Below are 55,044 nucleotides of genomic sequence, written 5' to 3' on the forward strand. Positions count from 1 at the left end.
GTACGGATCAAGGAGACACGACGTCAGCGAGCGACCAACACCCATTTTCAGCCCGGAACGGGCCACCTCGCCAGAGGCGACAGGGACTAGCCCCGCCGTAACACGTCGTCGAGCCGGTGACCGCGTTCGCCGAGGCCCGGTGGGTCAGGGCGTGGTGGGGACCGCGGTGGCGGCCGCGGTGGCGGCGGCCTCGCGGGCGGCGGCCTCGCGACGGCGCTTGAGGGGCCAGGTCACCGCGCCCGAGATCACCAGGATGCCGCCCAGGCCGCCGAAGATGTACGGCAGCTGCTTGTCCTGGGCCTTCACGTCGTCGAAGGACTTGTCCAGGCTGCCGTCGGTGTCGCTCAGCTTGTGGCAGACATCGCCGGGTTCCATCGTGGACCCGCCGCAGCTCGGTTGCTCGTTCTCCCAGTCGTGGGTGAACACCCCGCCGAGGATGGCGAGGCCGATGAGGAGCCCGATGATCGGGCGCTTGAAGGGCAGGATCAAGAGGTGGATCAGTAGTCCCACGAAAGCCTCGCATCAGTCATCACGCCGCCCCGACCAGGGCGGCGTCCCCGAACAATTACTGTGCGCAGCTGGATGAACCGCCGCAGCGCCGCCGGACAGTACCAAAGATCGACGACGGCGGGGCCCCTCCCAGGGTCGCCCGTCAGGCGGCGGCACGCACCTTCGCCGACAGGCCGGGCCACAGTTCGGGGGCGGCGCCGATGGTCAGGTCGGTGGTGAAGTCGGGGCCGTGGCCGCCCAGGATCACGCCGGCCTCGCGGGCGATCAGGGCGCCCGCGGCGATGTCCCACAGGTTCGTGTCCAGGGCCACGCCGCCGTTCAGCCGGCCGGCGGCCTGGTAGACCAGGTTCAGCGCGGCCGGGAGGCGGCGGATGTCGCCGGACACCGGCAGGAGTTCCCGGATCAGGCGGCCGGCGCGGGCCTTGGTGGCCGGGTTGGGCTGGAAGCTGACGCCCACCAGGGCTTCGGCCAGGGGCGGGCCGCCGGAGACGGAGAGCGGCTCGCCGTTCAGGGCGGCGCCGCCGCCGTCGATCGCGCTGAACGTCTCCGCCGCCACCGGCTCGTGCACGACGGCGACGCGGGCCTCCGAACCCTCGTACAGGGCGATGCAGACCGACCACGGGCCGGTGCGGCTGATGTAGTTGCGGGTGCCGTCGAGGGGGTCGATGACCCACTTCCAGCCGGATGAGCCGTCCCCGCCGTGGCCCTCCTCGGCCTGGATCGCGTCATCCGGCCAGGATTCCCGGATGGCGTCCACGATCAGACGTTCGCTGGCGATGTCGACGTCGGAGACGACATCGTTGGCGTGGGCCTTGGGCGCGCCCACCCGCAGGGTGTCGCGGCGGTCGACCTGGAGCCGGCCGGCCCGGACGGCCAGGCCGGCGGCGAGGTCGCGGGCCGCGTGAAGGTCTCGATCCATCACCGGCCACGCTAGCGGATGGTGATCTACTCGGCCTCGGTCAGGGCGGCCAGCTGGGCGGTGACCATGCCCCAGCCGTCGGCGAAGCCGAGCTTCTCGTGCTGGGCCCGGGCCGCCGGGTCGCCGTGGCGGACGATGACGCGGTAGTCGGTGCCGTCGGGGTGGTCGGCGAGGGCGATCTCGGCGGTCATCGGGACCGGGTGCGCGTCGGCCGGGCGCCAGGAGCTGTCGATGACGTTGGTGAACACGATCCGCACCTGGTCGTCGACGACCAGGTAGGTGGCGTCGAGGTGGGGGACGAAGGCGACACCGTCGTCGCTCATGCTGGTGACCAGGGCGCCGCCCGGCCGGACGTCGAGGCGTTCGACGCGCAGCCTGCTCGGCGCCGGCAGGAACCATCGGGCCAGGCGGTCGGGGTCGGTCCAGGCGCGCCACACGGCGGCGCGCGGCGCCCGGATGACGCGGTCGACGGTCAGGTCGAGCTCGGGGTTCACGGTTGGTCCTCCTCGAGGAAACGTTCCAGGCGGTCGGTGCGCTCGGTCCACAGGCGGCGCTGCTCGGCCAGCCAGTCGTCGACCAGGGCCAGACGCGGGCGGTTCAGCACGCAGGTGCGTACCCGGCCGGTCTTGGTGGTCTTGATCAGGCCGTTGATCTCCAGCGTGCGCACGTGCTTCATGAACGACGGCAGGGTCATCGGGAACTCGCTCGCGAGGTCGCCGACGCTGGTCGGGCCGAGGCCCAGCCGCCGGACGATGCCGCGCCGCGTCGGGTCGGCCAGGGCGACGAACACCCCGTCCAGCTCGGCCGAATACTGTGCCATGCGGCTAAGTATTGCGTGCGGCCATAGTTAGCGCAAGGGCTAAGTGATGAGCCGGTTCGCCCAGGCCCAGGCGGCCACCTCGGTGCGATTGCGCAGGCCCAGCTTGGTCTGGATGTTCGCGACGTGGCTCTTCACGGTGCTCAGCGAGAGGAACAGCTCGTCGGCGATCTCCTGGTTGGTCCGGCCCCGCGCCACGCACCTGACCAGCTCGACCTCGCGATCGGTCAGCGGTGCGCCGGACGGACCGGGCGAGCGGGCGCCGAAGTGGCGGATCAGGCGCATCGTGATCGACGGCGAGACCATCGCGTCGCCGGCGTGCGCGGCGCGCACCGCGTCGGCGAGCATGGCCGGCCCGGAGTCCTTGAGGATGAACCCGACCGCGCCCGCACGCAGGGCGCCGTGGACGTACTCGTCGAGGTCGAAGGTCGTGATGATCACGACCTTGAGAAACCCGGACAGCGCACGGGTCACGTCCAGTCCGGTCAGGCCGGGCATCTGGATGTCGACCAGGCAGACGTCCGCGACCACCTGGCCGGTCGCCCAGCTGTCCGGGTCGCCCACCACCCGCGCGATCACCAGCACCAGCACGGTCGCGGTCAGGTAGTTGGTCAGCGCCATCCGCCCCAGCGGCCGGAACGCCGCGGTCACCGTCCCCGCGAGACGGTTCTGAGCAAGATCAAGATCCCGCAGATGTACGCCCCGGCGGTCAGCAGGCCGGCCACCGGCCACGTGATCCGGACGGCCACCTCGTGCAGCTGGAGGATCGTCACGGGCACGGCGGCCACCAGGAAGAGAGCCCCGGCCGTCCAGGGCGCCGAGTCCAGCCGGGTGACCACGTCGTAGCGCACCAGCGCCGAGCCGAGCAGGAACAGCCCCGGTACGACCGAGTAGTAGCCGCCCAGCAGGGTCACCGACAGCACGATCAGTGCCACGGCGGCGATCGCGACCACGCGACGCGGCAGCCACGTCGAGGGCAGGAGGACGAGCAGGCCGACCGTCGCGTACACGGAGAGAATGTCGCCTCTCCACAGCAGGAAGAAGTGGGCCAGCCCGATGGCGAGCAGGGCCAGCAGCCGGCGCACGAGCACGACCCGCGGCGCGGAGCGGGCCATCAGCGCGAAGCCGATGCCGAAGAGCAGCGCGAAGATCGGGAAGAAGCGCTGGTCGACGAGCACGTGCAGGACCGTCTCGGCCCACGTGGAGGGTAGATCGGTGGTGCTCAGCGCGGCGCCGCGGTTGGCGATCGGCTTCACGTTGGCGAACAGGATGCCGCAGAGGGCGAAGCCCCGCAGCACGTCGAGGGCGACGATGCGTCTCATGCGCCGAGCCTCGCCGGGCGCGCGAGCGTGGCCCTCGGCCGGAAGTACCGACCGAGGGCCACGCCTGGTACTTATGGCTAGGCGTCGCCGAACAGGGCGGCCTGGACGATGCGCTGGGCGGCCATCGCGTCCTGGCGCTCCTGGGCCTCGGCCAGCGCCGCGGTGTCCAGCCGGTCCAGCGAGCGGTGCAGGCGCTTCAGGGTGGCGATCGCGGTCTTCGCGGCGTCCACGCTGTCCTCCCGGAACGGGAACTGGTCGAGCTGCCACACGCCCTCCCAGTTGTTCTGGCGCAGGACGTGGAAGAACTCGAAGATCTCGGTGAGGTGGACGGTGCCGACGACCAGGTCGTCGTCCCAGCCGCGGAGGTTGTCGTTGACGTCCATGCCGAACAAGCGGCCGTGGTCGATGATCAGCTGGGCGGCGTCCGCCGGCGACTCCCCGCCGTACAGGCTGTGGCCGAAGTCGAGCAGCACACCGACGTTGTCGAGGCCGATCTGTTCGATCCCGAGCAGGGTACGGGCGGCCGAGTCCCAGGTCATCTTCACCCGCGGCTCGCGCGGCTTGTACTCGATGGCGAACCTGAGGTCGGGGTGGGCGCCGGCCAGGTCGCGCATGCCGTCGACGGCCAGCTTCCACAGCTGCTTGTGGTTGACCTGGAACGGGTAGTCCCAGCCGTCCTGGCCGGGCCAGATCTTCACGTAGTCGGCGCCCAGCTCCCGGACGATCCCGGCGGCCTCGTGCATCAGGTCCAGCGCGTCCTTCCGGGCGGCCGGGTCGGGGTTGGTGAACGCGCCCCGGCTGTGCTTACGCAGGTAGATCTCGGGGGTGATGCCGATCGCGGTGAGGCCCTCGGTCTTGAGCGCGTCCTTGACCTCGGCCAGCCCGACCCCCGGCGTGAACGGGTAGTTGAGGTCGACCACCGACAGGTCGCCCACCTCGCCGGCCAGCTTGATGGCGTCCAGGGTGGTGCGCGACGGGCCGTAACCGTCGGTGGCGTACCGGTCGAGGTAGCTGGCGAAGTGCCAGAGGCCGGCGCCGAATCGCGGGTAGTCGGTCATGTGGGTCAGCTCCCAACTGCTGTGGTGAGGGCACGGTGGACGGCGGCGCGCCAGGCCGAGCGGCGGGCGGACCGGTCGTCCTGGTCGATGCGGGGCCGGAACTCGTCGTAGGCGATCGCCGCGGCCGGCCAGGGCGCGGCCAGGTTCGCGGCGCCCAGGGCCGAGAGATTCCGGGTACGCGCGCGGCGCACCGGCACACCGGCCAGATCGGCCTGGATCTGTATGAGGTGGTCGTTGGCGCTCGCCCCGCCGTCGGCGAGCACCTGCCTCACGTCCGGCAGGTCGTCGAGGACGTCGGTCACCTGGTGGGCGATCGATTCGAGGGCGGCCGCGGCCAGCTGGGCCGGGCCGCTGCCCAGCGACAGGCCGGTGATCAGCCCGGAGGCGGCGTCGTCCCACCACGGCGCGGCCAGCCCGCCGAACGCCGGGACCAGGAACACGCCGTCGCTGCTCGCGCCCCGCGCCAGCTCGGCGACCCGCTCCGTCGATACCCCGAGCAGCGTCGCCAGCCAGCCGATCGTGGCGCCGCTGGAGCGAATGTTGCCTTCCGCCGCAAGCTGTACATCAGTGTTCTTGCTCTGCGCACCTATACGCACCACGTCCGGCGCGTCCCAGGCGATCGTCAGGCCCAGGCCGGTCGATGGAGAGGACAGCAGGCCCATCACGGACGAGCCGGTGCCGTAGGTGACCTTGGCCCCACCGAAAGCGCCGCCGAACGAACCGCCCGACGACGAGGCGTGGGCGAACAGCGCGGCATGCGAGTCGCCGAGGATCGCGCGGATCGGCAGCGACGCGAGGACGCCACCGGCCGGCCCGATCACGCCCAGGTCGCCGCTCGACGGGGTGATCTCCGGCAGCACGGACGCGGGAATGCCGAAGAGGGAAAGGAGGCGCGGCGACCAGGTCCCGGTCCGCACGTCCAGCAGCTGGGTCCGGGACGCGTTGCCCCGTTCGATGTGGTGGGCGCCGGTCAGCGCGTACACCAGCCAGCTGTCGACCGTGCCCACCGCCGACGCGGACGGCGCCGCATCCAGCAGCCACCGCAGCTTGGCCGCGCTGAACATCGGGTCCAGCGGGAGGCCGCTCAGCGAAGCGATCTCCTTCTCAGAACCGCGCAACCGGATGCAGATGTCGCGGGAGCGCTGGTCCTGCCACCCGAGCACCGGCCCCAGCGGCTCGCCCGAAACACGGTCCCAGACCAGCGCCGACTCCCGCTGCGTGCTCAGCCCGACCGCGACCACCCGGGCCGGATCGACATCCCGCAACGCTGCGGCGGCGGCCAGGCGCACGCCCCGGAGGATGTCCTGGGCGTCCTGCTCGACCCAACCCGGTGAGGGGTACGCGATGCCGACCGGCGCCGAGCCCGACGCGACTACCGCGCCGGACCGGTCGACCAGCAACGCCTTGGTCGAGCTGGTGCCCTGGTCGACGGCCACGACAAAGTCAGCCATCGGGCCGGGTGAGAGAACGGGCGAGTGAAACCGCCGCCGCGCGGATGTCGCCGGCGGTCAGGCCGAAGTGTTCCAGCAGGTACGCCGTGGCGCCGGTGGGCGCGAACTCGCGGTGGATGCCGAGCAGGCGCATCGGCACCGGCCGCGGCTCGGTGACGACCACCGCGGCGACGGCCGCGCCCAGCCCACCGGTCGTGGTCGCCTCCTCGGCGGTCACGATCGCCCCGGTCTCGCGCATCGCCCGGCGGATCCCGTCCTCGTCGAGCGGCGCGATCGTCGACATGTTCAGCACCCGCACGGACACCCCTTCGGCGGCGGCCTCCTCGGCGGCCCGCAGGGCGCGGGACACCATCGTTCCGGTCGCGACCACCGTGACATCCGTACCATCGCGCAGGCTCCCCGCGACGCCGAACCGGAAATCCGCGCCCACCGACGGCACCTTGAACCGGCCGATGCGCAGGTACACGGGCGTGGCCGCGCCGGCCGCCCAGCGCACCGCGGAGCGGGTCTCGGCGTCGTCTGCGGGCACCACGATGCCCAGGCCGGCGATCGCCCGCAGCCAGGACAGGTCCTCGATCGAGTGGTGGGTGGGGCCGAGCTCGCCGTACGCCAGGCCGGGGCTCATCCCGCACAGCACGACCGGCGACCGGCTGTACGCCACGTCGGCCTTGATCTGCTCCAGCGCCCGCCCGGTGAGGAACGGCGCCGCGGCGCAGACGAACGGCACGTACCCGCTGAGGGCGAGCCCGGCGCCGATGCCGACCATGTCCTGCTCGGCGATGCCGACGTTGATCAGCCGGTCCGGGAACTCCCGGGCGAACCCGCCGAGGTTGCTGGAGCCGACCGAGTCGTTGCACACCGCCACGATCCGCTCGTCCGTCCGGGCCAGCGCGATCAGCTCCTCGGCGAAGGCCACCCGGTTGTCGTACACCGGTTCGGTGGTCGTGGTCATCGGGCCAGCTCCGCGGTCGCGAGGGTGATCTGCTCGGGGGTCGGCACCTTGTGGTGCCACTCGACGCGGTCCTCCATGAAGGAGATGCCCCTTCCCTTGATCGTGTTGGCGATGACGCAGAGCGGGCGCTCGCCGCGCGAGGCCTGGAACGCGTCCAGCAGCGCCAGGTGGTCGTGGCCGTCGAGCTCGACCACGTCCCAGCCGAAGGCCCGGAACTTGTCGTCGAGCGGGTCGAGCGAGTTGGTGTCCTCGGTGCCCGCGCCCTGCTGGAGGCGGTTGCGGTCGACCACCGCGGTGAGGTTGGCGAGCCTGCGGTGCCCGGCCGTCATCGCCGCCTCCCAGTTGCTGCCCTCCTGCAGCTCGCCGTCGCCGAGCACCACGTAGACGTGCCGGGCCGAGCCGGCCAGCCTCGCGCCGACGGCCATGCCGACCGAGACCGGCAGGCCGTGCCCGAGCGGGCCGGTGTTGGTCTCCACGCCCGGCACCTTGACCCGGTTGGGGTGGCCGTTGAGCGCGGACAGCGGGCCGGCGAAGGTCTCCAGCTCGCTCTCGGCGAAGAACCCGGCCGCGGCCAGGGTGGTGTAGAGCGCGCCGGCCGTGTGGCCCTTGCTGAGCACCAGGCGGTCGCGGTCGGCCCAGTCCGGCTTCTCCGGGTCGACGCGCAGCACGCCGAAGTAGAGCGTGGTGAGGATGTCGAGGACGGACATGTCACCGCCGGCGTGGCCGAGGCCCGCGTGACTGATCATGACCAGATCGGTCACGCGGGACTGATTCGCCCGCTGTCGCAGGAGTTCGCGGCGCCGGCCGGGGTCGGCGTCGATGAGCTCCGCGCGGAACCGCTGCCACAGTGCGGCGGCGCGGGGATCGGCGAGCAGCATGGGTTTCCTTCCAGGGACGAGAGGGGCGAGCCGCGGCAACGTCAGCCGCTGACCGCGAAGTCCGTGACCTGCTTGGCGTTGTCGGCGTTGACCAGCACGCAGTCGATCGACTGCTTCTCGGCCTGGTCGGTCTTCCCGCCGGCCTTGAGGTAGGCGTCGGCCTGGTCGACGGCCATCTGCGAGATCTGGCTGGCCGGCTGGAGCACGGTGGCCTTGATGCCGCCCTTGAGGATCGAGCCGACCACGTCGGGGCTGCCGTCGAAGCCGGTGACGATGATCTTCTTGTTCTTCGAGGCCTGCACCGCGGCGTACGCGCCGAGCGCCATGGTGTCGTTGCCGGCAATGATGCCCTTGATGTTCGGGTGCGCCTGCAGGATCGTCTGGGTCTTCTGCAGCGCCTCGGCCTGGTCCCAGTTGGCGCTTTCCTGCGCCACCATCTTCATGTCCGGGAACTGGTCGAGGATGCCGTGGTAGCCCTGCGAGCGGACGCCCGCGTTGGTGTCGGTGGCCTTGCCGGTGAGCTCGGCGTACTCGCCCTTGTTGCCCATCAGCTTGGCGAACTCCTGGCCGCCGAGGCCGGCGCCCTGCGCGTTGTTGGAGACGATCTGCGCCACCGCGACGCCGGTCTTGTTGATCTCCCGGTCGACCAGGAAGGTCGGGATCTTGGCGTCCTTGGCTCGCTGGATGGCCGCCTCGGAGGCGTCGGCGCCGGCGTTGTCCAGGATGATCGCCGCCGCCTTGCGGGAGATCGCGGTGTCGAACTGCTGGCTCTGCTTGGTCGGGTCGTCGTCGTGGCTGAGCACCAGCGTCTCGTACCCGAGCTTCTTGGCCTGCGCGTCGGCCGCGACCTGCTCGGCCTTGAAGAACACGTTGTCCGGCGAGGGCGTGATGATCACGATGAGCTTGGACGCGGCCGGCGCGGCGCTCCCGCCACCGGACGTGCTGCCGGAGTCGTCGCCGCCACCACAGGCGGCGGTCAGGAGCAGGAGCGTCGCGGCCGAGGCGGCCAGCGCTGTCTTACGAAAGACCTTCATGGGGGTACGCCCTTCTAAGCGGTTCGTTTGTTGAGGCTCGACTGGAGGCGTTGCTGCGCCTGCTCGGTGACGACGGCGAAGATGATCACGGCGCCCTTGACCACGGACTGCCAGAACGTGGAGACGCCGACCAGGACCAGGCCGTCGGAGAGGAAGCCGATCACGAAGGCGCCCATCACGGTGCCGATGATCGTGCCGCGGCCACCGGCGAGGGCGGTGCCACCGAGGACCGCCGCCGCGATCGCGTTCAGCTCGTACGTCGTGGCGGTGTCCGGGTACGCCGCGCCCAGCTCGGAGGTGAGCAGCAGGCCGGCCAGCGCGGCGCAGGCGCCCGAGATCACGTACACCGCGATCTTGACCCGGTTGACCCGGATCCCGGACAGCACCGCCGCGCGCTCGTTGCCGCCGACCGCGAAGATCCGCCGGCCGAACGGGGTGCGGGTGGTCACGACGATCGCCGCGGCGGCGACCAGGACCATGATCCAGACGGCGACCGGGATGCCGAGCAGGCTGTCCACGCCGATGAAGCGGAAGCCCTCGTTGCCGCGTTCCGGCGTGCCGGACAGGTCCGGGAAGGTGCCGCCGTCGCTGAGCAGCTGGGCCGCGCCCCGGGCCACGTAGAGGATGCCCAGCGTGGCGATGAACGGCGCCACCTTGAACCGGGTGACCAGCAGACCGTTCAGGCCGCCGACCAGCGCCCCGACGATGATCCCGATGACGATCACCACGGCCACCGAGAAGAAGATGTGCCCGGTGCCGACGTCCAGGCCGCTGAACAGCAGCCCGCCGACGATCATGCTGGACAGGCCGGCGATCGAGCCCACCGACAGGTCGATGCCGCCGGTCAGGATGACGAACGTGACGCCGATGGCGAGGATCGCGTTGATGGCCACGTGCTTGGTCATCAGGATCAGGTTGCTCTGCGTCAGGTACTCCGACGAGATCGCGCTGAAGATCACGACCAGAACGACAAGAACGATGAGGGTACGCCCGCGAAGCAGCCACAGAGCCGCCTTGGCCAGCGCGACGTTCCCTTTTGCCGGTGGCGCCGACGCCGGGGCGGGGGTGCGGACTTCGGTGTCAGTCATTCCAGGACCTTTTCGCTCGCGGAGGCGCTGACCAGCGCCTCTTCGGTGACATCGGCCGCGGTGAACTCGGCGGTCAGGCGGCCGCGGGCCATCACCAGCACCCGATCGGCCATGGCGATCACCTCCGCGAGCTCGGACGAGATGAACAGCACGCCGTAGCCCTGGGCGGCCAGCTCGGCCATCAGCTTCGCGATCTGGGCCTTGGCGCCGACGTCGATGCCGCGGGTCGGCTCGTCCAGCAGCAGCACGGCCGGCTCGGTGAGCAGCGCCCGGGCCAGCACCACCTTCTGCTGGTTGCCGCCGCTGAGCGAGGTGACCAGCCCGGCCAGGCCGGGGATCTTGATGGCCAGCTCGGCGACCTTGGCCGCGGCGGTGGACTGCTCCCGGCCGCCCCGCAGCAGGCCGCCCCGGGTGAGGTCGCCGATCGTGGCGAGCAGGATGTTGTCGCGTACGGACATGGTCGGCACCAGGCCGTCGCGCTGCCGGTCCTCGGGCACCAGGGCCAGGCCGGCGTCCATCCGCGCCTGCACGGTGGCCCGGGTCTCGACCCGGCCGCGGACCGACACCTGGCCGGCGTCGGCCGGGCGCATGCCCATCAGGCACTCGACCAGCTCGGTGCGGCCGGCGCCCATCAGGCCGTACACGCCGACCACCTCGCCGGCGCGGACACTCAGCGAGACGTCGTCGACCAGCGGGCGGGTCGGGCCGAGCACGGTCAGCCCCCGCACGTCGAGCAGCACGTCGCCGGTCGCCGAGGTGTTCCGCACGTACAGCGAGTCGGGGTCCCGGCCGACCATCTGCCGCACGATCCACGCGGTGTCGGTCTCGCTCATCGGCTCGTGCGCGACCAGGCCGCCGTCGCGGAAGACGGTCACGAAGTCGCCGATCCGCCGGAACTCGTCCAGCTTGTGCGAGATGTAGATGACCGTGACGTCCTCCGCGCGGAGGTCGCCCATCACCCGGAACAGCACGTCCACCTCGTGGTTGGAGAGCGCCGAGGTGGGCTCGTCCATGATCAGCACGCGAACGTGCTCGAGCAGCACCCGGCCGATCTCGACCAGCTGCTGCTGGCCGATCGGCAGGTCACCGACCAGGGTGTCCGGATCGAGGTCCTGACCCAGCCGGTTCAGGACCTCGCGGGTACGGCGGCGCTGTTCCCGGTCGTCGACGAAGCGGCCCTTCCGCCGCGGTTCCCGGCCGGCGAACATGTTCTGGGCGACGGTCATGTTCGGGAACAGGCTCAGTTCCTGGTGGATGATCCCGATGCCTCGCTGTTGTGCGTCTCGCGGCGTGCTCAGCGTGACCGGCTCGCCCTCGAGCAGGATCTCGCCGCTGGTCGGCTGTTCCGAGCCGGAGAGGATCTTCATCAGCGTCGACTTGCCGGCGCCGTTCTCGCCGACCAGCACGTTGACCTTGCCGCGGTAGGCGGTGAACGTGACGTCCTTGAGAGCTCGGACGCCGCCGTAGCTCTTGCTGACGTTCTTCGCCTGCACGACCTCGTTCATGACGCCGTCAAATCGGTCGGCACGACCAGGATCGAGCCCGGCGCGAGCGCGGAGAACGCCCCGGCGAAGGTGACCTTCTTGCCCTTCAGGTCCTTGACCGGGACCTTGGTGATCACGTCGGTCTTGACCCGGTTGTTGAGCTGGTTGGCGACGTTCTGGTAGTCGATCTGGTTGGTGAAGTCGCCGAACTTGATGAAGCCCACGCCGTCCCGGATCGCCGTGCCCGCGACCACCGGCCCGGTGGCGATCGAGATCTTCAGCGGTTTCGCGCCCGGGATCTCGACGGTCAGCGGCCCGGTCGGCGCGTCGGTGTCGACCTCGGTGACCGTGCCGGTGCCCTTGACCAGGTACGCGAACGGGCTGCCGGTGCCGGTCCGCTTGCCGTACTGCCGGCCGGCCGCCGCCGGGTCCTTCTCGATCGCGGCCGCGACCGTGGTCACGTCCACCGCGTTCTGCTGGACGGTCGGCAGGACCTTGCTCGCCCAGATGCCGTCCACGTACGTCCTGGGGTCGAAGGGCGCCGCGGCGCCGGCTCGCACCGTCCCGTCCTTCTCGTAGGCGTACACCCCGGGGACCCGGGAGCAGGCGGTGAGCGACCCCATCAGGAGGAGGCCGGCGAGGGCCAGGCGAATCTTCATGTGAATATCCATTCACTGGCGATTGGACATGCCCCTACTGTGAACTGGAGGTGTCCGGTCTGTCAACGGGCTGGTCCCGGCCGGGTTTTCGCAGGGTTTCGCTACGCTTCGGCGACGGAACAGGAGGCATTCAGTGAGCCCACAGGTCGACCCGCACCTCGGGGTCGCGGCCGAGCACGTCCGCCTCCTCACCAAGGTCGCCCGGATGTACCACGAGCGCGGCCTGCGCCAGCCGCAGATCGCCGAGCACCTGCACATCTCCCAGCCTCGGGTGTCCCGGCTGCTCAAGCAGGCAGTCGCGGCGGGCATCGTGCGCACCGCGGTGATCACCCCGCGTGGCGTGCACGCCGAGCTGGAAGAGGCGGTCGAGCAGAAGTACGGCCTGAGCGAGGTCGTGGTGGCCGACACCGACGGCCTGGCCGAGGAGCGGGCGGTCACCCGGGCCATCGCCGCGGCCGCCGCCGTCTACCTGGAGACCACCATCTCCCGCGACGACCGCATCGGCATCTCCTCGTGGAGCGCCACCCTGCTGGCCACCGTCGAGGCCATGCACCCGGCCCCCAGCCTGGCCGCCGAGCGGGTCGTCCAGATCCTCGGCGGCGTCGGCACCAGCGCGGCCCAGAGCCAGGCGACCAGGCTGACCGGCGGCCTGGCCCGCAACACCCGCGCCGAGGCGGTCTACCTGGTCGCCCCCGGCCTGGTGGCGACACCGTCGATGCGCGAGGCCCTGGTCCGCGAGCCGGCCATCGCCGAGGTCCTGAAAGCCTGCGAGGACCTGACCGTGGCCCTGGTCGGCGTGGGCAGCCTGGAACCGTCCACCCTGCTCCGCGAGTCGGGCAACGCCATCGCCGCCGAGGAGGAACACCGCCTCCGCGACCAGGGCGCCATCGGCGACGTGTGCATGCGCTTCTTCGACGCCGCCGGCCGTCACCTGCCGTCCGAACTGGACGACCGCGTCCTCGGCATCACCGCCGACCTGCTGCGGGCCGTCCCCCGCCGGGTCGGCGTGGCCGGCGGCGAACGCAAGTGGAACGCCATCCGGGCCGCCCTGCAGGGCGGCTGGCTCAGCGTCCTGATCACCGACCAGGCAACGGCCACCGACCTGATCCGGTGACCGTCGCCCGGGACGGGAGCTACAAGGCGATGTCCGGCTAGCTCAGGGCGGCCATGATGATGCGCTCGGCGCGGGCCGGCTGGTCGCCGCCCATGCGCAGCGTGTTGACCGAGTAGGCCAGGCGCCGGGACAGGTCACGGGTGGCGCCGATGCCGTTGTTGTAGCCGGGGCGGTCGCCGCTCTTCCCCCACAGCACCTGACCGCCCAGGTCGAGGCGGGTCAGGCCGGCGGAGTACACGGCCGGCTTCCCGGTGCTGAAGTCGGTCACCGCGGGGACGGTGAACATCTCGGCGAGCTGCGGCTCCGGGACCAGCCGGCCGGTGAACAGGGCGACCAGGAAGCGGTCGAGGTCGTCGGCGGTCGAGATCATCGAGGCGGCGGACCACTGCAGCGACGGGTTGGCCAGGGTGACGTCGCGCCATCCCTCGGCCGTCGCCTCGTAACCGTGTACGTGCGGTTCCGGGATGCGGATGTCGTCGCCGGGAACGCTTGTGCCGGTCAGGCCCAGCGGGCGGATGATCCGGCGGGTCACCTCGTCGGCCCAGCGGTGGCCGGTCACCTTCTCGATCACCAGCCCGGCCACGATGTAGTCGATGTTGCCGTAGCGCTGGCGGCAGCCCGGCTTGAACGCCAGGGGCTTGGTCAGGTCGAGCTGGCTGCCCGGGGCCCAGTGGTCGTACCGGTGCTCGAAGAACCATTCGGGCGTCTTGTGCGGCAGTTCCTGGCCGTTCAGCCCGCTGGTGAACGTGAGCAGGTGCCGGACCGTGATCGGCCGATAGGAGCTGGGCAGCAGTCCGGGCAGGTACTGCTGGACGGTGCCGTCGAGTCGCAGCCGGCCCTCCGCCGCCAGCTGAAGCACCACGGCCGCCGTGAACGTCTTGGTCATCGACCCGATCCGGAACCGGCTGTCGATGCTGGGCGGGCGTTCCGACTCCACGGAGATCCGCCCGGCCGTGCCCGACCACTCCCCGGACGACCCGCGGACCTGGATCAGAGCGGCGCTGGCCTCATCGTCGGGCAGGTCGTCGAGAGCCGCCTCCAGCGCGGCGGTATTCAGCGGAGGAGAGACCGGGGCGGCCGTCGCCGCGCCGGGTGTGACCACGACCAGAGCGGCCACGAGCAGAGAAACAGGGATGAATCGCATGCGCCGAGCTTGCCGTCCACTGTGGCTCAGACAGATCGGGGGAACACCCTGAGCCGCCCCTGAGACCGCGCCGCGCGGCTAGCGGTCCGGGGTGTCCTCCGGGGCCATGATGCGCAGGGCGTTGGGGTCGAGGCCGATGCGCAGCGGGGTCTGGCCTCGTAGTTCGCCGTCGACCTCGACGCGAGCCGGGCGGTCGGTCTCCAGGGTGAGTTCGCCGACGGCCAGGAACGGGTCGTGGTGCTGGGAGCGGCGGTGGCCGGTGGCCGCGTTGCGGGCGGTTTCACGGAGCAGGCCGGCCTTGCCGGGGCCGCCCACCGCGTAGGCGACCAGGAGGCGGTCGTCGGCGTCGGCGTCGGCGGTGATCGGGCGGCCGGCGTGGAATCCGCCGTTGGCCACGTACAGCTGGTGGGTGTGGAAGGAGTGCTCGCGGCCGTCGGCGCGCACCACCACCTTCATCGGGCGGTGCCGGGTGAGAAGACCAAGGGCGGTCAGCGGGTACGCGAGCCGGCCGGAGACCCGTTTGAGCAGGTGCGGCGACTTGAGCATGACGTCGGCGGACAGGCCCACGCCGACGTGGTTGGTGAAGGGCACGCCGTCGGCCAGGCCCAGGTCGACGTCGACCACCTTGCCGCCGACCAGGGTGGCGACCGCCTGGTCGAGGGCGAGCGGCACTCTGGCCGTACGCGCGAAATTGTTTGTCGTCCCCAACGGCAGCAGGCCCAGGGCCATGTCCTGGTGGGCGAGCATGCGGCCGGCCGTGCTGATCGTGCCGTCGCCGCCGCCCGCGATGATCAGGTCGGCGCCGCCGGCCAGGGCCTGGTCGAGCGCCTGTTCGAGGTCGCCCTCGACCGGCAGGTCGGCGAGCAGGGTGACCCCGGCGGCGAGCAGGCGCGTGCGTACTGCCTCGTAGAGCCGCCGCCCGCGCCTCGACCGCGCGTTGACCACGAGGGCCGCGCGCCGGTGTTGCCGGATGTCCTCGGTCAGCTGCTGCTTGGTGCGCACGCCGGAACCGTACCGTCCGCACCTCGGAATCCGTGTTTAATACCCACCCATGATCGAGATCCGGGAGCTGACCAAGCGGTACCGGCGCGTCGCGGCGATCGAGGACGTCACGTTCGGCGCCGCGCCCGGCCGGGTCACCGGATTCCTCGGGCTGAACGGCTCGGGCAAGACGACCACGATGCGCATCCTGCTGGCGCTGGCCCGGGCCGACAGCGGCGCCGCGCTCATCAACGGCCGCCACTACCTGAAGCTCCGGCGGCCGCAGCGGGAGATCGGCGCGGTCCTCGAGCAGGGAATCAGCCACCCGGGTCTGACCGGGCGCGGCCATCTGACCACGCAGGCGTTGCTGTGCGGCGCGAGCCGGCGGCGGGTCGACGACCTGCTGGAGTACGTCGGGCTGGCCGGCGCCGCCACCACCCGGACGGGGGACTACTCGCTGGGCATGCGGCAGCGCCTCGCGGTGGCCACGGCGCTGCTCGGCGAGCCGCCCGTACTCGTCCTCGACGAGCCGGCCAACGGCCTGGACCCCTCCGGCATGGCCTGGCTGCGCGACCTGCTTCGCGAGCACGCCGGCCGCGGCGGCACCGTGCTGATCTCCAGCCACCTGCTGGCCGAGCTCGAACAGCTGGTCGACGACGTGGTGATCATCGCCGCGGGCCGGGTGCGGCTGCAGACCTCGCTGCGGGAGCTGGAAGACGCGCAGACCCAGAGGATCCGGGTACGCGGCGGCGATCACCAACTGCTCCGGCAGGCGTACGCGCAAGCCGGCGCCTTCGTCGAGACCGACGGCCGGGCGCTGCTGGTCGAGGGCCTGACCGCCGAGGACGCCGGCGAGATCGCCCTGCGGGCCCGGGTGCCGCTGTACGAGCTGGTGTCCGAGCGCCCCAACCTGGAGCAGATCTTCCTGAGCCTGGCCGGCGCCCGATGATCGGCCTGCTGCGCAGCGAGCTGTACCGCACGTTCGCCCTGCGCTCGGGCTGGGTGTCGATCGGCGTGACGGTCGCGCTCGGCCTGACCTTCGGCATCTTCGACACCGCGTTCTGGTCGCTGTTCGCCGGCCTGGGCTCGTTCGGGCTGGCCGTGATGCTGACCGCCCAGCACTACCAGCACCGGACCGCGCTGCTGCTGTTCCTGGGCCGCCCCCGCCGCCTGCTGGTGCTGGCCGCCCAGTGCCTGAGCGCCGCGGCCGTGGCTACGGTCATCGCGGTGGTCAGCGGCCTCGGCGTGATCAACTGGGGTGACCTGGCCGAGTACCGGGCCACGCTGGCCGCGGTGCCGCTCGTGGCGGTGTTCGGCGTCGCCACCGCGTCCGTGCTCCGCCGCCCGCTGTGGCTGCTGGGGGCGGCGGCCGGCTGGGTCATCTTCGTCGAGGGCCTGTTCGGCCGCCTGGAGAGCCCGCTGCCGTTCTCCGCGTTCCTGCGCGCCGCCGCCGGCGACACCCATCTGCTCTGGGTCTTCGCCGCCTGGACGGGCGCCGCCCTGCTGGGCGCGGTGATCGCCATCCGCCGGGATCTGACCGGAGACTGACGGCCCCGCGTCCCGGTCCTCTCTGTTCCGGTCAGCGGAAGTCATCGATGTCCCTCGACCCGGGTGGCTTCCTAGCCTGGGTCGATGACCGCTCCGAGTGACCGCCGGCTGGCCGCCGTGCTGTGCTGGACCGCTGTGCTCCTGGACGGGTACGACCTGGTCGTGCTCGGCACGGTCATCCCGGTGCTGCTGCGCGACAAGGTCTGGGGTCTGACCCCGGCCGGGGCCACCGCGATCGCCACCGCGGGCCTGGCCGGGATGGCCATCGGGGCGCTGGCCATCGGCACCCTGACCGACTACTTCGGACGCCGCCGGGTGCTGATCTTCTCGGTGACGATGTTCTCGGTGTTCATGCTGGCCTGCGCGGCCGCGACGTCGATCGGGATGCTCGGCACGTTCCGGTTCCTGGCCGGCCTGGGGCTGGGCGGCTGTCTGCCCACCGCGATCACGCTGGCCACCGAGTTCTCCCGGCCGGGCCGGGCGGCCGGGGCGACCACCAGGGTGATGACCGGCTACCACGTGGGTGCGATCCTCACCGCGGTGCTCGGGCTGCTGGTGATGGGCCGGGGCGGGCACGGGTGGCCGTGGATGTTCGTCATCGGTGGCCTCCCCGGGCTGATCGCGGCGCCCCTGATGTGGCGCTACCTCCCGGAGTCACGGGAGTTCAAGGCGCCGGTCAAGAACCCGGTCGGCTCGCTCTTCGCCGGTGGCATGGCCCGGCCCACGGTCGCCTTCTGGCTCACGTCGTTCTTCGGGCTGATCCTGGTGTACGGCCTGAACACCTGGCTGCCCAACCTGATGATCGTCGCCGGCTACCCCCTCGAACAGGGCCTCGGCCTGCTCCTGACGCTCAACCTGGGCGCGATCGGCGGGCTGCTGGTCGCGGGCCGGGTGGCCGACCGGGCCGGTGTGCGCCCGGCGACGCTCGGCTGGTTCGGCCTCGCCGCGGTCTTCCTGGCCCTGCTCAGCATCAAGATGCCGGCGGCGCCGCTCTATGCCGCGGTGTTCGTCACCGGGGCGTTCGTCTTCAGCGCCCAGGCGCTGGTGTACGCCTACGTCGGCCTGGTCTACGACGCCGGCAACCGGGCGACCGGCCTGGGCTGGACGGCCGGCGTGGGCCGGATCGGCGCCATCGTCGGCCCGATCATCATCGGCGCGCTGCTCACCGCGGACAGTGGCTACCCGTGGGGCTTCTACGTGTTCGCGCTGGTCGCCGCCCTCGGCATGGCCTGCGCGGCGGTCGTCGGCCCCACTCGCGCGGCGGTTGACCCGGTCGTGCCGTCCCCGGCCCGTCCGTAGCATCCCACCGTGACGTATCGACATCCGCCGGCAGTCGCCGCATCTCGGCGGGATCGCCTCGGCCCGCGACGGCCGCCGAGCCCGTACGCCGGGGGTGAGTTCCCGCGCTCCTGGGCCGCCGACGCGGTCGACGCCGCGTACGAGAACACCTCCGCGGCCATCGTCCGGCGGCTCGATTTGTTCGAGAAAGAGCCGCGAACAAATCGCTGACCTGCGCGAACGGCGGCGTACTTGCACATGTGGGGCAAGCTGGTCGTCAAACCCGGCGCCATCGATCACCCTTGTCCCGTAGATCCATCCGCTGTGTGGGGGGCACGCATGCAACGTCAAGGCCTTGAACTGACGGCTTCGGCCTGGGACGAGCTGGTGCGCCGGTACGCCGGGCTGGTGCTGTTCGTGGTCCGCAGCCACGGTCTGTCGCCGGAGGACGAGGAGGCGGTCAGCCGGCTGGTGTGGCTGCGCCTGGTCGAGCGGCTCGACCGGATCGACGCCGGCGCGCTGCCGGCCTGGCTGGCCGCGGTCACCCGGGAGGAGTGCGCGCACGTGCGGCGTCTGCGCCCCGACCCGGACGGCGTCCTGGAGGCCGCCTCGCGGCATCAGGCGTTGCGGGAGGCGCTCGACCGGCTGGTGCCGGCCGACCGCGACCTGCTGACCATGCTGGCCGCCGACCCGCCGCTGTCCGAGGCGGAGATCAGCCGGGCCCTGGGCATCCCGGTGCCGGACATCGGGCCCGCCCGCTCCCGGGTGCTCGCCGAGGTGCGGGCCAACCTCACCGTGGTCGCGTGATCTCGATGTCCAGCCGCTTCGCCAGCTCGTCGAACTCGATGCCGAAGGTTTCGGTCACCACGACGCCGTCCGGGGTCAGGTGGAAGGTCGCCAGGTCGGTGTAGACCCGGCTGACACAGGCCAGGCCGGTCAGCGGGTACGTGCACTCGGGCACCAGCTTGGCGCTGCCGTCCTTGGCGAACAGGGTCATCATCACGAAGACGTCCCGGGCGCCGGTGGCCAGGTCCATGGCGCCGCCGACGGCCGGGATCGCGTCCGGCGCGCCGGTGTGCCAGTTGGCCAGGTCGCCCCCGGCCGACACCTGGAACGCGCCCATGATGCAGATGTCCAGGTGCCCGCCGCGCATCATCGCGAACGAGTCGGCGTGGTGGAAGTACGCCGCCCCCGGCAGCTCGGTCACCGGCTGCTTGCCCGCGTTGGTCAGGTCGGGGTCGACGTGGTCGCCGGTGGCGAGCGGGCCCATGCCGAGCATGCCGTTCTCGGTGTGCAGCACCACCTTCGTCAGGTCCAGGTGGTCGGCCACCCTGGTGGGCTGGCCGATGCCCAGGTTCACGTACGCCCCATCCGGGATGTCCCGCGCGATCACCCGGGCCATGCCGTCGCGGTCCAGGCTCATGCCGCCACCTCCACCAGGTGTTCCACATAGATGCCCGGCGTCACGACCGCCTCCGGATCGAGCGCACCCGCGTCCACGATGCTCCGGACCTGCGCGATCGTGGTCGTGGCGGCGGCCGCCATCACCGGGCCGAAGTTGCGGGCGGTCTTCCGGTAGACCAGGTTGCCGGCCCGGTCGCCGGTGTGTGCCCCGATCAGCGCGACATCGCCGTGGATCGGGAACTCCAGCAGGTAGTCGCGGCCGTCGATGGTGCGGGTCTCCTTGCCCTCGGCGAGCAGCGTGCCGACGCCGGTGGGGGAGTAGAACGCGCCGATGCCCGCGCCGGCCGCCCGCATCCGCTCGGCCAGGTTGCCCTGCGGCACCACCTCGAGCTCGATCTTCCCGGCCCGGTACAGGCCGTCGAAGACCCAGGAGTCCGACTGCCGGGGGAAGGAGCAGATCACCTTGCGTACGCGGCCCGCCGCCAGCAGCGCCGCGAGTCCCGTGTCACCGTTGCCGGCGTTGTTGCTGACGATCGTGAGGTCCTTCGCGCCCTGCTCGATGAGCGCGTCGATCAGCGCCACCGGCATGCCGGCCATCCCGAAGCCGCCGACCAGCACGGTGGCGCCGTCGCTGACATCGGCGACCGCCTCGGCCGCGGTCGACACCCGGGTCCGGCTCATGAGGCAGGCTCTCCAAGATCGTCTTTTCCAAGATCGCGGCCACCGCCACCGCCCCCACCCCTCTGGGTGGGCGAGAATGTAGCGCGCGGGTCTGACGGTTCCACGGTGTTGTCCACAGGGGCGGCGGAGCCCGGTCGGGTTCCGGTGCTGGTCACGCCCTCGGCGGTGGCGCGATTCGCTTCTTCGTCCCATTCGGAAAGCACCCGCTGGGCGATCCGGAACGCCGTGTTCGCCGCCGGAACCCCGCAATAGATCGCGGTCTGCAACAGCACCTCCTCGATCTCGGCGTCGGTCAGCCCGTTCGTCCGAGCCGCTCGCACGTGCATGGCGAGTTCCTCCTGGTGCCCGAGGGCCACCAGCGCCGTCAGCGTGATCAGGGAGCGGCTGCGCCGGTCGAGGCCGGGGCGCGACCAGATCTCGCCCCAGGCGTACCGGGTGATCAGGTCCTGGAAGCCGGCCGTGAGCGGGGTGACCGAAGCGGATGCCCGATCGACGTGGGCGTCGCCGAGGACGCTCCGGCGGACCGCCATGCCGGGCTGCAGCAGGTGGGACAGGAGGAGGGACGCCACCTCGGCGGGGCGCTCGGCGGGCGCCTGGTGTGCGGTGTCGTCGAGGACGGCGAGGCGGCCGTAGCGGACCCCGGAGGCGATCTCGGCCAGGGACGACGGTGGGGTCGGTTCGTCGTCGGCGCCGGCGATGGCCAGGACGGGGGTGGTGATCGATGCGAGGCGGGAACCTACGTCGTGGGTGGCGAGGGCGAGGCAGGCCAGGGCGTACCCCTCGCGGTCGGTGTCGCGCAGGGCGTGCAGCAGGGCCGAGCCGACGCCGGGTTCGCGGGACAGGAAGCCGGGTGCGAACCAGCGCTTGGCCGAGCCGTCGATCATCACGGCGGTGCCGGAGGCGCGGACCAGGCCGGCTCGTTCGCGCCAGGACGAAGGGGTGCCGATGCGGGCGCCGGTGCAGAGCAGGGCGGCCGCCGAGACCTGGGTCGGGGCCTGTAGCAGGAGTTCCAGGCCGACGGCGCCGCCGATGGAGACGCCGGCGTAGCGGAAGGGGGCGCCGCCGGTGAGGGCGAGCACCGCCTCGGCGAGCGAGGCGACGGTGAACGGGCCGGAGGGGGACGGGCTGCGGCCGTGGCCGGGCAGGTCCCAGCCGATCACGTGGAACCGGCCGTCGAGCCGGGCCACGCAGCGGCCCCACAGCGTCTCGACCGTGGTGCCGATCGACGGCCCGACCACCAGCAGCGGGCGGCCGGGCGCGTCCGCGAGCACCGTCGCGGTGAGCGCGGGAATCACGTGACGGCCCGGAAGGCGGTGAGCGCGGGAATCACGATGCGGCCCGGAAGACGGTGGCGCGGCGCAGGGCGGCGTCGATGATCGCGTCGGTGGCGCCTCGGTACGGGCCGTCCGTACCCCCGGTGATCGTGTTCTGCTCGGCGTCGATGCCGGGGCGGGCGGCGGCCAGGTTGGTGGCCATGCGGTCGGTGTGTACCTGGAGGCCGGCCAGCAGCGACGCGGTCTGGGAGCCCGCGATCACGGTACGGCGGGCCAGCGTGCGGACCGTGTCCCACTCGACGTGCCAGGCCCCGTCGGCCCGCTCGTCGCGCTGCTCGGCGGCCGCGGTGTGCAGCGTGGCCGCGAGGCCGGGCGCGGCCAGGGCGGCGCGGCGGATGAGCACGGACAGGGTGGGGTTCTGCTTCTGCGGCATGGTCGAGGACGCGCCGCCGGAGCCCTCGGTCAGTTCGCCGATCTCGGGGCGGGCGGCGGTCAGCACGTCGTTGGCGATGTGCGCCCAGGCGTCGGTGCAGCCGGTCAGCGCGTCGCCGAGGCGGGTGATCGCGCCGCGCCGGGTCGGCCACGGCAGGGCGGGTGGCAGGCCGAGCTGGTCGGCGGCGTGGGACACGAGGTCGTCGGACAGCGCGGAGGCGGCGGCCAGGCTGCCGGCCGCCCCACCGATCGCCACGGGGAGGCGGGCCGCGGCGGTGAGCAGGGGCGCCGCGTCGAGCACGCCGCCGAGCCAGGACGCCACGGTCAGACCGAAGACGATGGGTACGGCCGGCTGGGTCAGTGTGCGGCCGGCCCGGGGTGTGTCGCGGTGGGCGGCGGCCAGGCCGGCCAGGGCGGCCACCTGGGCCGCGAGGTCGGCGCGGATCCGGTCACAGGCCGCCCGCAACTCCAGCACGAGCGCCGTGTCGAGCGTGTCCTGGCTGGTCAGGCCCTTGTGCAGCCATTCCGCGGCCGGACCGTCGAGGCGCGAACGGAGCAGGTCGAGCAGGGGCAGGACGGGGGTGCCGCTGGATTCCGAGGCCGCGGCGACCGCGGCGACATCGTCCGGCGAAAGCACCGTCGAGAGGTCGACCGCGGCCGAGGCCGGTGCGACATGGGCGGAGACCAGCGCGGAAAGCCAGGCCGTCTCGACCCGGGCCATGGCCGACAGCAACGACGAGTCGGTGAGCAGGCCGTCGCAGCGGGAGGCGCCCGGCCAGAGCAGGCCCGTCACCGGTGCCCGGGGAAGGTGAGGAACACCGTCTCATTGTTGCCCTGCAGGCGTACGTCGAACACCAGCCCCTGTTCGTCCGGCGTGGCGACCAGGGTGTCCCGCCGGGCCGGGTCGAGCCCGGAGAGCAGCGGATCGTTCGCGATCGCGGCCGCGTCGACGGGCGGGTAGATCCGGGTGAACAGCCGGTGGGTCAGCCCGCGGGCGAACACCGTGACCGCGAAGAACGGCAGCCGCCGCGGTGACGTGGCCCCGGGCATCAGCGTCGAGAACGAGTAGTGTCCGGTCGCGTCGGTCCCGGCGCGGCCGAACCCGGTGAACGTCCAGCCGTCCCGGCGCAGCGAGCCGCCCGCGCGGGGCACGCGCCCGTCGGGGCCGGGCTGCCACAGCTCCAGGAGGGCGTCGGGCACCACGTCGCCGGCGCCGTCGTAGACGTGGCCGTGCAGCCGGATCGCCCCGGCGCGGCCGGGCGGCACCAGGTCGCCGCCTCCGGCGTACGGGAGCGCGTAGTGGAAGAAGGGACCGACGGTCTGGCCCGGCGTCGTCACGCGTCATCCTCCAGAGGTGTCCGGTGCGAGCCGGTCAGCACGATGTCCCAGCGGTAGCCGGTCGCGTACTCGGGCTGGGTCAGGTCGTGGTCGTATTCCGCGATCAGCCGGGAACGGGCGGCAGGGTCGGTGACCGACTGGATGATCGGGTCCAGCGGGAAGAGCGGGTCGCCGGGGAAGTACATCTGGGTCACCAGGCGCTGGGTGAAGTCCCGGCCGAACAACGAGAAGTGGATGTGCGCCGGCCGCCAGGCGTTGGTGTGGTTGCGCCACGGGTACGGGCCCGGCCGGATGGTCAGGAACCGGTAGCGGCCGTCGGCGTCGGTCAGGCAGCGGCCGGCGCCGGTGAAGTTCGGGTCGAGCGGCGCCGGGTGCTGGTCGCGCTGGTGCGCGTACCGCCCGCCGGCGTTGGCCTGCCAGACCTCCACCAGCTGGTGGGCGACCGGGTGCCCGTCGCCGTCGGTGATCCGGCCGGCGACCACCATCCGCTCGCCCAGCGGCTCGCCGGCGTGCTGGATGGTCAGGTCGGCCTCGGCCGCGCCCACGTCCTGGTGCCCGAAGCACGGCGCCCACAGCTCGATGGTCTCCGGGTCGGCGTGGACCATGCTCTTCGTCGGGTGGCGCAGGAGACTGCTGCGGTACGGCGGGTAGTCGCGCCGGGGCTGCTCGACCCCCCGGCCGGCGTCGCCCGCCTCGATGCGCCGGATCTCCGCGGTGATCTCGGCCTGCGTCTCGGTCACACCCGCGACGCTAGGCAGGAACGCCCGATATGAGCGAGACTTGCCTTCCGTCCAGCGAAAGGAGCGCGCGGTGGCCGGCAACAGCTCCCACCCCCGGGTCAGCGTCACGTCGCGGGTGCTGGACCTGCTGGCCGCGTACGACGACGAGCACCGCAGCCTCAGCCTGACCGCCCTCGCCCGCCGCGCCCACATGCCCCTGGCCACCGCCCACCGGCTGGTCGGCGAGCTGGTGCGGGGCGAGGCGCTGGTCCGGCGGGCGGACGGCGAGTACGTGATCGGCCGCCGGATGTGGGACCTCGGGCTGCTCGCCCCGGTGGAGACCGGGCTGCGCCAGGCGGCCTCGCCGTTCCTGCACGACCTCTACGGCGCCACGCTGGCCACGGTCCACCTCGCGGTGCGCGACGGGAGCCAGGCGCTGTACGTCGATCGCGTCTCCGGGCACGCGTCGGTGCCGGTGGTCAGTCAGGTGGGGTCGCGGCTTCCGCTGCACGCGACCGGGGTGGGCAAGGTTCTGCTGGCGTACGCGCCGGAGGACGTGCGAACCGGCGTGCTGGCCCAGCTGACCCGGGTGACGCCGTACACCGTGACCCAGCCCGGCCGGCTGCTCGACCAGATCCGCCGGGTGCACAGCGACGGCTACGCCACGACCAGCGAGGAGATGAGCCTCGGGGCCTGCTCGGTGGCGGTGCCGGTGCGGGGGCGGGACGGCGAGGTGGTGGCCGCGCTCGGCATCGTGGTGGCCGGCTTCCAGCGCGACCGGGCCCGGCTGGTGTCGGCGCTGCAGGTGGCGGCGCGGGGGATCGGCCGGAGCATTTCCGCTCAGCGGTAGGCGGCGCTTGCCCGGCCCGGCCGTGCGCCCGTTGGCTGACGGGATGCGTACCCAGGTCGCCATCATCGGCGCGGGACCGGCCGGCATGCTGCTCGCCCACCTGCTCCGCCGGGCCGATGTCGACGCCGTCGTGCTGGAGACCCGGTCGCAGGAGTACGTCGCGTCCCGGATCCGGGCCGGCATCCTCGAACAGTCCTCGGTCGACCTGCTCACGTCGGCCGGCCTCGGCGACCGGCTGCGCGCCGAGGGTTTCCCGCACCGAGGCATCTACCTGCAGTGGCCGGGGGAGCGGCACCACCTCGACTTCGTCGATCTCATCGGACGGTCGGTCTGGGTCTACGGCCAGACCGAGGTGCAGAAGGACCTGGTCAATGCCAACACCGCTTCCGTGGTGTACGAGGTGAGCGACGTCCAGGTGCACAACGTGGACTCATCCGCCCCGTACGTGACCTACCTCGACGCCGAGGGGCGGCCGGGCCGGATCGACGCGTCCGCGATCGCCGGCTGTGACGGCTCGTTCGGGCCCAGCCGTGCCGTCGTCCCCGCTTCGGTGGCGACGACGTGGGAGCGCACGTACCCGTACTCGTGGCTGGGCATCCTGGCCGACGTGGCGCCGTCCACCGACGAGTTGATCTACGCCTGGCACCCGCACGGCTTCGCCCTGCACTCGATGCGGTCGCCGTCGGTCAGCCGCCTCTACCTGCAGGTGCCCAACGGCACGTCCGCCGGCGACTGGTCCGACCAGCGGATCTGGGACGAGCTGGCGACCCGGCTCGGCCACGGCCAGGACGGCTGGAAGCTGACCCCCGGCCCGGTCACCGACAAGAGCGTCCTGCCGATGCGCAGCTTCGTGCAGACCCCCATGCGGTACGGCCGGCTCTTCCTGGCCGGCGACGCCGCGCACATCGTCCCGCCGACCGGCGCCAAGGGCCTCAACCTGGCCATCGCCGACGTCGCCCTGCTCGCGCCCGCGCTGACCGCCCTGCTCAGGAACAACGACCCGGCCCTGGCCGACCGGTACGGCGACGACGCGTCCCGGCGGGTCTGGCGCTGCACCCACTTCTCCTGGTGGATGACCACCATGCTGCACATCGGCGACGACCCGTTCGACGCCCAGCTCCAGCTCTCCCAGTTGCGCTGGGTCACCGGCAGCGAGGCCGGGGCGGCGGGCCTGGCCGAGAACTACGCCGGGCTGCCGATCGGGTTCTGAGGGTTCTGGCCCAGCCTCGCGGCGAGCGTCGACGCCACCAGCTCGCGCAGCCAGGTGTGCGCCGGGTCGGACTCGTGACGCCGGTGCCAGCTGACCGCCGCCGGCTCCGAGGGCAGCCGCCACGGGAGGGGCCGCGCGCGCAACCGTGGCCCGATCGGGTCACTGAGCCGGCGCGGCAGCACGGTGACCGCCTCCGATCCGGCCACCACGGCCAGGGCGGCGGCCACGGTGGGCACGGTCGCCAGCACGTGCCGTTCCAGGTTGAGGGACTTGAGCACGTCGTCGACCGGGCCGTACCCGCGGCCGCGGCGGGACACCGCGACGTGCGGCGCCTCGGCGATCTGCTCGGCCGACGGGCGGGCGACGTCGATCGGGTGGCCCCGCCGCAGCACCAGGACCATCTCGTCGGTGCCGACCGTACGGCTGACGATCGAACCGTCCGTGGCCGGCGGCCCGCCCACCTCGATGTCGACCTCGCCGCGGCTGAGGTCACGGTCGTCCGAGGGGCGCTCGCCCAGCAGCCGCAGCCGCACGCCCGGGGCCGCCGCGGCGACCGCGCCGACCACGCCCGGGGCCACCGAGGTCAGCAGCGCGTCGTGGCACCGGATGGTGAAGGTTCGCTCCAGCCCGGCCAGGTCGAGCCGGTGCGACGGGGCCAGCACCACCTGGGCCCTGGTGACCAGGTCGCGGACCTCGTCCCGGAGCGCCAGGGCACGCGCGGTCGGCACCATCTCACGCCCGCTGCGGACCAGGATCGCGTCGCCGGTGGCGGCCCGGAGCCGGCCGAGGATGCGGCTCACCGCGGGCTGGGTCAGGTGGAGCTGGGTGGCCGCGCCCTGCACGCTGCGCTGCTCGAGCAGGGCGTCCAGGCCGACCAGCAGGTTGAGGTCCACATGATCGAGGGTAATGCGTCCCATCAACAACATGCATTGGACTCATGGACGGAACGTTCCTAGCGTCGTACGCATGGATCTGATCGAGGAAGTCACGAAGGTCGCGACGGCGGCCGGCGACCGGTTGCTGGCGGTCTGGTCGCCCGACGCCCGCCCCGCCGACCTGCCGCAGATGCTGGTGGCGGCCGAGCGCAACGAGCAGGTGGCCCAGGTGCGGGACGCGCTGGCCGCGTTGCGCCCCGACGTCGGGTTCGCCGGGGACACGCTCCCCGGCGACGGCGCGTGGTGGGTCGTCGACAACGCCGAGGGCAGCGTCAACCACGTGCACGGGCTGGCCGAGTGGGGCGTGAGCATCGCGCTGGTCGAGGACGGGCAGGTCGCCTTCGCGGTGTTCCGGCAGCCGGTCGGCGACCTCACCTACACCGCCCGGCGCGGGCACGGCGCGTGGCTCAACGGCCGCAAGCTCGCCGTCTCGGCCAAGCGGGGGCTGGAGATCGCGGTGGTCGGCACCGGCCAGGCCGAGGCCGGACAGACCCGGACGTACGAACGGATCGGCCGCTCGATCACCACCATGCTGGACCGGGCGTTCCTGGTCCGCGCCACCGTCCCGTCGACCTTCCCGATGCTGCTGGTCGCGGCCGGCCAGATGGACGGCTTCTGGCAGTACGAGACGGTCCTGCCCGGCGTGGCCACCGGGGCCCTGCTGATCAGCGAGGCCGGCGGCGTCGTGACCACGATCGGCGGCGAGCCGTGGACGCCGCACGCCGACTCGATCCTGGCCGCCGCGCCGGGCGTGCACGGTCCGGCGCGCGACGCCCTGGCCGAGGCCGGCTGATGGCGGTCGTGATCCTCGGCGCGACCGGCGGGACCGGCCGTCAGCTCGTACGCCAGGCAGAAGATCGTGGCCTGGAGGTGCGCGCCCTCGCCCGTTCGCTCGGCGCGGACGTGCACGCCGGTCTGAGTGAGGTCATCGGCCCCGACGACGTGGTGATCTCCGCGCTCGGCGTGACCCGGCGCTCCGAGGCCGGCACGCTGACCGCCGGCGCCCGAGCCGTCATCGCAGCGAAGCCCCGGCACATCATCTGGCTGGGCGCGATGGGCACCGGCCCGTCGGCGGCCTCCGTGAGCGCGTTCACCCGGCGGATTCTCCGGGTCGGCTTCGGCGCCGAGTACGGCGACAAGGTCACCGCGGACACCGCGATCCTCGACGCGGGCGGCACGGTGGTGCACAGCGGGCCGTTGTCCGACAAGCCCGACGACACCCGCGTCACGCTGCGGCCGCCAGCTTCGATGCGACGGCAGTTCTTTCCGGCCGGAGCACCGCGGGCCACCATCGCCCGGCTGATGCTCGACGAGGCCGTGGAGCCGCGCGGCGGGGTCCTGGCGGTGTTTGCCGCCTCCGGCCGGGATGCAGCACGATGGGCGGATGCCCGAACCGTCCGATGAGGATTTCGCGCTCCCGCCCGAGGTGTCGATCCCCGACGAGTGGCCGGCCATGCTCCAGGCGGCGCCGTTCCCGGCTCTGACCGGCGCCCTGTTCGACGAGACCACCTATCAGCTGGCGCGGATCTTCCTGACCGGCGAACGGGGCGAGGCGGCGCTGGCCCGGCACTACGGCCTTCCCGCCATCGGCCACGCCACCAGCGCGATGCTGGAGTGCCTCGTCCTGCACGATCGGATCATCGTCGGCGAGGGCTTCTCGCTCGACCTGGGCACGTTCGGGCTCTTCGACCCGGCCGCTGAGGTCCGGCTCGGGGAGCGGGCGAAGGACTGCCTGCTGGACCTGGCCCGGCACGGCGTTGCGGGCGGCCGAGTTCAACGAGGTGGCCGAGGCGCTGGGTGACGGCGTCGGCCGGGACGACCTCCTGGCCGAGGTGGCCGGCATTCCGCGCGTGGCCTACCGGACGTCGCGAGGCGCTTACTTCAATGCGAGGCTGCACGGCTTCCTGGACGGGTCCTCGCACGACATCCGCCGGGCGGAACGGGCCCGCCCGACCCGGCCACGGACATCGGCCCGGTCCGCCGGGGGCGCCCTGCTGGCCCGGGCGATGTTCTATCTGCTGTTGGCCGATCGCTACGGCTGCGTCTACCGGAGCGACAGCATCCGGGCCGGCGTGATCGACGCGGCGGTCAAGGAGGCGTCCCGGCGCTCCTTCGCCGAACTGGTCGTCCGCGACCTGGAGCAGCTCGAACGCGCCCGCGACGAGGACCTGAACCGCGCCCTGCGCTTCGAGGCGATGCCGTCCCCGCTGCCGATGGTGGCCGACGCGATCATCCAGCGCGCCGGCAGCCGCGACGAGTGCCTGACGATCGCGCTGGAGGTACGCCAGAGCCGCCAGGCGCGCCGCTTCCGCGAGTTCTGCGGCACGGTCGAGCTGGCGATCCACGAGGGCGACCGCCCCCGCGTCGAGAAGGCCCTGGCCGACCTGCGCCGCTATGGCCTTCGCCTGACCGGCACGGTCGGCCCGGCCACCGATCCGGCGCCGGCCCGGGAACTCATCTCGTACGCGTCGCCGCTGGCCGGGGCGTTGTTCGCGGTCCTGCGTACGCCGGTGATCGAGATCGTCGACCAGCTCCGCAACCGCCGCTTCGCCCTGCTCGACGAGGTGCGCAACTCACAGCGGGGAACGGTCGCCCAGCGGCGGATGGCCGAGTTCTGGACCACCCTCTAGCGGGGTATCGACCTTATCCGAGGCGCCGTAGCGCTGTCTCGACGGCGGCCTCGACCCGGGCGGTCATGCCGGGCACATCGACGGGACGGCGCCCCGCGACCTGGCCGCTGATCCACTTCGGCCCGCTGTCGTCGTAGTGCAGCAGGGCGTACAGGTCCCACCACGGATCGAGAGTCACCCCGGCGATCGACTCGTACAGCGACCGGAGCTGCTCCGACCAGTCGGGCGAGTAGAGCGCCGCCAGGTATCGCCGGCAGTGCCCGACGTCAAGCGCGCGCGGCCCCCGATGGATGGAGTTCCAGTCGGTCAGTCCGGTGATCTTCCCGCGTGACCACAGCAGGTTGACGGGCAGGAGATCGCAGTGCAGAAAGACGGCGGTGTCCTTCGGTGGCGGCGCCGCCATGACACCGAACGCCGCCTTCCACACAGCCGGCTTCGACGCGTCGACCGGCACCTGGAACCCGTCTCGAGGAGCGATCCAGGAGTCCGTCCACGGTCTGAAGGTCTTCGCGGGGAGATCGAGGGAATGCAGCAGTACAGCAAGCTCCGCGATCTTCGTCAGCCACGACCGCGGGTCGGCCGGGCTGAGCTGAACATGCCCCGGCAACCGTGTCATCAGCAACGATGGCGCGCCACCGGTCGAAGCACCAGCGACATCAGCAGCCAGGACGTTCGGGACCGGGAGCCCGCTTCCCGCCACCACACCAAGGTTGGCGATCTCCTTCGCCAGGCTCCCTCGCAGGTCAAGCCCGCCCGGGTACTGCCGCAGGACGACGAACGTCCGCACTCCGCGTCGCTCGACCGTCAGCCGATGCACGGCGGAGCAGACGCCACCGGTCAGCCGGCGATGGCCGACGACGCGACTGCCCCGGCCCATCGACGCCGCAACCCAGGCGAGGGTCTCCGCGGAGGGCCGGCGCTGTCGGAATTCGCCGTCCCGCCAGTCGCTGTCGGTCATGAGCGCGAGCCTAATCCGTCCGGGCCTGCGGCGTGGGACGGCCGCCGCGCCACGTGCCCGGCCCAAGCCTCCATGACGGCGGCCCCCGGCGGGTAGTCGGCCAACGCAGGTCCCATCCCCGGCAACTCGGTCATGGCCCTCAGCAGCCGTCCCGTGTGATCGACCAGCGCGTCGTCCGCGTCGTCCCGGGTGATCGCCTCGTGCAGATGCGCCGCGGTCGCGACCCGGTAGGCGTAGTGGCCCGCGAGGTAGTCGCCCTTCTGGCAGGCGTGGCGCAGCAGCCAGTCGCGCGACTCGCCGACGCCGAGGCGGCAGATCGCGTCGATCACGTGCACCCGGCCCCACCCGGCGGACCGTTGCGCCAGCCAGAGCAGCGATCGCTCGGCGCCGGGCCGGCGGCTCAGCGCCTCGGCGGCCAGCCCGCCGAAGTGATCCGACAGCAGCCCGATGGTCTGGATCAGCGGAACGTCCTCCGCCGCGTCGTCCGCCGCGAGCAGCGCCAGCCCGACCGTGACGTCACACCGGTCGGTCCCGTGCCGCACCAGCCGTCGCCCGGCCGCCCGCACCAGCTCCCGGTCACCCCGGAGCGCCGCGGCCGCGATGTGGTCGTTGCGATAACGCGGGACGTTGAGCCCGTGGAACGACTTCTCGGCGAGGTGCCGGTCCAGGGCCGCCGCGACGTCCACGCCTTCGAGCCGGGGATCCGCCGGCCGGGGCGTCACCCACAGCCGGGGATGCGCGTCCTGATCAGGGAACGGATAGCCGTCACGAGGCAGCGGGGCGTCGGCGTCGAGCCGGTGCGACCGGAGCGCATGTGCGTACAAAGATCTGTCCATCGGGCCCACTCAACTACGTCCGGGCCCCGAGCGCGGCTAGATTTCCCGGCATGAAGGTTCCGGACGATCTGGTTCGCGACGGCTGGGCCGCGGAGGAGCTGGAGCACGGCTCGGCCAACGAGACCACCGGCGGGGTCTGGCGGGTGGTGCGTGACGACGGGCCGGCCATCCTCAAGGTGGCGACGCCGAGGCGGGACGGCGCGGCCGCGCACATGGCGGCCAGTGCCGACCCGGGGCACTTCAACTACTGGCGGCGGGAGCCGTGCGCGTACGAGGCGGGCGTGCCGGGAACGTTGTTCGCCGAGGGCGGGCTGTCCGCGCCGGAGTGCCTCGCGGTGCGGGACCGGGCGGACGGTTCGGTCGCGATGTGGCTGGAGGACGTGGCCGGCGAGACCGGCCTGAAGTGGGGCGCCGCCGAGCTGGGCGACATCGCGTACCGGCTGGGGGTGGCCCAGGCGCGCTGGACCGGGATCCCGCCGCTCGACGCGGCGTGGATGCCCCGGAACTTCCTGACCGACGGCACCCTGGCCCAGCCGGTCCCGGACACCCTGGACTGGGATCATCCGCTGGTCACGTCGGCCTGGCCGCCGGCCTTGCGCGCGGGGCTGCGGCGCTTGTGGGAGCGGCGGCACGACGTGCTGGCGGCGTCGCGGGCGCTGCCGCAGACGATGTGTCACCACGATGTGTGGTCGCTGAACCTGATCGGCGCGCCACGCGGGCCGGTCCTGCTGGACTGGACGTTCGTCGGCCCGGGGGCGATCGGCGAGGACGCGGCCAACCTCGCCCTGGACGCGTTCTTCGACGGGCTGATCGACGTGGCCCGGCTGGACGAGGTTCTGGCGACGGTGACCGACGCGTACGTGCGCGGCATGCGCGGCACGGTGGCCCCCGACGTGGTGCGCCGGGCGATCCGGGTGACGGGCGCGGCCAAGTTCTTCTGGCTCGCGCCGCGCATGGTGGCCGCGGCGGGCGAGACGGCCACCACCAACGGCTACAGCTACGACCCCCGCGACATGGCCGCCCGGTTCACCGGCCGGGCCCCGGTGCTGAGCGTCCTCGCCGACTGGGCCGACGGAATCTGAGACGATCAGCGCGCGTAGCGGCCGAGCGCGCTGATCGGGAAGACCACGCGGTGCAGGTGGTGGCTGACGTAGAGGTCGCCGGGGACGGCGGTGCCGGTGTGCTGCGGCTCGTCCCAGCCACCGTCGGCCCGCTGGTGCTCGGCCAGCCAGCCGGCGGCCCGGGCCATCGCCTCGGGGCTGGCGCGACCGGCCAGCAGGCCCAGCAGGCCCCACGCGGTCTGCGACGGGGTGGCCGGGCCACGCCCGATCCAGGAGCGGTCGCGGTAGGAGCGCGGGTCCTCGCCCCAGCCGCCGTCCGGCTGCTGGCAGGCGGTCAGCCAGGCGACGCCCCGGGCGACGGCCTCGTCGATGCGGTCGCCGCGGTCGCCGCCGACGGCCGTGCGGGCGGCGGCCAGGGCAGGCAGGGCGGCGCCCGTACCGTACACATGGTTGACGCCCCACCGGCCGAACCAGGAACCGTCCGCCTCCTGCTCGCGCAGCAGCCAGTCGACGCCGCGCCGGAGCGCCGTGGTGCCGCCCGCGCCGCCGTGGCAGAGCGCCTCGACCACGTGCGCGGTGACGTCGGCCGAGGGCGGGTCGATCACCGCGCCGACGTCGGCGAACGGCAGCGCGCCCGGCAACCGGCTGGTGTTGTCGGCGTCGAACGCGCCCCAGCCGCCGTCGGCCGACTGCATCGCGATCAGCCATTCGCAGCCGCGCCGGACCGCGGCGTCCACCCGGCGGGCGTTGCGGACGGTCCGCGCCCGCAGCAGCGCCAGCACGGCCGCGGCGGTGTCGTCGGTGTCCGGATAGACGTCGTTCTCGAACTCGAACGACCAGCCCCCGGCGCGGGCGTACGGCCGGCGCACGGCCCAGTCCCCGGTGCGCCGGACCTCCTCGGCCAGGATCCAGTCGGCGGCCGTGGCGAGCGCCGGATGGTCGCCCGGCACCCCGGCGTCGGTGAGCGCGACGACCGCGAGCACGGTGTCCCGCACCGGCGACTGGCACGCCTCCACCCAGCGGCCGTCCGCGCCGCGTACGGTGAACCGGTCGAGGTTGGCGATGGCCCGCTCCCGCGCGGGATGGTCGGCCGGCAGGGCGAGGATCGAGTACGCCCACGGCGGCCGGCTGCCACCCCATGAACCGTCCGCCTCCTGCCGGTCCAGGATCCAGTCCCAGCAGCGGCGCAGAGCCACCCGGCGCAGCGGTCCCAGCACCCGCCGGGACGCCTTCGGGACCCGGCCGCCGAGCTCGGCCAGGTCGACGGGCAGCCGGTGCACCGGGCGGTAGGCCCGGATCACCGACAGCGGCACGATCGTCTGCCGCGCCCACGACGCCCAGTCGTAGACGTTGAGCGGCGCCCATCGCGGCAGCAGGATCAGCTCGGGTGGCAGCGCCGGCAGCGCGTCCCAGCTCCACAGGCCGACCATGGCCAGCCAGAAGCGGGTGATCACGCGGGTGCCGCCGAGGCCGCCGTTGGCGCGGATCCAGGTGGCGGCGCGGGTCAGGTGCGGCGCGTCCGGCGGGTCGCCGGCCAGGCGCAGGGCCAGGTACGCCTCGACGCTGGTGGACAGGTCAGGTGGCCCGCCGGGGAAGGTCGCCCAGGTGCCGTCCGGGCGCTGGCGGGACCGGATCCAGGCGGCGGTGGCGGCGGTGTCGTCCGGCCGCCGGAGGCCGATGATCTCGCGCAGCAGCAGGTCTTCGGCGTCGGTCGTCACGTTGGTCTCGAGCAGGCCGCGCCACCAGCCGGCCCGGTCCTGCCGCGCGAGGAGGTGGTCTCGCGCCCGGCCCAGCACAGCGGGCACGGCCACCCTGGTGGAGACCAGCTCGGTCATGATCACAAGCTAGTCCAATGCGGACAAATAGCCTCGCTACCCGGTCATTCGGCGTGGCGCGCGTCAGCTTCTCCCGGGCACGCCCGTTCACCGTCTGTGTCGGTGATCACGTGAACGTGGCCGCCTCCGTCGCGTCTCTTGAGGTGTGTTCGAACAATCCGAGGCCCACGCCTTCCTCGACCTGGTGAACGCCTCATCACCGGAACAGCGCCACCGGTACGGCCTCGAGGGGATCACCATCGGCGGGGTGGCGGTGCTCAGCCGGCCCGGCCCCGACATGTCGTTCTGGTGCCAGGCGGTCGGCTTCGAGACGCCGCCCACGGCCGACCTGATCGGCGAGATCATCGAGCACTACCGCGCCCGCGGCGTCGCCCAGGCCCGGCTGATCATCCCGCCGCAGGCCCGGACCGACGAGTGGGCGCCGATCGCCGACAAGTACGGCCTGACCGAGGGCGGCGGAAGCCTCAAGCTGGCCGTACACGCGCCGTTCGAGGTTCCCGCCGACCCGCCCGGCCTGCGCACGGCGCTGGTGACGCCGGACGAGGCCGAGCAGTGGTCGGCGGTGATGTGGGGCGTGTTCGGCATGAGCACCCCGGCCAACATCGACCTGACCGCGGCCGCCCTGTCGCAACCGCACTTCCGCGCGTACGCCTGCTGGGATCGCGACGAGATCGTGGCCACCGGCCTGGTGCGGCTGCATCCCGAGGCCGCCCATCTGTTCTCGGGCGCCACCGTCCCGGCCCACCGCGGACGAGGCGCGCAGGCGGCGATCATCGCGGCCCGGATGGCCGCCGCCCAGGAGGCCGGCTGCCCCGTGATCGTCGTGGAGACGGGCACGGCGCCGGACGGCTACAACGTCTCGGCCCGCAACCTGATACGGGCCGGCTTCGTCCCGCAGTACGAACGCCAGACCTGGCTGTGGACCGCCTGATGCTGGAGCAGTCGCTGGCCAAGGTCGCCACCGTGTCGATGCTAGCCACGCCGTCGTCGCTGCGCCGCCGCTACGACATCGAGGTCACCACCATCGGCGGGATCACCGTGATCAGCACACCGGTCACGGCGGCCGGCTTCTGGTGCCGGGCGGTCGGCTTCGAGACGCCGCCCACGGCCGACCTGATCGAGGAGATCGTCGCCCACTTCCGGGACCGCGGGGTACGCCGGGCCGAGTTCGTCATGCCGCGGTTCGAGAACGGGGATGTCGAGCCGATCGTCGCCAAGCACGGGATGACCCTCGGGTCCCGGGTGATCGCCTACTCCGGACGGCCGCCGCTCTCGCCGTCGGACGCCGGCGCCGCGCTGCGTACCGGCCTGGTCGATCCTCCGTCGTTCGAACGCTGCGCCACGCTGACGTGGGAGGCCTTCGGGCTGGCCACCGAGCCGCACATCGCCCTGTCCACGGCGGCGCTGGCCGACCCGCGCTTCCAGGCGTGGGCCTGCTGGGACGGGACCGAGATGGTGGCCGCGGCGCTCGCCTACCGCGACGCCGAGGAGACCCACCTGGTCTCCGGCGCCGTCCACCCCGGCTACCGGGGCCGTGGCCTGCAGTCGGCGCTCATCGCGGCCCGGGTCCGGGACGCCCAGGCGGCGGGAAGCCGGCTGCTGATCACCGAGGCGTACGCCGACGGTTCGTCGGCCCGCAACGTGGTCCGGGCCGGCTTCACGCCCCGGTACGAGCGTCTGACCTGGGTCTGGACTGCCTGACTCCGAGCGCGTCAGGCGGTCAGCGCGGCCAGCAGGCGGGCAACCTCGTCCTCGTCGGTGGTCTCTCGGGTGGCCACACCGGACGCCGCGCTGCCCAGCGACAGGCCGGTGGCGTCGGCGACCGCGCGCTTGGCCGAGGCGTGGATGGCGTCGACGCCGGTGGCCACGAGCGCCTCGACCAGGGCCGGCCGCACCCCGCCGCCGGCCATGATCTCGATGCGGCCGGCCGCCGCCTCGACCAGCTTGGCCAGGCCGGGTAGCCCGTCGGCCACGGCACCCGGCCCGCCCGAGGTCAGGATCCGCGCGACGCCCAGCGCGGCCAGCGTGTCGAGGGCCGTCAGCGGGTCGGCCAGCGCGTCGAACGCCCGGTGGAAGGTCACCGCCGCCCCGCCGGCCGCGTCCACCACCCGCGCCACGAGGTCGCGGTCGACGACCCCCGAGCGCAGGCCGCCGACCACGACCCCGGCCGCGCCGGCGGCGACCGCGTGGCGCACGTCCGAGACCGTCAGCGCGACCTCGTCGGGGGAGTAGGTGAAACCGCCGGCCCGGGGCCGGACCAGCACGTGCGCCGGTGGGCCGGGCGCGGCCGCCTCGATCAGCGCGAGGGACGGCGTGACGCCGCCGAGGGGGAGTGCCGAGCACAGCTCGACCCGGTCGACGCCGAGGCGCGCGGCCACCGCCAGCCCGTGCGCGTCCTGCACGGCCAGCTCGAAGCCGACCATCACAACGCCGCGATCACGTGGTTGCGGGCGTGCTGGTAGATCACCGAGCTGCGGAAACTGACGATCTCGCGGCGCTTGCTGAACTTGTCCATCAGGAACCCGTGCAGGGCGTCGACGCTGGGCACGGCCACGTGGACGAGGAAGTCGTCGCCGCCGGCCACCACGAAGACCTCGAGGACCTCGGGCAGGGCGGTCGCGTACGCCTTGAAGCCCTCGATCACGTCCCGGCTCAGCGGCCTGATCTGCACGTTCAGCAGCGCCTGGACATGCCGGTTGAGGGCGGCCAGGTCGATGTCGGCGTGGAAGCCGCCGATCACGCCGTGCTGGCGGAGCAGGCGTACCCGCTCGAGGCAGGTCGACGGCGCGAGGCCGACCCGGCCGGCCAGTTCGCGGTTGGTCAACCGTGCATCCGACTGCAACTCGCGCACGATCGCCGCATCAAGTTCGTCCACGGCCAAGATCATGCCACGAAAACCGAATTTCGTTCGGTACGGCCGCCAAGAAGGTGAACGGACGCTGGACTGAGGGCATGAATCACGAACGCATCGTCATCGAACGCGGCCGGCGCACCGGCCTGACCATCATCGTCGCCGTGCACTCGACCGAACGGGGCCAGGCCATCGGCGGCTGCCGCCTCAAGCACTACCCGGACTGGCGGGACGGGCTGACCGACGCGCTGCGGCTGTCCGAGGCCATGACCACCAAGGCCGCCACGGCCGGCCTCCGCAACGGCGGCGGGAAGACCGTGATCGTCGCACCGGACGGGCCGTTCGACCGGGACGACGCGCTGAGGGACGCCGGCGACGTCATCGCGAGCCTGAACGGCGCCTACGCCACCGGCCCGGACGTCGGCACCGGCCCGGCCGACATGGACGTGATCGCCGAGCGCACCGAGCACGTCTTCTGCCGGCCGTCGAGGTCGGGCGACCCGTCGGAGGGCACCGCGGCCGGCACCGTCGCCGCCCTGCGCGCGGTCTGCGCCCACCTCTTCGGGTCGCCGGAGCTGGCCGGCCGCAGCTTCGCCGTGCTCGGCCTCGGCCACGTCGGCAGCCATCTCGTCCGGATGCTGGCCGAACGCCACGCCAAGCTGATCGTCAGCGACATCGACCCGGCCCGCCGCGCGGTCGCCGAGGAGTACGGCGCCACCTGGACGACGCCGGCCGAGTGCTTCGCGGCCGAGGTCGACGTGCTCGTGCCGGCCGCGCTCGGCGGCCTGCTCACCCCGGCGACCGTGCCCGTCCTGCGCTGCGCGGCGGTCGCCGGCCCGGCCAACAACCAGCTCGACGCCCCGGGCACCGCCGACCTGCTGCGTGAGCGGGGCATCCTCTTCGCGCCGGACCCGATCGTCAGCGCCGGCGGCATCATCCACGCCGTCGAGATCGAGCTGCACGGCGCCACCGCGGCCGAGGCGGCGGAACGCGTCGACCAGGTGGAACGCACCCTGGCCAACGCGTTGCAGGGGTGACCCGGGTTTCCGGGTATGTGCACGAACTCCCAGCCGTGATCGTCAACGCCGTGTCAACAAAGCGGACATGACCAGCAGGGACGAGATGTGATCCGGTCTACAGGGGATGGTTGCGCTGTTGTGGGAGAGTTACCGGCATCGATGCGCCGGGCAAAAGGGGGCTCGGCCGACGGGGAGGCTGGGTATGCGCCTGAGAAGACTTTCCGCCGCTCTGGTAGCCGTGGGGACGGCCGCCGCGCTCAGCGCGGTCGCCCCGGCGGCCGCGCAGGCGGCGCAGGCACCGAAGCACACCACCGACGACAAGACCACCAGCGTCACGCTCATCACCGGCGACCGGGTCACGTTCACCGACAAGGGCGTCAGCGTGCGGCGCGGGCCCGGCCGGGACAAGATCCGGTTCCTGGGCCGGAACACCGACGGTCACCGGTACGTGATCCCCACCGACGCCCTGCCCCTGATCCGGGCCGGGAAGGTCGACCAGCGGCTGTTCGACCTGACCGCGCTCAAGGACTTCGGCTACACCGGCAACGCCGCGCTCCCGGTGCTGCTCGCGTACCCGAAGAACAGCAAGAGCAGGCCGGCGACCGCGACCGCCCGCGTCACCCGCGATCTCACCGGGATCGGCGCGCTGGCCGTGGATGTCCCGCAGGCCGACCGCGGCGACTCGTGGGTCTCGATGCGCAAGGACAAGAACGTCGAGCGGATCTACCTGGACGGTAAGCGCAAGGTCAACCTCGACGTCAGCGTGCCGCAGATCGGCGCGCCGACCGCGTGGGCCGAGGGCCTGGACGGCGCCGGCGTGACGGTGGCGGTCCTGGACACCGGCATCGACGCCACCCACCCCGACTTCGCCGGCAAGATCGTGGCGACGGAGAACTTCACCAACCTGCCGACCGCGGACGACAACGTCGGCCACGGCACCCACGTCGCCTCGATCATCGCCGGCAGCGGGGCCAAGTCCGGCGGCAAGTACAAGGGCGTGGCGCCCGGCGCCAAGCTGGCCATCGGCAAGGTGTGCGAGCAGGACTGGTGCGAGGAGTCGGCGATCCTGGCCGGCATGCAGTGGGGCGCCCAGGTGGCGCCGGTGGTCAACCTGAGCCTCGGCGGCGGTGACGCCCCGAGCATCGACCCGATGGAGCAGGCGGTCGAAGACCTGACCGCGGCGTATGGCGCGCTGTTCGTGATCGCGGCCGGCAACTCGGGCTTCTTCGGCGACCACACGGTCGGCTCGCCCGGCAGCGCCGACTCGGCCCTGACCGTCGGCGCGGTCGACGACCAGGACCAGATCGCCGACTTCTCCAGCCGCGGCCCGCGGGTCGGCGACGACGCCATCAAGCCGGACATCACCGCGCCCGGCGTGGACATCGTCGCGGCCGGCGCGGCCAACGGCGTGATCGGCGAGCCGGCCGGCGACGGGTACGTCAGCCTCTCCGGCACCTCGATGGCCACCCCGCACGTGGCCGGCGCGGCCGCGATCGTGACCCAGCAGCACCCCGGCTGGTCCCCCAAGCAGCGCAAGACGCTGCTGATGGGCGCGGCCAAGCCGACCGCCGGCGCGAGCGTCTTCGAGCAGGGGGCCGGCCGGGTGGACGTGGCCCGGGTCGTGCACCAGGCGGTCTCGGTGGACGAGGGCAGCGTCAGCTTCGGCCGCCAGGAGTGGCCGCACGGCGACGACACCCCGGTCAGCAAGACCATCACGTACCGCAACGGCGGCGCCGCAGCCGTCACGCTGAACCTGGCGCTCGAGTCGGAGTCGGACGCGTTCGCGCTCGGCACGACCACGGTCACCGTGCCGGCCGGCGGCACCGCCCAGGCCACCGTCACCGCGGACACCAGCGGCGACGGCCCGGACGGCTTCCTCACCGGACGCGTGGTCGCCACCGGCGACGGCATCCAGGTGGAGACCCCGGTCGCGGTGAATCGTGAGGTGGAGAGCTACGACGTCACCTTCGAGCACATCGGCCGGGACGGCACGCCCAACGAGGGCTACCTGACCGTGCTGGTCTCGCTGACCGACGGCACCTCGTACGACGTCTTCGGCGAGCCGACCACCACGGTCCGCGTGCCCAAGGGCGAGTACGGCCTGTTCAGCTGGATCAGCCCCGAGGACTTCTCGACGACCACCATGCTGGTCGCCCCGAAGCTCGTGGTGGACGGCCCGGACTCGATCAAGCTGGACGCCCGCCGTGGCAAGCCGGTCGCGATCACCCCGCCCAAGAAGGACGCCGGCCAGGCGCTGGTCGCCCTGAACGCCGACTGGAGCGGGGAGGAGTTCGGCGCCGGTGCGTCGGCCCTGTCGTTCAGCAAGGACGACACGTTCGCCGCGCAGGTTCCGGGGGCCGAGCGGACGGACGCCTTCACCGCCTCGATCAACTCGGCGTTCGCCAAGCTGGACGCCGACGGCAGCGCGCTGGACAGCCCGTACACCTACGAGGCCTCGTACCTGCGCAAGGGTTCGTTCTACAACGGGTTCGTCAAGGAGATCGACCCGGCCACGCTGGCCCAGGTCAAGGCCAACTACAACCTGGAGGCGGCCGGCGAGGGCGTGATCGGCGTCAAGATTAACTGGCCGAACCTGGGCGAGATCGGCGGCTGGGCCGCGGGCCTCCCGTTCCACCTGCCGTTCCAGCGCAACGAATACCTGAACACGGACGGCCCGAAGTCCTGGTCGGCCGACTTCGAGCAGGACTACCAGCCCGACCCGAACGAGTTCGCGGACTTCCTCAGCGGTTCGTCGGTCGGCGACACCAGGTATCAGGCCGGCAAGGTCTACAAGCAGGACTGGAACCGGGCGCCGTTCGCCCCGTTCACCGGCGGCGACATCACCGTCGCCGAACGGTTCGGCGACGAGATCTACGCCGGCGTGCCGCTGTTCTCCGAGGCCGACGGCAAGCTCGGCTGGTCGGTGGTGGACAAGGCGCGGACCGCGCTCTACTCCGGCAACGAGCTGATCGGCGAGAGCGACACCGACTACGGGATCTTCGAGGTTCCGGCCGAGGCGAAGCCGTACCGCCTGGAGATGTCGGCTTCGCGCGGCGCTCCGCACCGCCTGACCACCTCGGTCAGCGGGTCGTGGACGTTCACCTCGGGCACCGGCGAATACCGGCTCCCGCTGTCCACGGCACGGTTCAGCCCGAAGCTGGACCAGACCAACGCGGCCCCGGCCGGCGCGTTCAACGTGCCGGTGACGGTGGAGCGGCCCAAGGGTTCGGCGGCCAAGCCGAACCGGCAGTTCACGGCCGAGTTCTCCACCGACGACGGGAACAGCTGGCAGCCCGCCCGGGTCACCGGCGCCGGTGACAGCCGGATCATCAAGGTCACCAACCCGGGGTCGGGCGCGGTCTCGCTGCGCGTCCACCTGATCGACGGCGCCGGCAACACCGCGGCGATCACGGTCATCCGGGCGTACGCGATCGGCTAGGCCAGATCGGATAGGACAGGTCGAGCCGGTGTGCGGGTCCGCCCGCACGCCGGCTCGAGTCTTTCAGTCGACCCAGAACATCAGGTGCGGCGGGAGGCTGCCGACCCGCGGCGCGAGCGGGTCGTACACCAGCGGGTTGATCAGCACGTAGCAGTTGTCCGGGGTGCGTGTGCTGGTGGGGAGCGTCACGCGGGCCTGGCCGGTGGCATCGACCGCGGCGGTCAGCGTGGTGCGGTACCGGAGCTGCCGGCCGCAGACGTAGAGGTGCAGGCTGACCGGGCCGGCCGCCGGGAAGCCGCCCAGCAGGACGTCGACGCCCTCGCCCTTGGCCACATGCTCGGGGGTGATCCACAGCGTCGGCGTGGTCGCCCGCTCCACCTTGAACTCGGTGGCCGCGGTCTCCTTGTTCTGGTCGACGCGCACCAGGTACTTGCCGGTCTCGCTGCCGGGCCCGAGCGGGTAGGGGATCGAGTCGCCACCCTCGGCCGTGCCCGCGCGGGTGATGACCTTGCGGCGGCCGGAAGGCGTGGTGACGGTCACGGTCAGGTCGGCGTCGCCGAAACCATTGACACAGATGACGGGTACGCCGGGCACGGTACGGACGTCGGTCACGCCCACGCTCAGCGGCTCGGGCAGGATCCCCTGGCAGTCCGTGCCGCCGCCGGAGAAGATGCTGATCTGCTCGGCGACGCCCGGCGGGACCGGATCGTGGCGTTCCAGCAGGTCGTCCAGCGACGGCGTGCCCCCGGCGGACGGCGAAGGCCCGGGCGCGGGCGCCGTTGACGACGAGGGGGTGGGCGAGCCCGGCCGCACCCCGGGCTGTGGCCCGGCCCGCCGATCGATCGGACGTCGCGGCGGCGGCGAGGTCGTGGCCGGTGACACCGAGGGCGACGCCACGGGCGACAGTGACGCGTCCGGCCCGGCCGAGGTCGCGGCCGGTGGCGGCACCGGCGCGGCGGCCGTCCCGGCGCCACCGGCCCGGACGACGAAGCCGGCCACCAGGGCAACCACCGGCGCCGCCCACAGGAACCGCCGCCGGATCACGGCTCACCCCCGGCGCGCCGGATCCGGGCGTCGATCTCCTCGGCCCGGCCGGTCGCCCGCATGGCCCGGTAGACGTCACCCAGATTCCGCAGGAACAGCAGCTCACGCTCCCGGATCGTGGGCCGGTCGACCCCGATCCGGCTCAGCAGGCCGAGCGCCTCCTCGTACCCGATCGCCGCCTCCGCGTTCCGCCCGGCCATCCACGCCGACAGCGCCTGGCCGGCCCGTGCCTCCGCCGCCAGCCGCATCGACTGCCGCCCGGCCTCCGGCGACAGCCCGGCCGATGCGCGGTACGCCCGCAGCACCGCCCCGAACTCGGCGTCCGCCTCGGCCCAGCGTGGCGGCCCGGCGATGCTGAGGCGCTGGTAGGTCAGCCCGAGCCCGAGCCGCGCCTTCATCTCCAGCAGCGCGTTCCCCGGGTGGCCGAGCGCCGCCCGGTACAGGTCCATCGCCTGCCGGAGGTCGGCCGGGTCGGAGTGGAAGCCCGCCCGCAACGCCTCGGCCAGCCCGACCGTGGCCCGCGCGTACCCGGGCTGCTCGGCCAGTGCCCGCCGGAAGATCGTCGCCGCCTCGCCGTAGCGCCCGGCCCGGCCCACCGCGTTGCCGAGCATCAGCAGCACGACCTCGGCCCGGACGGTGTCGGTGATCCCGGACCGGATCCGGTCGGCCGTCCGGAAGTCACGCTCGGCCCCGGGATAGTCGTCGAGCGCGTACCGGCCCAGCCCCCGCACGAACGCCACCACCGACTGCACGTAGCGCACCGCGTCGCCGGCCAGCTGCCGGTTGACCTCGACGTTGCCGCCGATCACGTCGGCCGGCTCGGTCAGGCTGATCTCGTGGCGGCCGACGAACTCGGGCGTCTCGCTGAACACCCGCTCGGTCAGCACCACGTCGATCGTCATCGTCCACAGGTCGCCCGCCTCGGTCAGCCGTCCGCTGAGGACCACGTCGGCGCCATGCTTCCGGCCCACGTCCACCAGCGCCGCGGACGGGGCCGGATCAACCCCGTCGGGCCCGCGTACGGCGACGATCGGCTCGTCGCGCGCCCACTGCTCCAACTCCCGGGAGAGCGTGTTCTCCAGCGCCGGCAGCGACGCCGACGGCATCACCAGGATGTTGAACAGCCCGGCCATCGGGGCCGGCGCGGGCGGCCGGGCGCTCGCCCCGGCCATGGTCACCAGCAGGGCCACCACGACCAGCACGGCGGCCGGCCACCAGGCCCGGTGCCGGCGCTGGACCGGCGGCGGGGGAGCGGCCGCCGGGGCCGGGACGCGCAGCGCCTTCTCCCGCAGCGAGGCGTCCTCCCACAGGCGGCGCCACTGCGGAAGGACGGCGTCGACATCGTCCGGCCGTCCGGCGTGGCGGAGGCACGCGATCACGTACCCCCCGCGTGGTCTCCCAGGTCGGCAGACGACGGCCCGCGGCCGCCCCCGAGAGCGAGGCCAGACTGCAGTGCGCGAGCTCGCTCATCGTGCGGTAGGTCGGTTGCCCGCAGTCCCGCCGCAGATCACGCAACCGCGACGCGAAGGCGACCCGATGTTCGGGCAGCGCGGCGTCCATCGTGGCCTCCCGGCGCCCCCGCCGCGCGGCATCTCCCGTCCCAGCCATCGACCGCCCCCCAACGTCGAGGCGGCAGCTTACCGGGGAACGTCCATCCGTTGAGTCCCGATGACCGACAGCAGACGCAGCGTCGCCTCGGCCGGCGAACCCGGCTCGGCCGTGTAGATCACCACGTTCTGGTCGCGGTCGGTGATGTCGAGCTGGTCGCAGTTGACCGTGACCGGCCCGACCTGCGGATGGTCGAACGTCTTGACCATCGCCGGCCCGGCCGTGACGTCGTGGGCGTTCCAGAGGGCCGCGAACTCCGGGCTGCCCGCGAGCAGGCCGGCGACCAGGTCGGCGACCTCGGGATCGCCCGGGTAGCGGGCGGCCGCGGCCCGGAGCTTGAGCGCGGCGTGCCCCCGGAACGCGTCGAGGTCGGACACCCCGAACAGGTGCGGTCCCAGGAAGGCACGCCACACCAGGTTGCGCTCGCGCCGCGGCACCGCCGAGAAGTCGATCATCAGCGCGGCGGCCAGGTCGTTCCAGGCGATCACCTCGAGGGTGGCCGAGGTGACGATGGCGGCCGCCTGCGGGAGGCGGCGCAGCAGGTCGAGCAGGCTCCGGCGGACCTCGCGGGGCGGACCGGGCGGCGGCGCGGCCGGCATTCCGGCCAGCGTGTGCAGGTGGTCGCGTTCGGCGTCGTCCAGGCGCAGCGCCCGGGTCAGCCCGGCCAGCACCTCCCGCGACGGATGGGGCCCGCGGGCCTGCTCCAGCCGGGTGTAGTACTCGGTCGAGATGTACGCGAGCTGCGCCACCTCCTCGCGGCGCAGCCCCGGGGTCCGGCGGCGCGGTCCCGCGGGCAGCCCGACGTCGGCCGGGGCGATCCGCTCACGCCGGCTGCGCAGGAACTGGGCCAGCTCACGCCTGTCCACGCCCCGAGTGTGCCCCCGTGATGGTCGCCCAGCCAGGTATCTCCGGTACCTGGCTCCGGCACCCGGGCCGGACGCAGGCTCGGGTCATGGAACCTCTGCTGGCAGGAAAAGTCGCTTTCATCTCCGGCGCGGGCCGGGGGATCGGCGCCGCCGCCGCCCGGCTGTTCGCCCGCGAGGGCGCCACGGTGGTGCTGGCCGCCCGGAGCGCGGACGAGCTGGAGGCGGTCGCGAAGGAGATCCGGGACTCGGGCGGGACGGCGGGCCACGTGGTGTGCGATCTGGGCGACGCGGCGAGCGTACGAGCGGCCGTGGATCTCGCCGTTGATCGGCATGGCCGGCTGGACGTGGCCTTCAACAACGGCGCCACCAACCAGAGCCCCGGCCCGCTGGACGACATGACCGAGGACGAGTTCGACCGCCTCTACCGCATCAACCTGCGCGGCGTCTGGCTGTCGATGGTCGCCGAGGTGGCCGCCATCCGGGCCACCGCCGGCGCCGGCGCGATCGTGAACAACTCCAGCGTCGGCAGCCTGATGGGCAACCCCGCCCTCCCGGTGTACGGGGCGATGAAGCGCGCCGTGAACAGCCTGACCGAATCGGCGGCGGTCACCTACGGCCCGGAGAACATCCGGGTGAACGCCATCGCCCCCGGCAACACCCGGACCGAGATGATGCGCGCCTGGGAGCAGCAGTCGCCCGGCCTCCAGGAACGCATCGTCGCGGCCACACCGATGGGCCGGGGCGCCGACCCGTCCGAGATCGCCGAGGCGGCGGCGTGGCTGCTCAGCGACCGCGCCTCCTTCGTCACCGGCACGGTCCTGCGCGTCGACGGAGGTGCTAGAGCCTGAGGGCGGCGGCGAGAGCTTCGTCGGCCGGGCAGGAGACGTCGGGCACGACGCCGCGGCCTTCCCAGTTGGTCCCGGTGTGCGAGTCGACCACGTACGCCTCCGGCAGCAGCCCGAGCACGCTCGGCCCCAGCCGAATCGGGGTGATGTGGTCGGCCGCCCCCGGCGTCCGCGTTCCCACCACGGTGACCCGCCCGCGCGCCTGAAGGTGATAGGCGAGCGCTTCCCCCGACGAGAACGTCCCCTCACCCACCAGCACGGCGACCGGCTGGGTGAGGGCGGTCCCCGGCGCCAGATCCGGCGTCCACCACTGCCGCCGCCGATCCCGGTAGACCACCTCGGACAGCTTCGTGGCCTCGTCGCCCAGCAGCCGCCCCGCGATCAGCGCCAGCGTCGCCGGATCACCGCCACCGTTCCCGCGCAGATCAAGAACGATCCGCTCGGCGCCACCGGCCAACGTGACGGCCGCCTCCACGAACGGCCGCGCCGGTCCCACCGCGTCGAGCGCGTCGACCCGGATCAGCGCGGTCCCGCCAGCCAGCCGCCGCACCTCGCCGACCCCACCGGCGCGCCGCTTGATGTCCTCGCCGTCCGGCGGCGGCCACCCCTTACTCACCTCGTCCGCGGGATCCGTCCCGTCGGGTTCGAAGACCAGGAGCAGATGCCGGCTGTACGCCCAGGCGACACGCTCCACCTCGCGGCAGGCGGCCGCCGTCACCTCGGTCGGATCGGCCCCGAACCGCTGCTGCAGCTCCAGAACGAGCTGATCCCGCCGATCGTCGGCCGGCATCAGCCGTTCCAGCCACCCGGCCACCCGCTCGACGAGCTCTCCCAACGTCACCGCTCAACGGTAGTGGTTCACCGCGCCTGGTTCTGTCCGGCCAGGCGCTCGGCCTGCCCGTCGTGCACGTCGCTGACCCACTCCCAGCCGGGCTTGGCCGACGGGCCGATCCGCGGGTCGTCGGGAACCCGGCCGTCGCGCAGGGCGAGCACGTAGGCCCGGTCCCGCTCGATCCGCGCGTGCAGCTCATCGGCTCCGCCGACCGAGCCGTGACCCGGCACGACGATCTCGACGTCACCCGCCACGCCCTCCAGCAGGCGCAGCGCGACGAGGTAGTCGTCGACCGGGTCGGCGGTCCCGTTCAGGTCGAGCATCGGGATCAACACGTCGGAGAGCATGTCGCCGGCGATGAGCACCCCTTCGACGAGCACCGCCGCATGGCCCGGTGAATGCGCCTGGTGCTCGATGATCCGTGCCCGGGGCCCGTCCCACGGGATCCGCTCCGTGCCGGCGGGCAGGCCGGTGATCAGCCCGTACAGGTCCAGCGAGACCTGCTCGGCGATGCCGGTCGGTTCCAGGTGGGCGGTGATGTCGGCCTTCGCGTCCGGGTGGGACAGCTCCTCGCGGACGGTCGCCGCGCAACGCTCGGTGCCGTAACGAGGGGCCGTCCCGAGCCGGACGTGCCAGAGCAGGTGGTCCCAGTGCGGATGCGTGGAGAACCCGGCCACCACGGTCTGGCCGGCCCGGGACAGGTCGTCCGCGAGGCAGGCCATCTCGTGGTCCTGCAGCCCGGGGTCGATGAGCAACACGCCGTCGAGGCCCCGCACGACAATGGTGTTGCTCTGGAGAAACTCGCTCTGGTGGACGAGCACACCCTCCGCGACCTGCCTCAGCATCGGCCCATCCCTCATCCCCCATAGCGGTTGCGTTCTGCAACCACTTTAGGGAGCGCGAGGTCTCTGTCAAGAACGACGCGGTCGGATGCTGCTCACCTTCTCGGCCGTCCGCGACGCGTCAGGATGATTCATCTCGTCGAAGAGAGCCGGCGCTGACCGCAGACTGTCGCTTGCGTCGGCGGGACGGCCCAGCATCAGCTGCACGTCGCCCAAAGCGGCCAAGACTTCGGCTTTGAAGTGCCGCTACCAGGTCCGCGCCGATCAGTCGTGGCCGGACGAACCTGTGGAAGGGTCAGGTCCCATGAGTGAGCTGAACGTGGAACTGGCCCGGCAGGCGATCGTGAAACACACCCGGCGGCTGGCGGAATCGGCCGCCGCGGCCGGCCCCGGCGCCGCCGTGCCGACGACTCCGGAATGGACCGTCGCCGATCTGGTCGCGCATGTGGGGCAGACCGAGAACTGGGTCGCGGAGATCGTCGAGCGGCGCATCGTCGACCCCAGCCGGTTGCCCACCGAGATGGCCGTGCTCCCCGAGGACCCCGATGCGTGGCCGGCCTGGCTGGCGGAGTCGGCACAGCGGGTGGTGAGCGCCTTCTCCGATGACGCCCTGGAAGCGCCGGTGTTCAACGCCGCGGCCGACGGGCGGACGGGAGGGCGGTTCTGGCTGTCCAGCGTTCTCAACGAGACGGTCATCCACGGCTTCGACGCGGACGCGGCGGCGGGCCGGCCGGTCGAGGTCGACGCCGGCGTCGCCGCCGCGCTGATCAGCAACCATCTCGCGATGCTCACCTCCCCGACCTGGGAGATGGCGCGGCCCGCGTCGGCCCATGCCATCCGGGGCACCGGGCAGACCTTGCGGTTGCTGGCCACCGACACCGCGGATGCCTGGTTCGTCGAACGGCAGCCGGAGGGAGCGGTGTTGCAGTCCGGAAGCCGGCCGGCCGATGTGACGGTGACCGGCCCGGCCCGATCGCTGCTGCTGACCTTGACCCGGCGGGTCCCGCTGAGCGGAGGCGAAGGCATCAGCGTCAGCGGCGACGCCGGCCTGGCCCAGCACTGGGTCGACAACACCGCCCACGTCGCCGGCTGAACGGCCGGGCGCCCCGGCGATCAAGGGTGCCCGGCCGTTCGATCCGGAGGTCCCCCTACCGCCTCCGGTGGAGGGTGCCGGTCAGGAAGGCGCCGGCCTTCGCCGCGGTGACGGCGGGGTCGGCGGCCAGGGCGAGGTCGACGGTGGTCGTCTCGCCCTTCCGGACCTGGGCGACACGGGTCGCCGGGGTGTATCCGTCCTTCGCGGCGATCACCTGCACCGGGTTGGACGTGCTGTCCAGCCACAGGTGCCAGGCGCCGGCCGTGTCGGTCTTCAGGGTGTACGACGTCGGACCGCACTCGCCGGTCGTCGTGTCGTACCCGGGGCACAGCGCGACCGTCGCGCCCCCGATGGCCGCACCGTCGCGGGAACGCACCACGCCGGACAGCTCTCCCCACGAGGCCGGCGGTGTTGTGGTCAGGGCGACCGCCACGGGGGCGAGGTCCCGGTACGGCGTGTCCGTCGAGACGGTCAGCCGCGCCCGGTAGGTGCCCAGCTGGGGCAGCACCGACGAGTCGGCGGTGACCCGGACCGTCACGCTGCGCCCGGGGGCGACGGTGAAGTCCGACGTCGAGAGCGAGAGCCACGACACGTCCTGGCCGCAGTCGCCGTACCCGCTCAGGTTCTGCACCCACCAGGTGGAGAAGAACCCGCCGGCCGAGCCGCCGACCGTGTAGAGGCCGCAGGCCGCGGCGCCCCGGTAGGTGGCGTTGTTGGCGTTGGGCAGGCGGGTCCAGGCGTCGACGGCCGCGTCGTACTCGACGGCCTGGTTGCTGAGCGCGGTGCCGTTGGCCACCACGCCGCCGACAATCTGCAGGTGACCGTTGGCCGTGGTGGCCGCCCCGCCCCAGAGGTCGCCGGGCAGCGCCGCCCGCTTGGTCCAGCCGGTCGCGCCGAGGGCGTAGGTGTCCTTGAGCGCCCGGCCCGGACCCGCCGTGCCTCCGGCGCAGACCAGCTCGCCCTGGGGTCCGCCGCAGGCCAGGAACGAGGCCACCGACGGGTACGCCGGGGCGGTGCGCCAGGTGTCGGCGGCCGGGTCGTACACGTACACCTTGTCGGTCTGGTTGCAGGGGTTGCTGGTCGTGCAGCCGCCGACCAGGTAGAGCTTGCCGTCCACGACCGCGCCGCCGGCGGCCGCGGCCCCGCTGGGCAGGGGGGCCTTCTCACCCCATTTGTTGGAAACCGGGTCGTAGACGTAGGTGTGCCGGCTGGCCCCGCCGCCGGACCAGCCGCCGGCCAGGTAGAGCTTGGTCCCGATGAAGCCGCCGACCGGAGCGGTGACCGCGGCCGGCAGGTCGGCGATCGGGGACCAGGTCGCGGCGGCCGGGTCATAGACGTACCCGGCCTGGTAGGGCGTGTTTCCGCTGGTCCCGCCGACCGAGTAGACCTTGCCGCCGTGGGTGGCGGCCAGGTTGTCCATCACCGGCACGGGGTAGTCGGCGAGGTCGGCCCAGGGCACGGTCGACGGGGTGGCCTGGCGTGGCGGGGTCGACGTGGGACCGGCCGCCTCGGCCATGCTCACCCAGGTCGCCGTCACCTGGTCGGGCGCGCCGGCGGTCGAGCGGACGCCGGCCAGCGGCGTGAAGCCGCCGGTGTCCTCGCCGAGGTGCACCTTGACCGGGTCGGCGCCGTTGTTGGTGAAGGTGAGCGGTTCGCTGCCGGCTTGACCCAGCTTCTTCTCGTACGCCAGGGCGCCGCGATCGATCGTCAGCCGCCCGGCGGTCAGCCGCACGTCGGCCCGCTTGACCGCTCCCTGGCGTACCTGAGCCTTGGTTTTGGCGGTGGTGTAGAAACCGCCAGTCACGGTCAGTGGCGTCGACCCGACGGACGGGCTGTGCAGCCAGTAGTAGCCGTCGCCGTCGGTGACACCGAAGGCGGTCGCGTCGGCGTCGCTGGTGACCACCGCGCCGGCCAGCGGCTTGCCCGTGTTGTCGTCGGTGACGTGCCCGGCCACGATGCCGCCGGTGGCCGGCGCGCAGGCCCGGCTGCCGATCAGCACGTTGTCCAGCTGCCAGCGCCGGCTCCAGCCGCCGGTGAAGTGGAACCGCGCCCGCACCCGCGGCTGGCCGGCGGCCGCGGCGATCGGGAACTCGAAGTGCCGCAGCCCGCCCGGCATCGGGTAGGAGGCCGGCCAGGTCGCGCCGCCGTCGAGGCTCAGGTCGACCGACCCGGCCTGGTCGGGGAACGGGATGTAGCTGCCGTCGAAGCTGATCTGCGGCGACGTGTGGCCGGTCAGGTCGACGACCGGGCTGACCAGCGTGGTGTCCTGCACGCCGCCCTCGCCGTAGCCGTCCGAGTCGACCATCGCCAGCTGGCCGTCGGCGCCGGGGGTGTCGGCGTAGCGCGGCGCGCCGAAGGACCAGGTCTGCCCGTTACCGATCTGGTCGGTAACAGTCCAGCCGGCCTGCGGCGTCTTCTCCGTCCAGCCGGTGAAGTTCTGGGTCAGACCCGTGTTCTGGTACGCGTAGCCGGGCGCGTCGCACGCGTCCGTGTCGACCGGGATGGCCAGGTTCTGCTTGACGTTCGCCGTCCCGACGGTGAGCTTGGCCGTCGCCACGCGATAGCCGGGCAGGTCGGCGGCTTCGACGTGGAAGGTGTAGTCGGCGCCGACCGGCAGGTCGACCGAGTACTGGCCGGTGAACGGGTCGGAGTGGACCGCGCCGCCGGGGTAGCCGTCGATGGTGATCTTGGCGCGCATCGGCCAGCCCTGGCCCGAGCCGTCGACGACCTTGCCACTGACCGTGCGGGAGTCGGTCGTGCTGAGCGTGATGTCCTGGGTGACCCGGCCACCGGCGGTGACCACAACACCGTCCACAGTGCGCGACTGGTAGCCGAACTTGGTCACCGCCACGGTGTAGGTGCCGACCGTCGCGTACAAGTCGTACCTGCCGTCCGTACCCGTGGTCGCGGTGAATTTCCTGCCGTTCGTGTCGCTCGCCGTGACCGTGGCGCCGGCCAGCGGAGCCCCGCCCGCGGTGACCGTGCCGAGGATCTCGCCGTTCTCGCCCAGCGTCAGCGCCGACACGCCCTGCGGCGTGCCCAGCCCGGTCGGCCCGTCCCAGCCGGGGCCGGCCTCGCACAGCACGTCGCCGCACGAGCCGTTGACGCCCTGGGTGATGTCGAACAGGCCCCGGCGGGTCGCGTACGGGTAGGCGTTGGGGTAGGTGCCCGGCGTCGGCTTGCCGGCCAGCGCGTACATGGCGGCGACCAGCGGCGCGGACAACGACGTGCCGCCCACCTGGGCCCAGCCGTCCAGGCCGAACGTGCCGTAGACCGAGAGACCGGACGCGGGGTCGGCCACCGCCGAGATGTCGGCCGACGCGCGGTTGCCGCAGGCGGTCGCGACGCCGTTCTGGAAGGCCGGCTTCGGCTCGTAGTACGAGCAGCCCGACCCGGCGTCGTCCCAGGCGACCTCGGACCAGCCGCGGGCCGAGCCGTCCCGGGCCAGGTGGGTGCCGCCGATGCCGGTCACGTGCGGGCTGGTCGCCGGGTAGCTGTGCACGTTGCCGTCGTCACCGCTGGACACCGTGACCGCGATCCCCGGGTGGTCGTAGTACTGGTCGAACTGCTGCGCGAGCGGGTGCTCCCCGTTGATCCCGTACGAGTTGGAGATCGCCGTGACACCGAGCCCGGCCGCGGTCGTCACCGCCTCGCCCAGGTCGGCCATGCTCGCCGTGTCGCCCTGCACCAGCAGGATGTCGCACCGGGGGCAGGCGGCCGAGACCGCGTCCAGGTCGAGCGCGGTCTCCATCGCCCAGCCCTCGTCCTGCTCCGGGTAGTCGGCGCCGCCACGCTGGTCGATCTTGCGGAAGCAGCCGTTGCCGGTGGTGCAGGGCGGCAGGCCGTAGTGCGCGCGCCAGACGGCCAGGTCGGCCTCGGCGTTGTCATAGCCGTACGCGTCGACGATCGCGACCGTCTGCCCCTCGCCGGCGTCGGGCAACTGGTAGGCCGACCGGATCTCGGCCGGGCCCAGCGCGGTCGGCAGCGGACCGGCGGCGGCCTTGCGTTGCGGGCTCCGGAGGGCGACCGAGAAGCATCGGGCGACCGGGATGCCGTCCGTGCCGATGGCCTGGTCCCGGTTGCAGCCGGTCGGCACCTCGGCCGCCGTGGCCGGGCCGGGAAGCGAGAGCGGGACCGCCACCAGGGCGGCGGCGAGCAGGACGCGTAGCCACGACTTCATCGATCTCTCCCCATCCGACTCTCCCCATCCGACCAGGCGATGTGGAGTGACGCTGACATAGTTGTGCCACGATGAACAAGACGGTGGTCGATGCGTCTTTGTGACAGGTGGCATGAATACGACAGGCGGAGCCATGTGGGAGACGGTCGGGATTCCCGAGGTCGAGGCCCGGGTGTACGAGGCGCTGATCCCGCCCGGGCAGGCTACGGTGGCGGCGCTCGCGGCGCGAACCCAGCTGGGTCCGGGCCGGGTGACCAGCGCGCTCGCCGGTCTGGTCGGCCGCGGCCTGGTCACCCGCACACCCGGCCGGCCGGTCCGGTACGTCGCCGTGGCGCCGTCGCTGGCCGGCTCGGTGCTGATCGCCAAGCGGGAACATGAGCTCGGCCGGCTCCAGCAACACCTGCACCGGCTCGATGAGGCGTTCCAGGCCGGCCAGGCGGCGCGGCAGCGGGTCCGCAACGTCGAGGTGATCGAGGGCGCGTCGAAGATCTACCGGGCGTTCGTGCGGATCCAGCGGGCGGCCCGGCTCGAGGTGCGGTCGTTCGACAAGCCGCCCTACTTCGTCCCGCCCGGCGAACACGGCGACGAGGGCCCCAACCTGGAGGAGCGGCAACACCTGGCGGCCGGCCAGGTCGGCTACCGGGTGGTCTACGACGCCGAGTCGGTGGCCCTGCCCGGCCGGATGGACAACATCCTCGAGGGCATCCGCAAGGGCGAGCGCGCCCGCACCGCCGCCGGGTTACCGGTCAAGCTGGTCATCGCTGACGCCACCTCGGCCATCATCAGCTCGGCCGGCGACCACCAGAAGGAGATCTCGTACGTCCTGCACGAGTCCTCCCTGCTCGACCTGACCATCGGCCTGTTCGAGGCCACGTGGGAGCGGGCCACCCCGATCACCCGGGCCGAGCCCCGTCCGCACGCCTCGTCCGGCCCGCTCGAACACCGGCTGATGTCCCTGCTGGCCAGCGGGGCGACCGACGCGGTCATCGCCCGCACCCTGGGCTGGAGCGTCCGTACGGTCCAGCGGCACGCCCACGAGCTGATGGAACAGCTCGGCGCCCGCACCCGCTTCCAGATGGGCATGGAGGCCGTCCGCCGGGGCTGGCTCTGAAACACCCCGGCAACACCGGTCAGTCGCGGCGGCGGGCGCGGTAGGCGGCCATCTTGGCCTGGCTGCCGCATTCGCCCATGCCGCACCAGGTTCGGCGTGCGCCCCGGGAGCGGTCGACGTAGAGGCGGGTGCAGGCCGGCTTCGCGCATTCCTTGATCGGGGCGGACGGGTCGGCCAGCAGGGTGAGCAGGGAGCGGGCCACGTCGGAGAGGGCGGCGCCGGCCGGGCCGCTCCGGCGGAGCCCGGCCGGGGTCAGGGAGACGGTGGTCGGCGGGGCCGAGGCGCACTGGTTGGCGAAGGCCAGCGCGTCGGGCGGCCGGGCGCGGCCGTTGAGGTGGGCGGTCACCAGCGTGTACGCGATCTCGCGGAACCGCCGCGCCATGGTCAGGTCGAAGCTGTCCGCCCCGGGCGGCGTGTCCAGCAGGCCGGCGCGGACCAGCCACTCGTCGAGGTCGGCCGGCTCGGCCAGGGTCTCCTCGGGGTGGTCGCGCCGCCACTTCAGGGTGCCGGCCAGGTCGAGGGCGGCGTTTCCGCTGACGAAGACGAACATGCGGATCAGGTTACCGCCTTGACGGGTAACCGGGCGAGAGGTCAGACTCCGAGTTACCCCTTTGACCGGTAACCGGAGGAGCCCGCACGATGCTGACCCGCGAGGAATACCTCTACTTCGCCGGCCGGGCGCTGGACGGGATGGCCGGCATCGTGGCGACCCTCGGTGACGACCGGGCCAGCCGCAAGCCGCAAGCGCCCGGCGCCAACTCGCCCTACGCGCTGCTCACCCACTGCCTGGGGGTGGTCGAGGCGTGGGCCGGTGGCCTGGTCGCCGGGCGGCCGGTCGACCGGGACCGGGCCGCCGAGTTCACCGCCTCCGGGCCGGTGGCGCCGCTGCTCGAACGATGCCGCGAGGTGCGGGC

General features: G+C 72.6%; 55 protein-coding genes and 2 pseudogenes (1 of these 57 only partly in view). 21 read left to right on the forward strand and 36 right to left on the reverse strand.

What is annotated here, in order from left to right:
• Positions 1-144 precede the first annotated feature (144 nt).
• The 14 genes from AB0M54_RS35960 to AB0M54_RS36025 form a co-directional block, all read right to left on the reverse strand.
• On the reverse strand, positions 145-510 hold the full coding sequence (locus tag AB0M54_RS35960) for a hypothetical protein (RefSeq protein WP_364321598.1): 366 nt from the start codon (positions 508-510) through the stop codon (positions 145-147).
• 142 nt (positions 511-652) lie between these two features.
• The gene (locus AB0M54_RS35965) at positions 653-1,429 is read right to left on the reverse strand and encodes an inositol monophosphatase family protein (protein ID WP_364321595.1); all 777 of its coding nucleotides are present in this window, start codon (positions 1,427-1,429) and stop codon (positions 653-655) included.
• Positions 1,430-1,455: 26 nt separating this feature from the next.
• Positions 1,456-1,923 (reverse strand): SRPBCC domain-containing protein, encoded by a 468-nt coding sequence (locus AB0M54_RS35970; RefSeq protein ID WP_364476283.1) that lies wholly within the window; start codon positions 1,921-1,923, stop codon positions 1,456-1,458.
• Positions 1,920-2,249 carry a metalloregulator ArsR/SmtB family transcription factor gene (locus tag AB0M54_RS35975; RefSeq protein WP_364321589.1) on the reverse strand — a complete coding sequence of 110 codons (330 nt, stop codon included), beginning with the start codon at positions 2,247-2,249 and terminating at the stop codon, positions 1,920-1,922. Before AB0M54_RS35975 ends, AB0M54_RS35970 begins: the two co-directional genes overlap by 4 nt.
• 39 nt (positions 2,250-2,288) lie before the next feature.
• The gene (locus AB0M54_RS35980; protein WP_364476285.1) at positions 2,289-2,897 is read right to left on the reverse strand and encodes a response regulator transcription factor; all 609 of its coding nucleotides are present in this window, start codon (positions 2,895-2,897) and stop codon (positions 2,289-2,291) included.
• The gene (locus tag AB0M54_RS35985) at positions 2,894-3,568 is read right to left on the reverse strand and encodes a hypothetical protein (protein WP_364476287.1); all 675 of its coding nucleotides are present in this window, start codon (positions 3,566-3,568) and stop codon (positions 2,894-2,896) included. The genes AB0M54_RS35980 and AB0M54_RS35985 overlap by 4 nt, the downstream gene beginning before the upstream one ends.
• 77 nt (positions 3,569-3,645) lie before the next feature.
• The gene (locus AB0M54_RS35990) at positions 3,646-4,626 is read right to left on the reverse strand and encodes a sugar phosphate isomerase/epimerase family protein (RefSeq protein ID WP_364476289.1); all 981 of its coding nucleotides are present in this window, start codon (positions 4,624-4,626) and stop codon (positions 3,646-3,648) included.
• Between the two features lie 5 nt (positions 4,627-4,631).
• Positions 4,632-6,077 (reverse strand): FGGY family carbohydrate kinase, encoded by a 1,446-nt coding sequence (locus tag AB0M54_RS35995; protein WP_364476291.1) that lies wholly within the window; start codon positions 6,075-6,077, stop codon positions 4,632-4,634.
• On the reverse strand, positions 6,070-7,029 hold the full coding sequence (locus AB0M54_RS36000) for a transketolase C-terminal domain-containing protein (RefSeq protein WP_364476293.1): 960 nt from the start codon (positions 7,027-7,029) through the stop codon (positions 6,070-6,072). Before AB0M54_RS36000 ends, AB0M54_RS35995 begins: the two co-directional genes overlap by 8 nt.
• A complete protein-coding gene (locus AB0M54_RS36005; protein WP_364321574.1) occupies positions 7,026-7,907 on the reverse strand; it encodes a transketolase in 882 nt (293 codons plus the stop codon). The genes AB0M54_RS36000 and AB0M54_RS36005 overlap by 4 nt, the downstream gene beginning before the upstream one ends.
• A 41-nt stretch (positions 7,908-7,948) precedes the next feature.
• Complete coding sequence (locus AB0M54_RS36010; RefSeq protein WP_364321571.1) at positions 7,949-8,941, reverse strand: D-ribose ABC transporter substrate-binding protein; 993 nt, start codon at positions 8,939-8,941, stop codon at positions 7,949-7,951.
• A 14-nt stretch (positions 8,942-8,955) separates the two neighbouring features.
• A complete protein-coding gene (locus AB0M54_RS36015; RefSeq protein WP_364476295.1) occupies positions 8,956-10,029 on the reverse strand; it encodes an ABC transporter permease in 1,074 nt (357 codons plus the stop codon).
• Complete coding sequence (locus AB0M54_RS36020; protein WP_364476297.1) at positions 10,026-11,534, reverse strand: sugar ABC transporter ATP-binding protein; 1,509 nt, start codon at positions 11,532-11,534, stop codon at positions 10,026-10,028. The genes AB0M54_RS36015 and AB0M54_RS36020 overlap by 4 nt, the downstream gene beginning before the upstream one ends.
• Positions 11,531-12,172 carry a DUF2291 domain-containing protein gene (locus tag AB0M54_RS36025; protein ID WP_364476299.1) on the reverse strand — a complete coding sequence of 214 codons (642 nt, stop codon included), beginning with the start codon at positions 12,170-12,172 and terminating at the stop codon, positions 11,531-11,533. Before AB0M54_RS36025 ends, AB0M54_RS36020 begins: the two co-directional genes overlap by 4 nt.
• A gap of 133 nt (positions 12,173-12,305) precedes the next feature.
• Here AB0M54_RS36025 and AB0M54_RS36030 point away from each other — a divergent pair, with 133 nt between their 5' ends.
• Positions 12,306-13,286 (forward strand): sugar-binding transcriptional regulator, encoded by a 981-nt coding sequence (locus AB0M54_RS36030; RefSeq protein WP_364321561.1) that lies wholly within the window; start codon positions 12,306-12,308, stop codon positions 13,284-13,286.
• 37 nt (positions 13,287-13,323) lie between these two features.
• Here the strand turns inward: AB0M54_RS36030 and AB0M54_RS36035 are convergent, their stop codons facing one another.
• A complete protein-coding gene (locus AB0M54_RS36035) occupies positions 13,324-14,430 on the reverse strand; it encodes a serine hydrolase domain-containing protein (RefSeq protein ID WP_364321558.1) in 1,107 nt (368 codons plus the stop codon).
• 78 nt (positions 14,431-14,508) lie between these two features.
• A complete protein-coding gene (locus tag AB0M54_RS36040; protein ID WP_364321555.1) occupies positions 14,509-15,432 on the reverse strand; it encodes a diacylglycerol kinase family protein in 924 nt (307 codons plus the stop codon).
• A gap of 49 nt (positions 15,433-15,481) precedes the next feature.
• On the opposite strand from AB0M54_RS36040, the gene AB0M54_RS36045 reads away from it, so the two are divergent.
• The 5 genes from AB0M54_RS36045 (at position 15,482) to AB0M54_RS36065 (ending at position 19,044) form a co-directional block, all read left to right on the forward strand.
• On the forward strand, positions 15,482-16,360 hold the full coding sequence (locus AB0M54_RS36045; protein ID WP_364321552.1) for an ATP-binding cassette domain-containing protein: 879 nt from the start codon (positions 15,482-15,484) through the stop codon (positions 16,358-16,360).
• Complete coding sequence (locus AB0M54_RS36050; RefSeq protein WP_364321549.1) at positions 16,357-16,959, forward strand: hypothetical protein; 603 nt, start codon at positions 16,357-16,359, stop codon at positions 16,957-16,959. The genes AB0M54_RS36045 and AB0M54_RS36050 overlap by 4 nt, the downstream gene beginning before the upstream one ends.
• 84 nt (positions 16,960-17,043) lie before the next feature.
• Positions 17,044-18,258 (forward strand): aromatic acid/H+ symport family MFS transporter, encoded by a 1,215-nt coding sequence (locus AB0M54_RS36055; protein ID WP_364321546.1) that lies wholly within the window; start codon positions 17,044-17,046, stop codon positions 18,256-18,258.
• A gap of 9 nt (positions 18,259-18,267) precedes the next feature.
• Positions 18,268-18,468, forward strand: a complete 201-nt coding sequence (locus AB0M54_RS36060; RefSeq protein WP_364476301.1) for a hypothetical protein — start codon at positions 18,268-18,270, stop codon at positions 18,466-18,468.
• 108 nt (positions 18,469-18,576) lie between these two features.
• Complete coding sequence (locus tag AB0M54_RS36065; RefSeq protein ID WP_364476303.1) at positions 18,577-19,044, forward strand: sigma-70 family RNA polymerase sigma factor; 468 nt, start codon at positions 18,577-18,579, stop codon at positions 19,042-19,044.
• Here the strand turns inward: AB0M54_RS36065 and AB0M54_RS36070 are convergent.
• From AB0M54_RS36070 to pcaH, 7 genes and pseudogenes are all read right to left on the reverse strand, one after another.
• Entirely contained in the window at positions 19,028-19,660 is a 633-nt protein-coding gene (locus AB0M54_RS36070; protein ID WP_364476305.1) for a 3-oxoacid CoA-transferase subunit B, read from the reverse strand. The genes AB0M54_RS36065 and AB0M54_RS36070 overlap by 17 nt on opposite strands.
• Positions 19,657-20,322: a 3-oxoacid CoA-transferase subunit A gene (locus AB0M54_RS36075; protein WP_364476307.1), complete on the reverse strand. Its 666-nt coding sequence runs from the start codon at positions 20,320-20,322 to the stop codon at positions 19,657-19,659. The genes AB0M54_RS36070 and AB0M54_RS36075 overlap by 4 nt, the downstream gene beginning before the upstream one ends.
• 200 nt (positions 20,323-20,522) lie before the next feature.
• Positions 20,523-20,852, reverse strand: a pseudogene (gene pcaC, locus AB0M54_RS36080) (4-carboxymuconolactone decarboxylase); the annotation flags it as partial.
• Between the two features lie 63 nt (positions 20,853-20,915).
• Positions 20,916-21,617, reverse strand: a pseudogene (locus AB0M54_RS36085) (alpha/beta fold hydrolase); the annotation flags it as partial.
• 31 nt (positions 21,618-21,648) lie between these two features.
• Positions 21,649-22,821 carry a lyase family protein gene (locus AB0M54_RS36090; protein WP_364321531.1) on the reverse strand — a complete coding sequence of 391 codons (1,173 nt, stop codon included), beginning with the start codon at positions 22,819-22,821 and terminating at the stop codon, positions 21,649-21,651.
• Entirely contained in the window at positions 22,818-23,366 is a 549-nt protein-coding gene (gene pcaG / locus AB0M54_RS36095) for a protocatechuate 3,4-dioxygenase subunit alpha (protein WP_364321528.1), read from the reverse strand. Before pcaG ends, AB0M54_RS36090 begins: the two co-directional genes overlap by 4 nt.
• Positions 23,363-24,106 (reverse strand): protocatechuate 3,4-dioxygenase subunit beta, encoded by a 744-nt coding sequence (gene pcaH, locus AB0M54_RS36100; protein WP_364321525.1) that lies wholly within the window; start codon positions 24,104-24,106, stop codon positions 23,363-23,365. Before pcaH ends, pcaG begins: the two co-directional genes overlap by 4 nt.
• 70 nt (positions 24,107-24,176) lie before the next feature.
• Between pcaH and AB0M54_RS36105 the strand changes: the two genes are divergently transcribed.
• Positions 24,177-24,935: an IclR family transcriptional regulator gene (locus tag AB0M54_RS36105; protein WP_364321522.1), complete on the forward strand. Its 759-nt coding sequence runs from the start codon at positions 24,177-24,179 to the stop codon at positions 24,933-24,935.
• A gap of 43 nt (positions 24,936-24,978) precedes the next feature.
• The gene (locus AB0M54_RS36110) at positions 24,979-26,145 is read left to right on the forward strand and encodes a 4-hydroxybenzoate 3-monooxygenase (protein WP_364476309.1); all 1,167 of its coding nucleotides are present in this window, start codon (positions 24,979-24,981) and stop codon (positions 26,143-26,145) included.
• Here the strand turns inward: AB0M54_RS36110 and AB0M54_RS36115 are convergent.
• Entirely contained in the window at positions 26,118-27,062 is a 945-nt protein-coding gene (locus AB0M54_RS36115) for a LysR family transcriptional regulator (RefSeq protein ID WP_364476311.1), read from the reverse strand. The genes AB0M54_RS36110 and AB0M54_RS36115 overlap by 28 nt on opposite strands.
• A gap of 49 nt (positions 27,063-27,111) precedes the next feature.
• Between AB0M54_RS36115 and AB0M54_RS36120 the strand changes: the two genes are divergently transcribed.
• The 4 genes from AB0M54_RS36120 to AB0M54_RS36135 are packed head-to-tail and all read left to right on the forward strand — an operon-like array spanning position 27,112 to position 29,710.
• Positions 27,112-27,873 carry an inositol monophosphatase family protein gene (locus AB0M54_RS36120; protein ID WP_364321513.1) on the forward strand — a complete coding sequence of 254 codons (762 nt, stop codon included), beginning with the start codon at positions 27,112-27,114 and terminating at the stop codon, positions 27,871-27,873.
• On the forward strand, positions 27,873-28,484 hold the full coding sequence (locus AB0M54_RS36125; RefSeq protein ID WP_364321510.1) for an NAD(P)H-binding protein: 612 nt from the start codon (positions 27,873-27,875) through the stop codon (positions 28,482-28,484). The genes AB0M54_RS36120 and AB0M54_RS36125 overlap by 1 nt, the downstream gene beginning before the upstream one ends.
• A complete protein-coding gene (locus tag AB0M54_RS36130; RefSeq protein ID WP_364476313.1) occupies positions 28,465-28,881 on the forward strand; it encodes a hypothetical protein in 417 nt (138 codons plus the stop codon). Before AB0M54_RS36125 ends, AB0M54_RS36130 begins: the two co-directional genes overlap by 20 nt.
• Positions 28,838-29,710: a hypothetical protein gene (locus AB0M54_RS36135; RefSeq protein WP_364476315.1), complete on the forward strand. Its 873-nt coding sequence runs from the start codon at positions 28,838-28,840 to the stop codon at positions 29,708-29,710. The genes AB0M54_RS36130 and AB0M54_RS36135 overlap by 44 nt, the downstream gene beginning before the upstream one ends.
• Before the next feature lie 13 nt (positions 29,711-29,723).
• On the opposite strand, the gene AB0M54_RS36140 is transcribed toward AB0M54_RS36135, so the two are convergent.
• Positions 29,724-30,668 (reverse strand): aminoglycoside phosphotransferase family protein, encoded by a 945-nt coding sequence (locus tag AB0M54_RS36140; protein ID WP_364321505.1) that lies wholly within the window; start codon positions 30,666-30,668, stop codon positions 29,724-29,726.
• On the reverse strand, positions 30,665-31,504 hold the full coding sequence (locus AB0M54_RS36145) for a hypothetical protein (RefSeq protein WP_364476317.1): 840 nt from the start codon (positions 31,502-31,504) through the stop codon (positions 30,665-30,667). Before AB0M54_RS36145 ends, AB0M54_RS36140 begins: the two co-directional genes overlap by 4 nt.
• A 50-nt stretch (positions 31,505-31,554) precedes the next feature.
• On the opposite strand from AB0M54_RS36145, the gene AB0M54_RS36150 reads away from it, so the two are divergent.
• The gene (locus AB0M54_RS36150; protein WP_364476319.1) at positions 31,555-32,586 is read left to right on the forward strand and encodes an aminoglycoside phosphotransferase; all 1,032 of its coding nucleotides are present in this window, start codon (positions 31,555-31,557) and stop codon (positions 32,584-32,586) included.
• A gap of 5 nt (positions 32,587-32,591) precedes the next feature.
• On the opposite strand, the gene AB0M54_RS36155 is transcribed toward AB0M54_RS36150, so the two are convergent.
• Positions 32,592-34,400 (reverse strand): prenyltransferase/squalene oxidase repeat-containing protein, encoded by a 1,809-nt coding sequence (locus AB0M54_RS36155; protein WP_364476321.1) that lies wholly within the window; start codon positions 34,398-34,400, stop codon positions 32,592-32,594.
• A 145-nt stretch (positions 34,401-34,545) separates the two neighbouring features.
• On the opposite strand from AB0M54_RS36155, the gene AB0M54_RS36160 reads away from it, so the two are divergent.
• A complete protein-coding gene (locus tag AB0M54_RS36160; protein WP_364476323.1) occupies positions 34,546-35,331 on the forward strand; it encodes a GNAT family N-acetyltransferase in 786 nt (261 codons plus the stop codon).
• A complete protein-coding gene (locus AB0M54_RS36165) occupies positions 35,331-36,101 on the forward strand; it encodes a GNAT family N-acetyltransferase (RefSeq protein ID WP_364476324.1) in 771 nt (256 codons plus the stop codon). Before AB0M54_RS36160 ends, AB0M54_RS36165 begins: the two co-directional genes overlap by 1 nt.
• A gap of 11 nt (positions 36,102-36,112) precedes the next feature.
• On the opposite strand, the gene AB0M54_RS36170 is transcribed toward AB0M54_RS36165, so the two are convergent.
• Both AB0M54_RS36170 and AB0M54_RS36175 read right to left on the reverse strand, forming a co-directional pair.
• A complete protein-coding gene (locus AB0M54_RS36170; RefSeq protein WP_364476326.1) occupies positions 36,113-36,823 on the reverse strand; it encodes a copper homeostasis protein CutC in 711 nt (236 codons plus the stop codon).
• On the reverse strand, positions 36,823-37,275 hold the full coding sequence (locus tag AB0M54_RS36175) for an Lrp/AsnC family transcriptional regulator (RefSeq protein WP_364321487.1): 453 nt from the start codon (positions 37,273-37,275) through the stop codon (positions 36,823-36,825). Before AB0M54_RS36175 ends, AB0M54_RS36170 begins: the two co-directional genes overlap by 1 nt.
• 77 nt (positions 37,276-37,352) lie before the next feature.
• Here AB0M54_RS36175 and AB0M54_RS36180 point away from each other — a divergent pair, with 77 nt between their 5' ends.
• Both AB0M54_RS36180 and AB0M54_RS36185 read left to right on the forward strand, forming a co-directional pair.
• Positions 37,353-38,288 carry a Glu/Leu/Phe/Val dehydrogenase dimerization domain-containing protein gene (locus AB0M54_RS36180; RefSeq protein WP_364321484.1) on the forward strand — a complete coding sequence of 312 codons (936 nt, stop codon included), beginning with the start codon at positions 37,353-37,355 and terminating at the stop codon, positions 38,286-38,288.
• Between the two features lie 184 nt (positions 38,289-38,472).
• Positions 38,473-41,709 (forward strand): S8 family peptidase, encoded by a 3,237-nt coding sequence (locus AB0M54_RS36185; protein WP_364476328.1) that lies wholly within the window; start codon positions 38,473-38,475, stop codon positions 41,707-41,709.
• A gap of 63 nt (positions 41,710-41,772) precedes the next feature.
• Here the strand turns inward: AB0M54_RS36185 and AB0M54_RS36190 are convergent, their stop codons facing one another.
• The 3 genes from AB0M54_RS36190 to AB0M54_RS36200 all read right to left on the reverse strand — a co-directional run bounded on the left by AB0M54_RS36190 (position 41,773) and on the right by AB0M54_RS36200 (position 45,227).
• Positions 41,773-42,753 (reverse strand): hypothetical protein, encoded by a 981-nt coding sequence (locus AB0M54_RS36190; protein ID WP_364321478.1) that lies wholly within the window; start codon positions 42,751-42,753, stop codon positions 41,773-41,775.
• The gene (locus AB0M54_RS36195) at positions 42,750-44,132 is read right to left on the reverse strand and encodes a hypothetical protein (RefSeq protein WP_364476330.1); all 1,383 of its coding nucleotides are present in this window, start codon (positions 44,130-44,132) and stop codon (positions 42,750-42,752) included. Before AB0M54_RS36195 ends, AB0M54_RS36190 begins: the two co-directional genes overlap by 4 nt.
• A gap of 258 nt (positions 44,133-44,390) precedes the next feature.
• Complete coding sequence (locus AB0M54_RS36200; protein WP_364476332.1) at positions 44,391-45,227, reverse strand: helix-turn-helix transcriptional regulator; 837 nt, start codon at positions 45,225-45,227, stop codon at positions 44,391-44,393.
• 86 nt (positions 45,228-45,313) lie between these two features.
• Between AB0M54_RS36200 and AB0M54_RS36205 the strand changes: the two genes are divergently transcribed.
• Positions 45,314-46,075, forward strand: a complete 762-nt coding sequence (locus AB0M54_RS36205; protein ID WP_364476334.1) for a glucose 1-dehydrogenase — start codon at positions 45,314-45,316, stop codon at positions 46,073-46,075.
• On the opposite strand, the gene AB0M54_RS36210 is transcribed toward AB0M54_RS36205, so the two are convergent.
• Positions 46,065-46,913, reverse strand: coding sequence for a S41 family peptidase (locus AB0M54_RS36210; protein WP_364321470.1), 849 nt, complete (start codon positions 46,911-46,913; stop codon positions 46,065-46,067). The two genes, AB0M54_RS36205 and AB0M54_RS36210, sit on opposite strands and share 11 nt — an antisense overlap.
• Positions 46,914-46,930: 17 nt before the next feature.
• Positions 46,931-47,749 (reverse strand): MBL fold metallo-hydrolase, encoded by an 819-nt coding sequence (locus AB0M54_RS36215; protein WP_364476336.1) that lies wholly within the window; start codon positions 47,747-47,749, stop codon positions 46,931-46,933.
• Between the two features lie 301 nt (positions 47,750-48,050).
• On the opposite strand from AB0M54_RS36215, the gene AB0M54_RS36220 reads away from it, so the two are divergent.
• Entirely contained in the window at positions 48,051-48,839 is a 789-nt protein-coding gene (locus AB0M54_RS36220) for a maleylpyruvate isomerase family mycothiol-dependent enzyme (RefSeq protein ID WP_364476338.1), read from the forward strand.
• 55 nt (positions 48,840-48,894) lie between these two features.
• Here the strand turns inward: AB0M54_RS36220 and AB0M54_RS36225 are convergent, their stop codons facing one another.
• Entirely contained in the window at positions 48,895-53,019 is a 4,125-nt protein-coding gene (locus AB0M54_RS36225) for a carboxypeptidase regulatory-like domain-containing protein (RefSeq protein WP_364476340.1), read from the reverse strand.
• Positions 53,020-53,152: 133 nt separating this feature from the next.
• Here AB0M54_RS36225 and AB0M54_RS36230 point away from each other — a divergent pair, with 133 nt between their 5' ends.
• On the forward strand, positions 53,153-54,130 hold the full coding sequence (locus AB0M54_RS36230; RefSeq protein ID WP_364476342.1) for a helix-turn-helix domain-containing protein: 978 nt from the start codon (positions 53,153-53,155) through the stop codon (positions 54,128-54,130).
• 19 nt (positions 54,131-54,149) lie between these two features.
• Here AB0M54_RS36230 and AB0M54_RS36235 read toward each other — a convergent pair whose 3' ends face one another.
• Positions 54,150-54,680 (reverse strand): ABATE domain-containing protein, encoded by a 531-nt coding sequence (locus AB0M54_RS36235; RefSeq protein ID WP_364476344.1) that lies wholly within the window; start codon positions 54,678-54,680, stop codon positions 54,150-54,152.
• An 89-nt stretch (positions 54,681-54,769) separates the two neighbouring features.
• On the opposite strand from AB0M54_RS36235, the gene AB0M54_RS36240 reads away from it, so the two are divergent.
• Positions 54,770-55,044, forward strand: the beginning of a protein-coding gene (locus AB0M54_RS36240; protein ID WP_364476346.1) for an aminotransferase class I/II-fold pyridoxal phosphate-dependent enzyme. Its footprint extends 1,408 nt past the window's final position; the window shows 275 of its 1,683 coding nt (coding positions 1-275); its start codon is at positions 54,770-54,772; its stop codon lies beyond the right edge, outside the window.

Origin of the sequence: Actinoplanes sp. NPDC051470, from assembly GCF_040682035.1 — a bacterium.
Taxonomy (GTDB): domain Bacteria; phylum Actinomycetota; class Actinomycetes; order Mycobacteriales; family Micromonosporaceae; genus Actinoplanes.

Bases quoted from the DNA above. Each gene is read 5' to 3' on its own strand.
- AB0M54_RS36230 (WP_364476342.1), top strand. From the start codon at position 53,153: ATGTGGGAGACGGTCGGGATTCCCGAGGTCGAGGCCCGGGTGTACGAG.
- AB0M54_RS35965 (WP_364321595.1), bottom strand. From the start codon at position 1,429: ATGGATCGAGACCTTCACGCGGCCCGCGACCTCGCCGCCGGCCTGGCC.
- AB0M54_RS35995 (WP_364476291.1), bottom strand. From the start codon at position 6,077: ATGGCTGACTTTGTCGTGGCCGTCGACCAGGGCACCAGCTCGACCAAG.
- AB0M54_RS36075 (WP_364476307.1), bottom strand. From the start codon at position 20,322: ATGAGCCGGACCCGGGTGTCGACCGCGGCCGAGGCGGTCGCCGATGTC.
- AB0M54_RS36205 (WP_364476334.1), top strand. From the start codon at position 45,314: ATGGAACCTCTGCTGGCAGGAAAAGTCGCTTTCATCTCCGGCGCGGGC.
- AB0M54_RS36170 (WP_364476326.1), bottom strand. From the start codon at position 36,823: ATGGTCGGCTTCGAGCTGGCCGTGCAGGACGCGCACGGGCTGGCGGTG.
- AB0M54_RS36185 (WP_364476328.1), top strand. From the start codon at position 38,473: ATGCGCCTGAGAAGACTTTCCGCCGCTCTGGTAGCCGTGGGGACGGCC.
- AB0M54_RS36165 (WP_364476324.1), top strand. From the start codon at position 35,331: ATGCTGGAGCAGTCGCTGGCCAAGGTCGCCACCGTGTCGATGCTAGCC.
- AB0M54_RS36155 (WP_364476321.1), bottom strand. From the start codon at position 34,400: ATGACCGAGCTGGTCTCCACCAGGGTGGCCGTGCCCGCTGTGCTGGGC.
- AB0M54_RS36140 (WP_364321505.1), bottom strand. From the start codon at position 30,668: ATGACCGACAGCGACTGGCGGGACGGCGAATTCCGACAGCGCCGGCCC.
- AB0M54_RS36015 (WP_364476295.1), bottom strand. From the start codon at position 10,029: ATGACTGACACCGAAGTCCGCACCCCCGCCCCGGCGTCGGCGCCACCG.
- AB0M54_RS36120 (WP_364321513.1), top strand. From the start codon at position 27,112: ATGGATCTGATCGAGGAAGTCACGAAGGTCGCGACGGCGGCCGGCGAC.
- AB0M54_RS36020 (WP_364476297.1), bottom strand. From the start codon at position 11,534: ATGAACGAGGTCGTGCAGGCGAAGAACGTCAGCAAGAGCTACGGCGGC.
- AB0M54_RS36010 (WP_364321571.1), bottom strand. From the start codon at position 8,941: ATGAAGGTCTTTCGTAAGACAGCGCTGGCCGCCTCGGCCGCGACGCTC.
- AB0M54_RS36215 (WP_364476336.1), bottom strand. From the start codon at position 47,749: ATGCTGAGGCAGGTCGCGGAGGGTGTGCTCGTCCACCAGAGCGAGTTT.
- AB0M54_RS36005 (WP_364321574.1), bottom strand. From the start codon at position 7,907: ATGCTGCTCGCCGATCCCCGCGCCGCCGCACTGTGGCAGCGGTTCCGC.
- AB0M54_RS36000 (WP_364476293.1), bottom strand. From the start codon at position 7,029: ATGACCACGACCACCGAACCGGTGTACGACAACCGGGTGGCCTTCGCC.
- AB0M54_RS36050 (WP_364321549.1), top strand. From the start codon at position 16,357: ATGATCGGCCTGCTGCGCAGCGAGCTGTACCGCACGTTCGCCCTGCGC.
- AB0M54_RS36070 (WP_364476305.1), bottom strand. From the start codon at position 19,660: ATGAGCCTGGACCGCGACGGCATGGCCCGGGTGATCGCGCGGGACATC.
- AB0M54_RS36130 (WP_364476313.1), top strand. From the start codon at position 28,465: ATGCCCGAACCGTCCGATGAGGATTTCGCGCTCCCGCCCGAGGTGTCG.
- AB0M54_RS36055 (WP_364321546.1), top strand. From the start codon at position 17,044: ATGACCGCTCCGAGTGACCGCCGGCTGGCCGCCGTGCTGTGCTGGACC.
- AB0M54_RS36150 (WP_364476319.1), top strand. From the start codon at position 31,555: ATGAAGGTTCCGGACGATCTGGTTCGCGACGGCTGGGCCGCGGAGGAG.
- AB0M54_RS35985 (WP_364476287.1), bottom strand. From the start codon at position 3,568: ATGAGACGCATCGTCGCCCTCGACGTGCTGCGGGGCTTCGCCCTCTGC.
- AB0M54_RS35975 (WP_364321589.1), bottom strand. From the start codon at position 2,249: ATGGCACAGTATTCGGCCGAGCTGGACGGGGTGTTCGTCGCCCTGGCC.
- AB0M54_RS36225 (WP_364476340.1), bottom strand. From the start codon at position 53,019: ATGAAGTCGTGGCTACGCGTCCTGCTCGCCGCCGCCCTGGTGGCGGTC.
- AB0M54_RS36110 (WP_364476309.1), top strand. From the start codon at position 24,979: ATGCGTACCCAGGTCGCCATCATCGGCGCGGGACCGGCCGGCATGCTG.
- AB0M54_RS36025 (WP_364476299.1), bottom strand. From the start codon at position 12,172: ATGAAGATTCGCCTGGCCCTCGCCGGCCTCCTCCTGATGGGGTCGCTC.
- AB0M54_RS36125 (WP_364321510.1), top strand. From the start codon at position 27,873: ATGGCGGTCGTGATCCTCGGCGCGACCGGCGGGACCGGCCGTCAGCTC.
- AB0M54_RS36235 (WP_364476344.1), bottom strand. From the start codon at position 54,680: ATGTTCGTCTTCGTCAGCGGAAACGCCGCCCTCGACCTGGCCGGCACC.
- AB0M54_RS36045 (WP_364321552.1), top strand. From the start codon at position 15,482: ATGATCGAGATCCGGGAGCTGACCAAGCGGTACCGGCGCGTCGCGGCG.
- AB0M54_RS36145 (WP_364476317.1), bottom strand. From the start codon at position 31,504: ATGGACAGATCTTTGTACGCACATGCGCTCCGGTCGCACCGGCTCGAC.
- AB0M54_RS36065 (WP_364476303.1), top strand. From the start codon at position 18,577: ATGCAACGTCAAGGCCTTGAACTGACGGCTTCGGCCTGGGACGAGCTG.
- AB0M54_RS35990 (WP_364476289.1), bottom strand. From the start codon at position 4,626: ATGACCGACTACCCGCGATTCGGCGCCGGCCTCTGGCACTTCGCCAGC.
- AB0M54_RS36180 (WP_364321484.1), top strand. From the start codon at position 37,353: ATGAATCACGAACGCATCGTCATCGAACGCGGCCGGCGCACCGGCCTG.
- AB0M54_RS36220 (WP_364476338.1), top strand. From the start codon at position 48,051: ATGAGTGAGCTGAACGTGGAACTGGCCCGGCAGGCGATCGTGAAACAC.
- AB0M54_RS36035 (WP_364321558.1), bottom strand. From the start codon at position 14,430: ATGCGATTCATCCCTGTTTCTCTGCTCGTGGCCGCTCTGGTCGTGGTC.
- AB0M54_RS36115 (WP_364476311.1), bottom strand. From the start codon at position 27,062: ATGGGACGCATTACCCTCGATCATGTGGACCTCAACCTGCTGGTCGGC.